The following is a 57,671-nucleotide window of genomic DNA, read 5'->3' on the forward strand; positions in this document are numbered from 1 at the left end:
GCACCTAGCGCCTAAGGAACTTCCTTCCCCTAATTCCGATAAGTCAACATCGTCGCTGCGCTCTGTGTTTCCTTTATCTCAATCGGGGAAGTCCACTGCCTACGGCGCTGATCAAGGTGCTTTCGCTTTTGATCTTATTATTCGCTTTTTTGGTTTTTTAATTCCAAACATAAAAGGAAATGTTACCCGTTATTTCTCATCTTTACAGTGTTTAAAAAAGGCTATGTAAGGTCAAATTAGAACTACAGAAATAAATAATTCGTATGGGTTAGGAACGAGGAGAGTGAAACATGAAATTTAAAGGATTTCGTAATGGCATAGGAATAATGCTCCTTGTTGCTTTCCTGTGTATTCCATTTTTTACACCGCTGCAGACGTTTTTAATGATACCAAATCAAATAACCACTTTTATAAATCAACAACCTATCCACCTTCCGGCGCTTAGTGACAACATCTCGATGGAAAGTACAGAGGATGAAGTAATAGAAGCATCCGGCGCTTCTGAATTTGCTGCGAAGGGAACGGGGACTGCAGATATCGTATATGAAATGGCCGGCCTGCCATTAAAGAAGGTAAACGTCGATGTGCTTAAAGATTTTAAAGTTAGACCAGGCGGGCAATCAATCGGCGTCAACCTCCATACTCTTGGGGTTTTGGTAGTCGGGCACCATCAAATTAATACTGCTGATGGTAAAGTTTCTCCTGGTGAAGAAGCCGATATTCAAGTTGGCGATATCATTTTAAAGATCAATGACCAGGAAGTCAAAGAAATTGCTGAAGTTGCTCCATTTGTAGAAAAAGCAGGGCAGGAAAAAGAGACGTTAAAGGTTACTGTTAAAAGAGGCGATGAAAAATTTGATACGAAATTAAAGCCGTATTTGGATGCCTCGGAAGATAATTATAAGATCGGTCTCTATATTAGGGATTCTGCTGCAGGGATCGGAACGATGACCTTTTATGATCCAGTGTCAAAAAAATACGGGGCGTTGGGACATGTGATTTCTGACATGGATACAAGAAAACCTATCGAGATTCATAAAGGCACGATTGTTCGCTCAAGCATCAAAGCTATTGAAAAAGGCAACAACGGTACACCTGGAGAAAAGCGTGCAGAGTTTTCAGCTAAGGAAAAAAAGCTGGGTAATATCACAAAAAACACTCCATTTGGCGTGTTTGGCAAACTGGACGAGGATATAAAAAATGGTCAATTGGACAAAGCATTACCAATTGCTTTATCCCATCAAGTGAAAGAAGGACCTGCAAAAATATTGACTGTAGTCAAAGGGGAAAAAGTTGAGGAATTTGACGTAGAAATAGTCAGCAGTGTGCCGCAAAAGTTTCCTGCTACTAAGGGAATGATTATCAAGATTACGGATAAAGAGCTCTTGAATGAAACCGGAGGAATTGTACAAGGCATGAGCGGAAGCCCGATTATTCAGGACGGAAAGGTAATAGGCGCTGTAACGCATGTGTTTGTTAATGACCCCACGTCTGGATATGGAGTTCATATTGAATGGATGTTAAATGAAGCAGGAATTGATATTTATGGACAAGAACAAAAAGCAGGATAATGCAGAATAACTCTTATCATAGCTGGTAAGAGTTATTTTTTTCATATTAAATGCTTTCCGATGTGGTATAATGCAATAAAGATTTTTCGACAAATACGAATTATTTTTGTCGTAATTTAACGAAATATAAAGTAAACCAAAGATATCGAAAGAAAAACGAAAAAAATCTAATGTTTTTTCCAAAAAAGAAGGAAATATCGTATTTGTGTCGAAATGATTACGAGGAACTCGAGGAGGAATCACACAAAGGAGGAAAAGCAGTGGAAAAGATCAAAGTTTGTTTAGTGGATGATAATCGTGAATTAATTAATCTAATGGGGGAGTATTTCGATGATAAAGACGACATCGAAGTAATCGGTACCGCCTATAATGGAAAAGATTGCTTGACTATGTTGGAGGAACTTGACCCAGATGTACTTGTATTAGACATTATCATGCCGCATATTGATGGATTAGCTGTTTTGGGAAAGATCAAAGAGTTGGAAAAAGAAAAGTATCCCAATGTGATTATGCTGACAGCCTTTGGCCAGGAAGAAGTAACAAAAAAAGCAGTCGATTTAGGGGCCTCATACTTTATTTTGAAACCATTTGATTTGGACAGCCTTGCAGACCAGATCAGACAGGTACACGGCATTGCACCTTCTTTCGATAATATAAGCAATAAGCATAGGAACAAAAGAGATGATAAGAAAAAAGACCTTGAAACGAGTATCACCCATATCATTCATGAAATCGGTGTACCTGCTCATATCAAGGGCTATATGTATTTGCGCGAAGCAATTACGATGGTTTATAAGGATATTGAGCTGTTAGGCTCGATTACGAAAGTGCTTTATCCTGATATTGCCAAAAAGTACAATACTACTGCCTCGCGTGTAGAAAGAGCTATTCGCCATGCCATTGAAGTTGCCTGGAGTCGTGGAAATATGGATTCCATTTCCTCGCTGTTCGGTTATACAGTAAGTATATCCAAAGCGAAACCGACCAACTCCGAGTTCATCGCTATGGTAGCAGACAGATTGAGATTAGAACATAGAGCAAGCTAAATTGACATACATTATATTATCAGCAGCCCCTTCATTCTAAAAGAATGGAGGGGCATTTTATTTTTTTAAAACCGAGGACATTTACCAAAATATGAATAAAAAAACCAAATAGAGGGATTTTATTGGTAAAAGGAGGTTATTCCATGAAAAAATTATTGTTGTTAGTGCTGGTCCTGCTAGTTACCGTGCCCTTGGCCGTATCTGCTCAGAGTACATATACGGTGAGGAGCGGGGATAGTATGTGGAAGATTGCCGAGAAATATAAAATAGGAGTAACAGAAATTATCGAAGCAAATCCTCAAGTGGAAAATCCTGATTTAATCTATCCAAATCAAAAATTGAACATCCCCACTATTGACGCAACTAAAACGACAGAACACAAGGTTATACAACTGACGAATCAAGAACGCGCTCAAAATGGTTTGCCGGCACTAAAGCCGGATTGGGAATTATCCAGAGTAGCAAGATATAAATCGAGGGATATGCTGAACAATCAGTATTTTTCCCATACAAGTCCCACTTATGGTTCACCGTTCGATATGATGAGCGACTTCGGTATAAATTATTCGAGCGCAGCCGAAAATATCGCCCGCGGGCAGCGTACTCCCCGGTCCGTGGTGCAAGCATGGATGAACAGTTCAGGACATAGAAAAAATATACTTAATGGGAACTACACCCATATCGGAGTAGGATATGTTAGTAACGGAAATTACTGGACACAAATGTTTATAAGCAAGTGACAAATAAAAAAGCTTTCCCTGATTAGGTTAGCCTTTCTATTTTTAGGAGGGGCTGGGCTAATAGGGAGAGTTTTTTTGTCTGTTTAGGCTTCTTTTTTAAAATAGGAATTTTTCAAAAAAGTATGTTACTATTTTTATTAGAGACAAAATATTAAAAATGGAGAGAGATACTGAAATGAAAGTAGCAAAATTTGGCGGAAGCTCAGTAGCAAGTGCGCAAATGTTAAGAAAGGTTGCCAGTATTATTCAGGATGATCCTGATCGACGAGTCATCGTTGTTTCTGCACCTGGCAAAAGATATCCAGAGGATACAAAGGTAACAGACCTGCTTATCAAGCTTTGCAATACATACCTAAACGGCTCTGCTTATGAGAAAGAAATCGATATGGTGGTTGAAAGGTTTAAGGAAATCACCACCGAATTAGGATTGGCTGAAGATATCCTCCAGGAAATTAGAAAAGATATTCATACTGTTATCAATTCCAATTATGAGAAAGAATTGAAGATCGATGCTTTCAAGGCTGTCGGGGAAGACTCACTTGCCAAACTACTTAGCGTTTACTTACAATCACTTGGCATGGAAGCAACATACTTAAACCCAAAAGATGCAGGAATTATCGTTAGCGATGAACCTGGCAGTGCGCAAATATTAGATGAGAGCTTTGACCATTTATACAAGTTACATGATAGACAAGAGATTGTTGTTATTCCTGGTTTCTTTGGTTATACCAAAGAAGGAAAGTTAATGACTTTCCCACGCGGCGGTTCAGATATATCAGGTTCTATCGTTGCAGCTGGAGTGAAAGCTGATTTATATGAAAATTTCACTGATGTAGATTCTGTTTATTGTGTAAATCCCAATATTGTTGATAATCCCAGAGAGATTACTGCCTTAACATATAAAGAAATGAGGGAGCTTTCCTATGCAGGCTTTTCTGTATTCCATGATGAAGCGCTAATTCCTGCATTTAAAGCTAGTATTCCTGTATGTATAAAGAATACCAACAATCCACACGGATTAGGAACGATGATCGTTTCAGAAAAATACACCATGCAGAATCCAGTAGTTGGAATAGCCAGTGACAAAGGTTTCCTAAGTCTTTATGTCAGCAAATATTTAATGAACAGAGAATTGGGTTTTGGTCGCCGGCTTTTAAATATTTTGGAGGATGAACATATTTCTTTCGAACATACACCTTCAGGAATTGATGATATGTCGGTAATTATAAGGGAATCCCAATTTCCTGAAGAAAAAGAAGCGCGTGTACTGCAGAGAATTAAGGAAGAATTGGATGCAGATATGGTTTCAATTGAACGAGGGTTAGCGCTGGTTATGATTGTCGGGGAGGGCATGAATAGTACTGTTGGTATTGCCAAGAAAGCAACCGAAGCTTTTGCTGAAGTTAATGTCAATCTCGAAATGATTAACCAAGGTTCCTCAGAAGTAGCCATGATGTTTGGGATAAAATCTTCTGGATTAGAGACCTCTGTCCGCGCTCTCTACAAAGCATTCTTTGCAGAAGATTGAAATATAGGACGCAGACTTTCAGAGGAGGAAATTCACGGAGACTCCTGCGGGAGGGAAGGCCACGGTGAGACCCCGCATAGCACAAGTTCGAGGAGGATCACCAGCCTTGTTAGAAGGAAGAAATATTGTTGGCACTGTGTTTCGCAGTTTAAATGAAGCATTAGAAAAGAAAAATCGAACGGATTCGAATGTTAAGGAGTTACCGACCCCAAAATTTAGATTTTATACTCTAACTTTTGGGGGTAACCACCGGATTTCGAATTATCGTTCGATCTTTGCTTTGATCACTATCCTTTTGTCCCAAACTCACTCTTTATTTTGATTCATTGAAAACAATGCGTCATTTAGTTCATTTAATGTGGTAATGTCATGATCGATCGAATTCGCCAACAGGTATTCAAAAAGCTCCGCAGTCATAATAGCATCGTTAAGAGCGTGATGTCTTTCTAACTTTTCAATATCGAAATGTTTAATAAGTGGATCCAGTTGGCAGTCGACTTGCGGAAGCAGCCATTTAGCCATCATTTGGGAATCAATAACGTGCGGTCGATAATTAGGCAGCTTCCACCTTTTTAACATGGTCTGTAGAAAACGAATATCAAATTTTGCTGGGTGTGCGACTAATATAGTCCCTTTGCTAAATTCCAAGAAATTATGAAAAGCGTCAATAAAAGGGCTGGCATTTTCAAATTCATGCTGACTGATGCCTGTTAACTTTTTAATTCTCCCGGAAACGGGCCGCACCGGACGGACGAACTGATGGAATTTTTCTCTGCGGCAATATTTAAGTCCGTTAAGTTGGATAGCGCCGATCGAGATAATTTCATGGCCGATTTCAGGTATGAGCCCGGTGGTTTCTAAATCAAAAATAGTAAAAGGCGTTTCGGAAAAGTGTGTTGTTTTCAGCCAGTTATCCTGTTCCAAATGTAATAGCGTTTTGTTAAGGGTTTGGTAAGACTCCCATTGAAAATAAGGTTTTATTTTTTTATGAAACCGAGGTTTCTCGAAAAAATAGTACTTTAATATTTGTAGATCAATTGGTAACAATTATACCACCCGATTCCGGTTATAGCTTAGCTCTAACACTTGCTGTAGCCTTTTGGCGATAGCAAGCGCTTCTCTTAATTTCCGTTTATCTTCCTTAGAGAGCTCAAGAAGGCTGATGTCATTTGTTAAAGGCTTCCCTTCATCCAGTTGAAGCAGGTTTTGCTGCAGACGGAATGTCAGAAGCCGATGCAGAGCCATTTTGGCATTTTCTGAATCCCTGGGATGAAAACGTTCTTCCTGATTAAGCTTATTCAACCTGTCAATGGTATTGACGTTGTCTATTCCATAACGAATCGAATAAATTCTGACCGCATTGACAATTTGCATAACCGCTGATTTTTTCAGGTTGATGCTTCGTTGCTTCCCTACTCCGATAATTCTGCCAAATGGTTGGAAGGGTACGCGGAACCGTAATGTATCCTTCATCAGCAATTGGTGAAGGTTCAATTTTTTTTGTACCTTTGCTGTTAGTTCTTCTCTCAATTGGTATGCAAGAGAGTAATCACCGAAAATTGGTCGAAAATCCATAAAAATAGTAAAATCCCGTATTTCCTGGGCATCCATTTTTTGAATCCAGTGGTCGAGGTCACTGGACCATTCGGTGATTGTCCTTCTCCATTTCGTTTCTTTTGCCATGATTCCTCCAGTACACAACGGAAAACCGCACGCTTCAAGCATGAAGTTAACTTTCTCGCTAAAAATTCTAAAATACTCTTTGATTCGTTCAGCGTTTTCCAACCGGTTATGGTCTGCCAAAATAAGGCCATTATCTTGGTCAGTACTGAAACCCTGTTCTTTTCTTCCTTCAGATCCCATCACAATAAAACAGTAATTTATTTGGGGGGTGCCATAGCCTTCTTTAACCATTTCCTCCTCAGCAAGATGGATCACTTGTTTGTGGATTCGATCATTAAGGCTGGAAATTAACTCGCAAATCTCATAGCCGAATGTCCCATGGTCAATTAATTGGCGGACAAATGCCTGAAAAGGTTTGTTGTGGAAGGGTGACAGCCCTCGTAATTCTTCAATTTTATCAACATTGGAAATCCGGTAGGTCAAATCAAAGTAAATCGAATCTTTGATATTGAAGAACGATGATTGGCGAAGAAAACCGACCACATTTTCTTTATGAAACACAGGGATGATAGTTGTGGGATGATGTTTTAAATAAGATAAGGCTTCATAAATGAAATTTTGCGACATTACTGAATAAACATCTTTTTTCATGAAATTTTCCACAGGGCTGTCCTTTTCCCCTAAGAAAAATGCATTAAAAATCTCAGAATAGCCTAGAACTCCGAGCATTTGCTTTTTATCTCTGCTTACAACTACGCCTTCCAGTTCTTTTTCCTGCAGCATGCCAGCTGCTTCGCCAATCGAAGTATCTGGAGTGACAAAAACCGGCGGTTCCATATATCCGTCCACTCGTTTGGTGTACATTTCTTTTTCGGAATGGTCGTCAGAATCCGAGCTTTTGTATTTCACCTCGTGGTATAAGCTTTTCATCGTATTGCTTATGCCTTCTAGTACGACGTTAGAAAATTTCGTGTTCGTAGACATGATATCCATGAAATTACCTTTATGGAAGCAGAGTGTTTTGGTCTCTTCCATTGCCTGAACGGAGAATTTCATCTCTCCACTGGACAATAGGATCATCATACCGACAAGATCGCCAGGATAATAATAACCAATCGATAACTGTTTTCCGCTAGAACGATGCATGATGCTGTTGGCCAACCCGGAGATAAGGAAATGTATTTCGACCTCATCTTCTTTCTCGTCCTCATGGATAACGAACTCATTGGTTTTATAATCACGGATTTCCGCTTTTTCCGTTATCATGTCAAATTCCTGCTCGGTTAGTAAATTAAATGGATACTGTGATTGAAACATATTTAAATACTTTTCCACTATGGCACCTCCTTAACTTTTCACAAACGTACCGGCTGCTTATCGATCTTTATTCTTTTTGAATTTTCCTTTAGTTAAATTTCGCTTTCTGTCTCTGTGGAGAATGAATCCCCCGATGAAAGCCATTCCAGCCAAGAGTAAAATTAGTCCAACCGTAAATTGTATGCCAATATGAAAAAACAAACGATAAAAATCGCCAAAAATAGCATCTCTCATCAATTTTATGCCATAAGTTGCAGCAATCCCCGGTATCACTAATATAATTAATGCGATTAGCCTCATTTTTTTCTCCTCTGTTGTACAAAAAGTAATTAAAACTTGATAATTGTGATTAAAAGTATCGACTCAAATCGATAAATATCACGGTTACTCATGTAGTATAGCAAATATAAAATGCATTGTCTTTCTTGCTAAAACATGCAGGATTTATTATGATAGTATTGTGCAAAAAACTGCAAGGTGTGATGCTGGATGAAGCGAGTGCTCATTATTGGCGGAGGAAAAGGCGGCACTGCCTTATTAAAATTACTCAAAGCAACAGAACGCATGAAAATTGTTGCACTGGTAGATAAGGACAGTGATGCTCCTGGTATTAAAGCAGCTAAGGAATTTAGCATTAAAACCGGAAGCCGTTGGCAGGATTGGATTCATGAGGAAATTGATATAATTATTGAGGCAACTGGTTCGGAAGAAGTATTGCAAGAGATTATTACGGTTAGAACAGGTAGTACAGTAGTCATCCCTGGATCAGTAGCATACATAACCGCTGAATTATTAGAAGAGAAAGAGACATTGCTTAGCCAGTTGAAGAGCCAGACGTACAACCAAGAATTGATTATGAACAATATTCATGAGGGAATGATCGTGATAGACGATGATGAGTCCGTCGTATTCGTAAATAAGCGAGCGGAACAAATCGTTGGTGTCTCCAAAAATAATTTCATTCATAGACCGATAAGGGAAGTGATAGACCAAACAAGGCTTCCGGAAGTATTACGGTCTAGAAAAAAAGAAGTGAACCAGAAGCTAATTCTGGAAAATGGCAAAAAAGTCATCACAACGAGAATTCCAATTATTGATGCTTCTGACCGCTTAAAAGGCGCTTTTGCAGTTTTTAGGGATATTACTGAAGTTGTAGAGTTGGCCGAGCAAGTGACCGGTCTAAAAGAAGTAAAGAAAATGCTAGAAGCTATTTTTCACTCATCAGATGAAGCGATCAGTGTGGTTGATGAATCTGGACTCGGTATAATGGTTAATCCTGCTTATACACGCATTACTGGCCTGAAGGAGGATGATATTATCGGTAAACCGGCTTCTACCGATATTTCCGAAGGCGAAAGCATGCACATGAAAGTGCTTTCAACCAGAAGGCCGGTCAGAGGTGTGCGGATGAAAGTCGGTCCTGCCAAGAAGGATGTTATCGTCAATGTCGCCCCTATTATTGTCGATGGTAAGTTAAAGGGCAGTGTGGGAGTTTTACATGATGTCACAGAGATAAAATCCTTAACGAGTGAATTGCGGAGAGCCAGACAAATCATTCGTAACCTCGAAGCTAAATACACGTTTGACGATATCGTAGGTTCTTCCAATGAATTACTTTTGTCTCTTGAACAAGCAAGAGTCGGGGCGAAAACGCCAGCTACTGTTTTGCTTCGCGGAGAGTCCGGGACCGGAAAGGAATTGTTTGCCCATGCGATTCATAATGAAAGCAATCGCAGGAACAATAAATTCATTCGGGTGAATTGTGCGGCAATGGAAGAACAAGTGCTGGAAGCAGAATTGTTCGGGTTTGAAGAAGGGGCCTTTTCCGAATCGAAGCGCGGCGGAAAAAAAGGATATTTTGAAGAAGCTAATAATGGAAGTGTTTTTTTGGATGAAATTGGCGAACTTAGTCTCCGGCTGCAGGCAAAGTTACTTAGAGTCCTGCAGGAAGGCGAAATATTCCGCCTTGGAGGAAATGAGCCGATCTCCATTGATGTACGAATTATAACTGCAACTAACATAAATTTAGAAAAGGCGATTATGAACGGTAAATTCAGAGAAGATTTATATTATCGCCTAAATCGCTTGCCAATCTTTATTCCTGCACTTAGAGAGAGAATGGATGATTTAAATGAACTTTCTGCTCATCTCATTGAAAAGATAAACCAGGATTATGGACGTAATGTTAATCATATCCATCATGAAGCCCTTAACGATTTAAAAAAGTATCACTGGCCGGGTAATGTAAGAGAATTAGAAAATGTAATTGGGAGAGCAATGATAAAGATGCAGGTTGGCGAGGAAGTGATCACGAAGCAGCATTTACCAGAACTCCCCTCAGAACAACCAGAAATGGAAACGGAAACACGGACGTTCAATTATCATGGAAAGCCATTGCAAGAGTGTCTAGAAGCTTTCGAAAAAGAAGTAATTGAAACAGCATTTAAAGATAACAGCTACAATAAAACAAAAACCGCTGACAGCTTAGGCATTTCCGTTAGAAATTTATATTATAAAATGGATAAATATAAAATTGAAAAAAATAGCATGCAAGATTCTTCATAGTGCACGTGCTGAACCAAAAAGTGCTTGGAGGGTGGAAGATGAAGAAATTAGAAGAGCTATTGAAAAATATGGGGGAAGTGCACCGAAAAAATATAGCTGTCGTCCAGGCCGCCGATAAAGAAGTGTTAATGGCTGTAGAAGATGCCCTTCGGCGAGAATTATGTCAGTTTACGCTTTATGGATCTGCCGCCAAAATCAAAAGCATTTGTGAAGCCGAGGGGATTGATCCTGCATTGCCGGATTTACATATTGTAGACGCTGTATCGGAGGAAGAAGCTGCTAGTAAAGCAGTAAAAGACGTAGCTAACGGCACAGCCCATGTATTAATGAAAGGAAATATTGCTACAAGTTCTTTAATGAAGGAAGTATTGAATAAACAGTATGGCTTGCGTACTGGGAATATCCTATCCCACACTGCTTTATTTGAGATTCCGGGTCATAAGAAGACGATTTTTTTAACGGATGCCGCTTTAAACATTGCCCCTGACCTGCAACAAAAGGCGTCGATAATTAATAATGCTGTACATGTAGCAAAAAGTGTAGGGATAGCAATTCCGAAAGTGGCCGTTCTGGCAGCTGTCGAAACGGTCAATCCTGCAATGCAGACCACACTGGATGCTGCTGTACTAGCCCAAATGCAAAAAAGGGGACAAATAAGCGGCTGCGTGGTAGATGGGCCGCTAGCATTTGATGTTGCGGTATCTCCTAAAGCGGCTGATCATAAAAGGGTCTCTTCCGAGGTAGCTGGAGACACAGACATTCTCGTAGTGCCAAGTATTGAAACAGGAAATGCTTTATATAAATCATTTGTTTATTTTTCCAATGCGAAAGTGGCTGCCGTTATTACAGGAGCCAAGGCTCCGATTGTGCTGACTTCCAGATCTGACACTGCGGAAAATAAATTAACTTCATTAGCATTGGCATTGAGAACCTTACTCTAAGGAGGAATAGAAAATGGAAATATTTAAATACATGGAAAGTTATGATTACGAACAGTTACTTTTCTGCCAGGACGAACAATCAGGATTGAAGGCTATTGTAGCTATTCATGACACTACATTAGGACCAGCCTTAGGCGGAACGAGAATGTGGACTTATGATTCAGAAGAGGCAGCTATCACGGATGCATTAAGACTGGCAAAAGGAATGACATACAAGAACGCGGCTGCCGGCTTAAATTTAGGCGGAGGTAAAACTGTAATAATCGGGGATCCAAAAAAGGATAAAAATGAGGCAATGTTCCGTGCTTTTGGACGGTTCATCCAAGGTTTGAACGGGCGGTATATTACTGCAGAAGATGTTGGTACTACTGTAAGAGACATGGATTTAATCCATGAAGAAACAGACTTTGTCACAGGTATTTCTCCTGAGTTCGGTTCTTCGGGAAACCCTTCTCCCGTTACTGCTTATGGAGTGTATAAAGGGATTAAAGCTGCAGCGAAGGAAGCTTTTGGTTCTGACTCACTCGAAGGAAAGACAATCGCAGTCCAGGGTGTAGGAAATGTAGCTTATAACTTATGCGGCCATCTACACGAAGAAGGCGCCAATTTGATTGTCACGGACATTAATAAAGAGGCTGTAAACAGAGCAGTTGAAGCGTATGGCGCGAAAGCCGTTGACCCGGATGATATTTACCAAGTGGACTGTGACATTTATGCTCCATGTGCTTTAGGAGCGACGATTAATGACGACACAATCCCTCAATTAAAGGCAAAAGTAGTCGCAGGAGCTGCCAACAACCAATTAAAAGAAACGAAGCATGGTGATATTCTTCATGAAAAAGGCATTGTTTATGCGCCTGATTATGTCATTAACGCAGGAGGAGTCATAAATGTTGCTGATGAGTTAATTGGCTACAATCAAGACAGAGCAATGAAGCGGGTGGAGACAATTTATTCGAGCCTGGAAAGAGTGTTCGAAATATCTCAGCGTGATAACCTTCCGACATATGCCGCCGCGGATCGAATGGCGGAAGAAAGAATTCAGATGTTAAAGCAATCGAGAAGCCAATTTCTTACCAACAGCCATCATATTTTGAGCAGGCGATAGAAGCAACGAAAGTAAGTTCAACAACGGGGGTACAAGAATTGCAACAAGTCAATCGAGTTTTAGTAATCAATCCTGGTTCAACATCCACTAAAATAGGTGTTTTTGATAACAAGCAATGTTTATTTGAAAAAACAATCAGGCATACCGCTGACGAACTATCGGCGTATCAAAGAGTCATCGACCAGTATCAATTTCGAAAATCAGTCATTTTGGAACAGCTTCATCAGGAAGGTATTAACATATCAAAGCTTAATGCTGTCTGTGGCAGGGGCGGATTGCTTCGGCCGATTGAAGGCGGATCTTATCTGGTAAATGAGACAATGCTTCAAGATCTGCGCATGGGTTACAATGGTGAACACGCATCTAACCTTGGAGGGATCTTGGCTTATGAAATAGCCTCAGGACTCAACATTCCTGCCTTTATTGTTGACCCGGTAGTTGTAGATGAATTGGATGAAATCGCAAGAATGTCAGGAGTACCTGATATTCCGAGGAAAAGCATCTTCCATGCTCTAAATCAAAAAGCGGTAGCACGCAGAGCTGCCAATGATTTAAACCAGCCCTATGGCCAAATCAATTTGATTGTCTGCCATATGGGCGGCGGTATTACGGTAGGAGCCCATCATAAAGGTCGGGTAATCGATGTCAATAATGGACTACACGGGGACGGGCCATTTTCTCCGGAGCGGGCAGGGACAGTCCCTGCCGGGGATCTCGTCTCGATGTGCTTTTCTGGACAGTATTACCGCGAAGAAGTAATGGAGAAACTAGTAGGTAAAGGCGGATTAGTCGGATACTTGCAAACGAACGATGCTTTGGAAGTGGAACGAATGATAGAAGCGGGAAATGAACAAGCAAAACAAGTTTATGAAGCTATGGCCTATCAGATCGCCAAAGAAATCGGTGCAATGGCCGCTGTATTAAATGGTAAAGTTGATGGGATCGCTTTAACTGGCGGACTAGCTTATGGAAAAAACTTTACAGCCCTGATAGCGGACAGGGTCAAGTGGATAGCCGATGTCTTCATTTATCCTGGCGAGAATGAGTTACAGGCGCTTGCAGAAGGTGCCATTCGTGTATTATCAGGAGAAGAGGAACCAAAGGATTATCCAAACCCAGTTTAAGAAAAAGATTGGAGTGAAACGGAATGGCTCAAGATTATGATTTAGTGATTATTGGCGGCGGTACTGGCGGTTATGTTGCTGCTATTCGTGCCTCTCAGCTGGGATTGAAAACAGCAATCGTCGAAAAAGGAAAGCTTGGCGGCACTTGTCTCCATGAGGGATGCATTCCTTCCAAAGCTTTATTAAGAAGCGCCGAAGTTTTCAGGCAAACGAAGGAAGCTGGCCAATTTGGTGTGAATGTAGCAGAACCAACAGTGAACTTTTTAAAGGTACAAGAAAGAAAAAACGAAATCATTGCTGCATTACATAAGGGCGTCCAAGGGCTGCTCAACAAGGGGAAAATTGATGTTTATGAAGGTACAGGCAGAATACTCGGGCCGTCGATTTTTTCCCCAACTGCCGGTACAGTTTCTGTAGAAATGAATAATGGGGAAGAAAATGAGATGCTGGTCCCTAAAAATGTACTAATTGCTACAGGATCTAAACCTAGAACACTGCCAGGCCTTGAGGTGGATGGTGAGGTAATTATGACCTCCGACCATGCCTTACAAATGGAAGAGCTTCCTGAATCGGTTATTATCGTCGGCGGCGGAGTTATCGGTATTGAATGGGCTTCAATGCTTGCTGATTTCGGGGTAGAAGTCAATGTAATCGAATACATCGACCGTATCCTCCCGACAGAGGACAAGGATGTCTCCAAAGAAATGGAACGACAACTTAAAAAGAAAAACATTAAGATCCATACCAATGCAAAAGTTATGCCAGATTCTTTAAAAAAGGAAAACGGAGTGGAAGTTTCCGCAGAAATAAACGGAGAGCAACACTCATTTCAAGCAGACAAGCTGCTTGTATCTGTGGGGAGAGAAGCCAACGTCCACAATATCGGCTTGGAAAACACCGACATTGTTGTTAATGACCACGGGGTCATCCAAGTAAATGATTTCTACCAAACCAAAGAAACGCACATCTATGCAATTGGTGATGTGGTTGGAGGGATGCAGCTGGCTCATGTTGCCTCCCATGAGGGAATAGCTGCTGTTGAGCATATGGCTGATACTAATCCGGAGAAAATGGACTATAAACATATTCCGTCTTGTATCTACTCTAATCCGGAAGCTGCCAGTGTGGGACTAACAGAAGAACAGGCAGCGGATAAAGGATTCGAAATCAAAACAGGAAAGATGCCATTTAAAGCAATTGGAAAAGCTCTCGTTTTTGGTGAAACAGACGGGTTTGTCAAAATTATAACGGATAAAAAGACGGACGACATATTGGGCATCCATATGATTGGTCCCCATGTCACTGATATGATTTCTGAAGCTGGTCTTGCGAAAGTACTAGATGCCACAGCTTGGGAGATTGGGGAAACGATCCACCCCCACCCTACACTTTCAGAAGCAATTGGAGAAGCTGCCCTGGCAGTAGAAGGGAAACAAATTCATGGATAAAACGATAGGAGGGAAATAAATTAATGGAAAATCGACATAAAAGACTTGGATTAAGTGATGAGCAAGTACTTGATATGTACAGAACGATGCTGCTGGCCCGCAGGATAGATGAAAGAATGTGGCTGTTAAATCGTTCAGGAAAAATTCCTTTTGTTATATCCTGCCAAGGGCAGGAGGCTGCACAAGTAGGGGCTGCTTATGCATTAGAGCGGGACAAAGACTATGTACTGCCTTATTACCGGGATATGGGCGTTGTCCTTGCTTTCGGCATGACAGCACGGGAATTGATGCTGTCTGGATTCGCAAAATCAGAAGACCCTAATTCAGGCGGCCGGCAAATGCCAGGCCATTTCGGCCAGAAGAAAAACCGGATTGTAACTGGTTCATCTCCTGTTACAACACAAGTTCCCCATGCAGTCGGTATTTCACTGGCAGGAAAAATGGAGAAAAAGGATTTCGTCAGTTTGGTTACCTTTGGTGAAGGTTCTTCCAACCAGGGAGATTTTCATGAAGGGGCTAATTTTGCCGGTGTTCACAAATTGCCGGTGATTTTCATGGTAGAAAACAATAAGTATGCTATTTCTGTTCCTGTCAGCAAGCAGTTGGCTTGTGAAAAAGTCTCCGACCGTGCGCAAGGTTACGGAATGCCGGGATACACGATAGACGGAAACGACCCGCTTGCTGTCTATGAAGCGGTCAAAGAAGCTGCAGACAGAGGCCGGCAAGGGGAAGGGCCGACATTAATAGAGGCGGTTTCCTACCGTTTAACAGCCCATTCCAGTGATGATGACGATCGTACTTATCGTTTGAAGGAAGAAGTGGAAGCTGCTAGACAAGAAGATTCTATCCATACCTTTTCTGCTTATTTAAGAGAACAAGGGATTTTCACGGAAGAGAAAGAAAAAGAAATGAACGACGAGATTATGGCTATTGTCAATGATGCTACGGATTATGCGGAAAATGCCGCATATGCAGATCCAGACACAATTTATAAATATGTTTATGCAGAGTGAGGAGGGAATTTATGCCTGTAAAGTCGTATATTCAAGCGGTAACACAAGCATTAACGGAAGAAATGGATAGAGACGAGAAAGTCTTTGTGCTCGGTGAAGACGTTGGTAAAAGAGGTGGAGTTTTCCGCGCCACAGACGGCCTGTATGATAAATTTGGAGAAGCACGTGTCCTTGACACCCCTTTGGCAGAGTCAGCAATCGCCGGAGTAGGTATCGGCGCTGCGATGTATGGGATGCGACCGGTTGCAGAGATGCAATTTGCGGATTTCATCATGCCGGCAGTCAACCAAATAATATCAGAAGCTGCAAAAATCAGATACCGTTCCAATAATGATTGGAGCTGCCCGATGACGATTAGAGCTCCTTATGGCGGCGGAGTGCATGGTGCTCTATATCATTCCCAGTCTGTGGAAGCTGTGTTTGCCAACCAGCCCGGACTGAAAATTGTTATGCCATCAACTCCATATGATGTGAAAGGGCTGCTGAAAGCAGCGATACGAGATGAAGACCCTGTCTTGTTTTTCGAACATAAGCGAGCTTATCGTTTGATCAAGGGTGAGGTTCCTGATGAAGATTATACTCTGCCGTTAGGAAAAGCAGATGTTAAGCGAGAAGGAACGGATATCACTGTCATCACCTATGGGCTGTGTGTCCATTTTGCTTTGCAGGCTGCGGAAAAGCTTGAGCAGGAAGGGATAGACACACATATCCTTGATTTACGGACCGTATATCCACTCGATAAAGAAGCAATCGTTGAAGCCGCTTCGAAAACTGGCAAGGTGTTACTGCTAACCGAAGACAATAAAGAAGGAAGCATTATTGGCGAAGTAGCTGCTATTATCGGAGAATCGTGTCTGTTTGATTTGGATGCACCTATTCAACGGCTGGCCGGTCCTGATGTTCCAGCGATGCCTTATGCTCCAACAATGGAGAAGAACTTTATGGTCAATCCAGATAAAGTAGAAAAGGCTATGCGCGAATTGGCAGAATTTTAAGGTGAAGGAGGGAACGCTATGTCTATTGAAAAAATCAATATGCCCCAGCTGGGCGAAAGTGTAACAGAGGGAACAATCAGCCAGTGGCTTGTGAAGCCTGGCGACCACGTCAATAAGTATGACCCTATTGCAGAAGTAATGACCGATAAAGTGAATGCCGAAGTACCTTCGTCCTTTACCGGGAAGATAACAGAAATTATAGCAGAAGAAGATGAAACACTGGCTGTAGGGGATTTAATGTGTTATATCGAAGTCGAAGGCGGCAGTGAAACCAAAGAGGACTTGGAAAACAAACCGCAGGAAACCGTTGAACCGGAAAAAAACACTCAGCCTTCAACGGATACATCTATGAAAAAAAGATACTCACCAGCAGTAATGAGACTTGCCCAGGAAAATGATATTGAACTTTCCCAAATAGATGGCAGTGGCAAAGGCGGCAGAATTACACGTAAGGATATCGAAAAAATAATTGCAGATGGAGGAACGGCACCATCAGCCGCAGCTAGCAACAGACCTGCTGAAAGAGAAGAAACAGGGCAGCAGGAAGCAGAAGCAGTCCGTTCAAAAACGGCAGAAACGGTACATACTTCTGAAGGGGCAAGAGAGATTCCGGTTACAGGTATCCGTAAAGCAATTGCTCAAAATATGGTGAAAGCGAAAACGGAGATTCCTCATGCATGGATGATGGTGGAGGCAGATGTCACCAACCTGGTTAAGTATCGTAATGCTGTTAAAGATCAATTTAAGCAGGAAGAAGGCTTCACTGTGACTTTCTTCGCTTTTTTTGTCAAGGCAGTTGCGAAGGCAATCAAGGAGTTTCCACAGCTAAATAGTTCGTGGGCAGGCGATAAAATCATTCAGCATAAGGATGTCAATATTTCGATAGCCGTTGCTAAGGAGCAAGAATTGTTTGTACCCGTTATCAAGGCGGCCGATGAAAAAAGCATCAAAGGAATTGCCAAGGATATTAACGGTCTTGCTGCCAAAGCAAGAAACGGTAAGCTGACCGCTTCTGATATGGAAGGCGGCACATTTACTGTTAACAATACTGGCTCGTTCGGTTCTGTCCAATCCATGGGAGTAATCAATCATCCTCAAGCGGCAATTCTTCAGGTGGAATCGATTGTGAAACGCCCTGTAATTATTGATGACATGTTTGCAGCCAGAGATATGGTAAACCTTTGTTTGTCATTAGACCACCGCGTTCTGGACGGCTTGGTCTGCGGGCAATTTTTAAGCAGGGTCAAAGAGATCCTCGAACAGACGACCAAAGACAATACACCGATTTATTAAAAAAGTTTGCAATGGGACAAAAGCAAGGAAATAAAAAACGAGCGCAATTGCCTTGTCGATTGTGCTCGTTTTTACATTTGCTCATAAGGTTGTTATGTTAGTGTAATGGACTTGCTTACATACGGAAACTAAGCAGTGACTAATACGGAAGGAGCGAAGTTTATGGCTGTGGGACGGATTTTATACATTTTGGGAATGGTTTTTGCTGTTTACAGCAGCGCTGTTTTTATATTTTCTTTCTTTTCAGGCGGCGGTAATATCATCATGGTTTTTGGTATTTTAAATGGAGTTATGGCAATGGGAGTTGGCGATTTGGTCATCGATTCACACCACCGGAAAAGGCAAATGAACCAGGCTGATACAGATGAAAAAGAAGCAGCTGTATAAAAGAAATTATAAAAAACAGATGGAATAATGGGGGAGCTCGAGAGTTACCAAGGACTGCTTGATCAATTCATGAGGACTTTCGCGTGTTAAATGGAATGTTATTAAACTATTATAACCTGGGTCCTGACTTAATAGAGCACTATAAGCGATCGTCATAATGAACGGCACATTATTAGATCATGAACTAAACGGCTTTAATAAAAATAGGAATAAGACTAAAGGGTTCTACATAGAGGTTCCTAATTGAAACATACAACTAAACTTGATAGTATGAAGTTAGTATTTTGAAATATTATGAAGGAGATGGATATATAGTGGATTTTAATCTATTTATGGAGGATGTTGTAAACTCAGCTCGTAAGGACATTACGGATGCCGGATATGAGGAATTACAGACGCCTGAGGATGTAGATCAAGCATTAAACCGTAAAGGCACTACATTAGTGATGGTTAATTCTACATGCGGCTGTGCTGGCGGAGTGGCTCGCCCGGCGGCTTCCAACGCCGTCCATTATGATAAACGCCCTGATCATTTGGTAACCGTTTTTGCAGGTCAGGACAAAGAAGCGACAGAGAAAGCAAGAAGCTACTTTAAAGGATTCCCGCCATCTTCTCCTTCTTTCGCATTTTTAAAAGACGGTGAAATTGTAACTATGGTTGAACGCCATGATATTGAAGGTTTTGGTCCTGTCGATGTCGTAGAGAAATTACAACGTATTTTTGATGAACATTGTGAAGAAATATAAATCGATGTAATGGAAAAGAATAACCTTGCCACGTTTAATGTGACAAGGTTATTTTACTTTTAAAATCAATTAAGCTGTTAAGGAGCAAACAACGTGAAAATAGGCTATCGTACATTAAAAACAGCGATTGGAACACCAATAGCAATTTGGTTAGCAGAGTTGTTGCAGCTGCAAAACTTTGTTTCAGCCGGAATCATTGCCCTCCTATGCATTCAGCCGACGAGAAAACGGTCAATGCTTAGTTCGTGGCACCGTTTTGGCGCCTGTTTATTGGCTATGGTATTTTCCTACGGCATTTTTGAATTCATCGGGTTTACGCCATTATCGATCGGTCTTCTGCTGATCCTGTTTATACCGGCAACTGTATGGTTGAAGTTAACACCGGGAATAGTGACTAGTTCCGTGATTATCTTGCATTTATATAGTTCTCATCATATAACTTTTTCTTTGATCATTAATGAGTTTATCTTAATCATTATCGGAATCGGCACAGCTTTAGTATTAAATATTTACATGCCGAGTTTGGAAAGCAACCTTGTTGAACTGCAGGATAAAGTGGAAGAAAACTTCCGGACTATTTTAAAGGAAATAGCTATTTACCTGCGGGAAGGCAGAGAAACGTGGACAGGCAAAGAACTGACAGAAACGGAAGCATACTTAAAAGAAGCGGAACGTCTTGTTTCCAGAGATATTGAAAACCATATCTTAAGAGATAAGCATACTTTTTTCGATTATTTTGTAATGAGGAAGAAGCAGTTCGAATTATTGCGAAGGATGCTCCCGCTTGTCAGTCAAATGGATCGGTTGTATGAACAAAATTATCGGATGGCTGACTTTTTCGATGAGTTAGCCGACGCAGTGAACCCCGGCAATACAGCGAAATTGCACTTAGAAACCTTGCGGGATCTGCGCAAAACATACGACAGGGATGACTTGCCGAAAACACGGCAGGAATTTGAAACAAGAGCAAACTTGTTTCGGTTATTGCATGAAATTGAGCAGTACTTAGTCCTAAAGAAGACATTTAAGCCTAGTGATGTTTAGAAAGGGCATGCTCTTTATCTTTGCGGGAATGCTAAGCTTGATTAACGTATAGAGGAGATGATTCCTTATATGAAAAGCTTGGCTATTGCCGTAATTTTGTTTTTATCGCCATTGTGGCCGTTTGGAGAAAACCCTGTCCCGAATGCCCCTTTTTTGATCGTCAACAAGCATACGCATCAGCTGGCTTATGTCGATCGTGGAACAGTCAAAGTAATTTATCCGGTTGCCACAGGTGCTACGAATCAACTTACACCAAATGGATTGCATACAGTTATCGTCAAAGCAAAAGACCCATATTACCGCAAAAAAAATATACCTGGCGGATCTCCCGATAATCCTTTGGGTTCCAGATGGATTGGATTTGACGCAAAGGACACCGATGGGCGCATTTACGGTGTCCATGGCACGAACCAGCCTGAATCAATCGGTGCCAGTGTTTCCGCAGGGTGTATCCGGATGGAAAATAAACATGTGGAGGCATTGTTTGATAAAATTCCAATTGGCACAAAACTGTTAATTACAGAAACGACTAAGAGTTTTCAGGAAATTGCTGCCGAACATAATGCTTTCAACTTAGAGTAGCCTCTAGTAAGTGAGTTTTTTCCTCGAACGCAAAAAAGCTGCCCTTTTATCCCTGCCATAAAAGGAAGGATAGAGGGGCAGCTATTTTCATACAACCAGTGTGGGGTATGTTCTGGGTAAATTATATAAACATTGCCAAGCCAGCAGTCATTGTAGACAATATCATGGCGGCAATCATAATATAAATAATTAGTTTAAGTCGCTTCTCGCGTTTGGATGGCTTTCTAGTCACCGCTTCATTAGAATTCTTGTTTTTTGCCATTATTTCTCCTCCTTCGTCCCTGTGTAACTACTTGTATTTTACAACGGTTTCAATAAATGAACAAGCCCCCGCTGTGAATTACAAAATCTAAAAATTTGGTATATAATGAAAATAGGCAAAAAGGATTCAATGATTTTATCTAGAAATTGGAATGGCAGTAGAGAAAAAGGAGGTTTGGCGAATGGGAAAAGCAACAGACTATTCATCCAAAAAGCAGGAATGGGAACAAGAGGCCGAGACAACAGCAAAACGGTTCCCAGAAAGAAAAGAACATTTCCAAACAAGCTCTGATATCCCTATAGAACGGCTTCATCTTCCTGAACATGCGACAGATGACTATCTCACTAAGCTAGGGTTTCCCGGTCAATATCCATACACAAGAGGAATCCAGCCGACCATGTATCGGAGCAGGTATTGGACGATGCGGCAATATGCTGGGTTTGGTTCAGCGAAAGAAACAAATCAGCGGTTTCGTTACCTGCTTGAACAAGGCCAGACTGGATTATCGGTCGCTTTTGACTTACCTACCCAAATCGGCTATGATTCTGATGATTTGATGGCCGAGGGCGAGGTCGGAAAAGTTGGCGTAGCGATTGATTCATTGAAAGATATGGAATTATTGTTTGATAATATACCGTTAGACAAAGTAAGTACTTCTATGACTATTAATGCGCCTGCATCTGTTTTGCTTTGCATGTATATTGCCGTCGGAGAGAAACAGGGGATATCCGCAGATAAATTAACGGGAACCATCCAAAACGATATTTTAAAAGAATATATTGCTAGAGGGACATACATTTATCCGCCAAAGCCATCCATGCGCTTAATTACCAATATTTTTGAATACTGTCAGCGACAGCTGCCCAGGTTCAATACGATTAGTATCTCAGGTTACCACATTCGTGAAGCAGGTTCGACTGCTGTTCAAGAGATTGCCTTCACCTTAGCTAATGGGATAGCCTATGTGGAAGCTGCTTTAGCATCCGGTTTAGACATCGATACATTTGCACCAAGGCTGGCATTTTTCTTTAACGCACATAATCAATTTTTTGAAGAAGTTGCCAAATTCCGCGCCGCTCGCCGTATTTGGGCGAGAACGATGAAAGAACGTTACAAGGCTAAAAATCCGAAAAGCTGGAAGCTGCGATTCCATACGCAAACAGGAGGATCTACTCTGACAGCGCAGCAAGCAGATAACAATATTGTACGGGTAACTTTGCAAGCGCTTTCTGCAATCATGGGAGGAACGCAAAGCCTGCACACTAATTCAAAAGACGAAGCATTATCTCTTCCGACAGAAGAATCTGCCCGAATAGCGCTCAGAACCCAGCAGATTCTGGCAAACGAAAGTGGCGCAGCAGATACAGTCGATCCTCTTGGCGGCTCTTATTATGTGGAATATTTAACGGATGAAATCGAAACAAGAGCGATGGAGTACATTGAAAAAATCGATCAACTTGGAGGGGCTGTCCAAGCAGTAGAAGATGGCTATATGCAGCGTGAAATCCATCATGCAGCATATGAAACCCAGAAAAAAATAGAAGCCGATGAGGAAATTATCGTCGGTCTTAACCAATTTGTACAAGAGGAAGAAGCACAACCAGAGCTTATGAAGGTAGATGAACAATTGGAAGCAGATCAAATACGTTCATTACATGAAGTAAGAAACGGCCGTGATCAAGAGCTGGTAAATCAGTGCCTTGCCAACCTGAAAAAAGCTGCTGCAGATGAAAAGGTCAATCTCATGCCGTATATATTGGAGGCTGTAAGGGCATATACAACCGTCGGAGAAATATGCAATGTGCTGCGTGAGCAATTTGGCGAATATACAGGCATATAAGGGGGAGTAACGATGAGACAAATTCGCGTATTGATTGGGAAAGCTGGGTTGGATGGACATGACCGCGGCGCTTTGGTAATTGCCCAAGCACTCAGGGACCATGGCATGGAGGTCATATATACCGGATTAAGGCAGTCACCACAGCAAATTGCCCAAGCAGCAATCCAGGAAGATGTTGATGTGGTCGGCCTTTCCTCCTTATCAGGGGCGCACCGGTCTTTGTTCCCAAAAGTGGTTGAAGCTCTTAAGGAAAGGAAAGCAGATGATATACCTGTCATTGGGGGCGGAGTTATTCCAGCTGATGACATTCCTTTTTTACTGGAAAGAGGAGTAAAAAAAATATTCACGAGCGGAACGTCGACTGATTCCCTTGCAGAGTATATTAAGCAGCTTGTCGGAAACGGAGAGGCAGTGGCGGAGCCTCCATCAAAAATAGCCCACATCGGGATTGCCGTCCATGACATCGAACAAGCAATTCCATTCTACCATGATTTATTAGGTTTACCGTTGGAAAAAGTAGAGGAAGTCCCTTCTGAACAAGTAAAAGTTGCGTTCTTGAAAATTGGTGAGTCCCGGATCGAGCTATTAGAGCCAATGAATGAACAATCATCTATTCATCGGTTTTTGGATAAAAAAGGGGAAGGTATTCATCATATTGCGTTCGAAGTGGATAATCTCGAAAAAAGGCTTGCCCACTTGAAAAAGCAGGGAATAGATGTACTAAATGAAACTCCAGTGGTTGGAGCCGGCGGAAGCCAAATAGCATTTCTTCATCCCAAGGCTGCTAATCGAGTACTTATTGAACTAAGCCAGCACAGTGACAGGAGGGACGATTAATGGATATATTTGATAAGATAAGTGAGCTGTATGATAAAAGAAGACAAGTAGAACTGGGAGGCGGGGACGAACGGATTGACAAGCAGCATGAAAAAGGAAAGATGACAGCACGGGAACGAATTAAATGCCTGCTTGATGAAGACTCCTTTGTAGAACTGAATCCATTCATGGAACACAGATCCACAGACTTCGGCATGGATGAGAAAGGGGCTCCGGGCGAGGGTGTAGTTACTGGGTTTGGGGAGATAAGTGGCAGGCCAGTGTATTTATTTGCCCAGGATTTCACTGTTTTTGGAGGAGCCCTTGGTGAAATGCATGCTAAGAAAATAGCAGCTGTCATGGACTTGGCTAATAAAAACGGTACCCCGTTTATAGGCTTAAATGATTCTGGGGGAGCTCGTATCCAGGAAGGTGTCTCTTCGTTGGACGGCTATGGACAAATCTTTTACCGCAATGCTATTTACTCAGGAGTAATACCGCAAATTTCAGTGATTATGGGGCCTTGTGCAGGTGGTGCAGTCTATTCGCCGGCGATTACCGATTTTGTGATTATGGTGGAAAAAACATCCCAAATGTTTATAACTGGGCCGAAAGTTATCGAAACGGTTACTAGCGAGAAAATTACTCCTGAGAATTTGGGTGGGGCGGAAATACATAATAAAGTCAGCGGCAATGCTCATTTAAAAGCCGCGACAGAAGAAGAAGCTTTGCTGCAAGTACGCCAGCTGATCAGCTATTTACCAGCAAACAATCAAGAGAAACCACCAAAACAGCCGTATACAGGGGAAGATGATTACCGTCCGGAATTAACAGATGTCGTTCCTTTTGATACGATTCGTCCTTACGATGTAAGAACCATTATCGAACAAGTAGTCGATAACCAATCCTTTTTTGAAATCCAGCCTGACTTCGCCAAAAACATGGTGATTGGCTTTGCCAGAATAAAAGGGGAAACAGTCGGTCTTGTTTGCAATCAGCCGAAACAGTTGGCCGGAAGCCTGGATATCGATGGAAGTGATAAAACGGCCCGTTTCATTCGCCTTTGCGATTCATTCAATATCCCGTTAATTACCTTTGAAGATGTAACAGGGTTTTTTCCAGGGATCAAACAAGAGCACGGCGGTATAATCCGGCATGGCGCCAAAATACTCTTTGCTTATTCAGAAGCAACAGTCCCCAAAATCACCGTCATTACTAGAAAGGCATATGGCGGTGCGTATGTCGCATTAAACAGCAAATCCATCGGCGCTGATCTGGTCTTTGCATGGCCCAATGCCGAGATTGCCGTCATGGGACCAGAAGGAGCAGCCAATGTAATATTTGCAAAAGAGATAGCCAGGAGTTCTGATCCTGAAGAAACGAGAAGGGAAAAAATCCAGACTTACAGGGAAAAATTCGCCAATCCTTATGTAGCCGCCGGCCTTGGAATGATTGATGATATTATTGATCCAAGAGAGACAAGATCTTCCCTTGTCAAGGCATTAAAGATGCTGCGGAATAAGCAGGAAGACAGACCTAAAAAGAAACATGGAAACATTCCGCTTTAACGGCCAATAGAGAATGAAAGAATTGACATAACCGGCGTCTTTTCGCTAACGTATTAAACAGACCACAAGCGTCGCTTAACCAACAAGGAGGTAGCAAGCAATGCCAAAAGTGAATCAGGAAAGATTAGTAGATGAGTTTTTAGAACTTGTCCAGATTAATTCTGAAACAGAACATGAAGAGCAAATAGCTGAAGCACTAAAGAAAAAATTTGCCGGATTAGGTCTGGAAGTCATTGAGGATGACAGCAAAACCAAGACTGGCCATGGGGCCAATAATTTAGTCTGTACCTTAAAAGGGAATATACCAGAGGCTGACACCATCTATTTTACTTCCCATATGGACACAGTCGTACCGGGAAATAATATCAAACCATCAATCAAAGATGGATATATTATTACGGACGGAACTACGATACTGGGTGCCGATGATAAGGCTGGACTTGCTGCAATGCTGGAGGCTATCAGAGTCCTGCAGGAGAATAAGACCAAACATGGGGATATTCAGTTTGTAATAACAGCGGGAGAGGAATCAGGGCTTGTCGGTGCGAAAGAACTGGATACCTCTTTATTGAAGGCTACATATGGGTATGCGATAGATAGTGACGGTGATGTAGGGAACATCATTATTGCAGCCCCAACGCAAGCAAAAATTAATGCCGTCGTTAAAGGAAAAACTGCCCATGCGGGTGTTGCCCCTGAAAAAGGCATTTCGGCTATCACATTGGCTGCCAAAGCGATATCGAAAATGCCGCTGGGCCGCATCGATGAGGAAACAACCGCCAATATCGGCAGGTTTGAAGGTGGCTCGAAAACAAACATCGTCTGCGACCATGTAGAAATCCTGGCAGAAGCCCGATCACTCGTTCCGGAAAAAATGGAGGAACAAGTAAATAAAATGAAGAAGGCTTTTGAAGACGCAGCAGCAGACTTTGGCGGAAGTGTAGAAGTGGATATAAAGATTATGTATCCAGGTTACAAGCAGAAGACGGGAGATCATGTCGTAGAAGTTGCCCGTAAGGCAGCAAAAGCCATCGGACGCAATAGTAAACTGCTGCAGAGTGGCGGAGGCAGTGACGCTAATGTTATTTCCGGCCATGGCATCCCGACTGTAAATTTGGCAGTTGGATATGAAGAAATTCATACGACAAACGAACGGATGCCGATAAATGAACTTGTAAAAGCGGCGGAATTAATCTCTGCCATCGCGGAAGAAGCAGCAAAATAATAACGGAGGATGTCCCATTAATCAGGGACATCCTTTTCTTTTATCCTGCAGGAAATAGTAGTATTTTTAGAGAAACTACGTAAAATAATCAACAATTAGGAAAGGGGTCAATGAGAATGAGAAATATTGTTAAGTGGAATGATAAAATGGCATTTACCGGGTCTACACCTTCTGGGCATGAAATATACCTTGATGCATCTGAAGAAGTGGGCGGAGAAAACTCTGGTGCGAGGCCAACAGAATTACTGCTCCAAGCAGTTGCTGGCTGCACCGGTATTGATATCATTTCAATTTTGAAAAAGATGAGATTGAATCCATCTTCTTTCCACATAGAAATAGATGGCACCAGGGCCGAGGAGCATCCAAAACGGTTTACCGGAATCGAAATCCATTATGCATTAGAGGGAGACTTGCCGGAGGACAAAGTGGTCCGGGCAATTCGATTATCGAAAGATACTTACTGCTCCGTCTCCCATTCAGTAAACGCAGAAGTTAGCATCAGTTACTCCCTGAATGGGAAAACCGGGAAGGAAATCATTTAGGAATAAAAATGAAGCGAGATACAGTCCAAGGCAGTTGCCAGTTCCTTGGGCTGACAATGTTGATATAGAACTTGACATTTTTAACTGTGACAAATAAAATTACATTTATATGAATTTCATGGGGGAACAATAGGTGAATAGTAATTTTACTCTTGCAGTCCACAGCCTAACTTATCTCGCCTTGCTTCCCGGGAGGATGTCCACCAGTGAAGCTATTGCGGAAAGCGCTTCTGTCCACCCTGTCCGAATCCGCAGGGTTTTAAGCTTGTTGAAAAAACATGGTTTTATCTCTTCCAAGGAAGGGACAGGTGGAGGCTTTATTTTACAAGCCGATCCGAATGATGTTACGCTATGGCAGTTATATAGACTGACTTCAGCGGGATCATTGAGTCCTAAGTGCCCTGCAGCAAATGAGCAGTGCATTGTCGGAGCAAATATGGAAACTGTATTATCATCAATATTTTCGGATGCCGAAAGTTATATGGGTCAATATTTAAGTAGTTACAGCATTGAAAGTATGGTAGAAATGGTTAAACAAACAAAATAAAAGCTATAGTTGCTTGAACGCATTAAATGTAATATTAAAGATTACAGTTTGGAGGTGGGGAAAAATGAAATTAAATTCACAAAATGCAAAAAAGAATGTTGATCATCAAACCTATAAAGTGCTAAACAGCTACGGAATCCAAACAGGCAAAACGCAAAATGAAATTATTTATTCCCACGAGCAACGGACTAACTCGGTCTTTTATATTACCAAAGGGTTTGTAAGACTTGTAAATAGAGACAAATGCAGCACAAAAATAATTGGTGCTGGTGAATTTTTCGGCGATCGTTCGATTTTTTATTCAAAAAACATGTATGCGGAAGCTTTATCCGAAGTAGAATATATCAGGATTGATGACATTAGCTTTAGCCGTTTAATGAACAGTGAACCTAAATTGGCAGTAAAAATGATCACTAGCATTTCCAAAAATTATATTTATTTGACGGAGCAACAAAATCTCTTTTCGGTGACGAAAGAGTACTTTCTCCAAAGGAAGAAAGGTTATCCACGGAGTTATCGAATCAAAAAACAAGAAAGATCAATTTGTTGTCAATAGGTATGATAATAAACAATCACCAGCTAAAACAGACTTGCTCACTTATCTGATGAGCAAGTCTGTTTTTTTGGCGAGTACATATAGGAGGAATGAAGCAAGTTTGCGCGAATAGGTCATATAGACGAAAACAAGGAGGGTCATCTTATGGATCATGCTCAACTATCTAACCGTTTTCGAACGTTTGCCATCCAGGAATGCCATAATTCCAGCAAACTTTATGAGTGTTTGGCAATGCAAGTTGCCGAAGACGAGGAAATTTTGGAATTGTGTTCTCATGCAAATCCTGGGCAGCCTGTTCCCAATTTGCTTTTTGGAGCAGCGCACTATCTTTTGTTGAAAGGAAGTAATCATCCGTTAAAAGATTATTATCCGAGTTTGACTTCTATATCGCACGAAGCAAAGGACGTTTTTCCACATTTTAAACAGTTTTGCCGAATTCATGATGAGGAGATCAAGTATTTACTAGCTAACAAATTAGTTCAAACAAATGAAGTGAGACGCTGTGCCTATCTATATCCAGTGTTTTGTATGATCTACAAGCAATGGCGGAAGCCCTTTGTCATTAATCGAACTTGGCAGCAGTGCAGGCCTTCAATTAATATGGGATCATTATGCTTATTCGTATGGTGATGAGTTGGTGTATGGGAACTGCGGCTCACCGGTAAGATTGACGTCAAAAGTACACAGTGATCATTTTCCTGTTTTGCTTGAATCTAGTCCTCCGATTGCTGCCAGGATAGGACTAGACTTACATATTAACGATTTAACAAATCATGCTGATTACTTATGGCTGAAAGCTTTGATATGGCCTGAACACCAGGAAAGGCTGCTGGCTTTTGAACAGGCTGCTGGGCAATTGGCGGAAAATCCAGTCCGACTAATTGAAGGAGATGGAGTTTCCATGATTGGAGAGGCGGCAGAGCAAGTACCCGCGGATTCGCTGTTATGTATATTCCATACCCATGTAGCCAACCAAATGCCGGCTTCGGTAAAAAGAAAGCTGGAAGAAAGAATCCAAGGGATTGGCAGGAAAAGGAATGTTATACATATCTATAATAATATGTGGGATTCCTTGCTGCATGTGGACGCATATATTAACGGACAGGAAACAAGCCAAATAATTGGAAGGACAGACGGGCATGGCCATTGGTTTGAGTGGCGGCTGCCTGCTGAAAGTACTATTTCTACAAAAGTACCAGAGGATGGAACTAAACAGTAGTAAATAGAGTTCCTTCTTGAATAGTAATTGGTATGGAGCAATGCTTGCGATTTTGTGGTTTTTACAGCGGGAAGAAGGGGAAACGCTACCTAGTCAACGGATTTCACAGAAATAATCGGATTTGTGAGCAAGGATTTTTCTTGAAAGAAATCCTTGCAATGAAAACGATGGGTAATCTTGTTGTGAATGGGATAATTCTGAATGAATTACCACTTTCTTTTGGTATGATGAGAAAAGGTTCATTTACTAACAGCTATAGGAGGATATCATGACTAAAAAGATAAAAGTTGGCATTGTTTTTGGGGGCAAGTCTGCAGAACATGAAGTTTCTCTGCAATCTGCGAAAAATATCGTCGATGCTATTGATAAGCAAAAGTATGAGGTTGTGTTAATCGGAATTGACAAAGATGGCAAATGGCATTTAAATGACCAATCCCATTACTTAATCAATGAAGAGAACCCGAAACTGATAGAGTTGAGTAAATCCAACCAGCATGTAGCAGTAATCCCTGGGGAAGATAATTTGCAAATAATGAACTTAAATGAGGAAGTGAAACTCGACCAGCTTGATGTTATTTTTCCGATTGTGCACGGGACATTGGGAGAGGATGGCAGCGTACAAGGAATGCTTCGCCTGGCTAACCTGCCTTATGTCGGATCTAATGTACTTGGTTCAGCGGTTTGCATGGATAAAGACATTGCTAAAAAGCTCCTTATGCAAGCTGGTATCGATGTAGCTAAATCATTCACTTATAAGCGGTCGCAGAAAGAATCCATTTCCTTTGAACAGGTAAAGGAACAGTTAGGTCTCCCGATGTTTATCAAACCAGCAAGCCAAGGATCTTCCGTAGGAGTCAGCAAGGTGAGAAATATGGAGGATTTTTATAAAGGAATCGAGGAAGCCTTTTTATATGACCATAAAATTTTAATAGAAGAAAATATTGAAGGCCGTGAAGTCGAATGTGCTGTTTTAGGTAACGAAAATCCGAAGGCTTCATTGCCGGGAGAAATTCTTCCGCAAGGAGATTTTTATTCCTACCAAACGAAGTATATTGATGAGAATGGGGCCGTTTTAGAAATCCCTGCAGATTTACCTGAAAACGAGATAGAGAGAATCCAGGCCGCATCGATTGAGGCATTTCGTGTCCTGGAATGTGAAGGTCTGGCACGGGTTGATTTCTTCATTAAGCAGGATGGAACGCTTTTACTAAATGAAGTCAACACGCTGCCTGGTTTTACCCGAATCAGTATGTATCCGCAGCTTTGGGGCGTTAGCGGATTGTCTTATCCAGATTTGATCGACCAGTTGTTACAATTAGCTATTGCCAGATTTGAAAGGGATAAGACATTAAAAAACACCGTGGAATAAACCTAAAAAAGGCCGATACCGGCCTTTTTTTACTTTGGTTGAGCAGCAGAAGAAACAACCATTTTTTTAATTCTTCAAGACGACTGCTGAACATATCCTTAATGTACGTGGGCTGCTGCTTAAGCATGGATTTTAATGTTTCTAAGGCGGGAGTTTCCGTGTCAAAATCAGCCGGCGAAGTGCCGAATCCAAACCAAGAGTGGAAATTATCAGGTACTGCGGCTTTTTCCTTATTAACTTCTGCAATCCATAAAAATTGGTCGAGATAAACATGACCGAGATTCCAGCGGATATTATTGTTGAATGGCTCCGGTATAATATCTGCCTCTCTTTCCGTTACACCTTCAACAGTTTCTAATAACTCGTTACGGTAACTATTCAATTGGTTAAACAAAACCTCATGCCGTGCTTTTATCATTGCCATCTCCTTTCTATTTTCTATCTGTTTTTTAATACGCCAAATCGTAACAGGAATCCTGCCTGACTAGCTTAAATTCTATTCTTCTATCTGGTAAAATAAAGGGACTTTATCATAGAGAAGGTGTAGATGTGCAAAAATGGAAGAGACACATTGTAGATACTGACCGCGGGATGTTTGAGTTATTTGTCAAAGGAGAAGGTGAGCCTGTTTGTGTCACCCACTTATATTCCGAGTATAACGAAACCGGTGATTATTTTGCGGAATCGTTTAGGAAACATGACCAAGTATATTTAGTAAACCTAAGGGAAGCCGGAAATTCTGCGAAAGCGGAGCGGCATTACCAGCTTAGTATGCTGGAAACGATTTTGGACTTGGAAGCAATCAGGACAGCCCTTGGTTTTAACACCTGGAGTTTTGCTGGCCACTCAACTGGAGGGATGTTAGGAGTTGTATATGGGATATACTTTTCTTCCAGCTTAACCCATTTAATTATTGTTGGAGCAGCGGCCAGAGATTATACACTTTCTCCTGATTGTATTTACAATCCAGACCATCCGAGGTTTGACCGCATGCAGGAGCTAATAGAAACGTTGAAGAACGGCAGCCTGCCAGAAGAGAATAGAAAGAAGATGACTATTGAAAGGACTAAGCTATCACTTAGAAATCCGCAAGACTATGAAAAACTATTTGATAAAGGGATAGAGAAAAAGATATCGACTGCAAGGTTGAATTTTTTCAGCCGCGAGTTAAATATATTTGACGTAACAAAAAAATTGAATCTTTGTAAAGTAAATACATTAATAGTCTGCGGAAAATATGATGTTCAATGTCCGTGGGAATATTCTGCAGAAATGAAACAGTACATCCTTCAATCAAAGTTATCCACGTACAACAACAGTAATCATTATCCTTTCCTCGAGGAAAAACAAAAGTTTGTGAAGGATATTCAAGCGTTTATGTGCCCGGATTAAAAGTGGTTCAAAGTTGCCAATGAAAATATTCGCCTTAACTCTCCCTTCTCAAATACGAGTAAAAAGTAGTATGATGTAGGAGTATTTATTATAAAAAGCAGAGGTAGATAGAGATGGTTTCTGAAAAGTTTTCCCCATATATTTCATTTAACAGGGAAGAATGGTCCAGGTTACGGTTCAACACACCGCTTACCTTAACAAAGGCGGAAATAAAAGAGCTTCAAGGAATCAACGAAAGATTATCCGTGGAAGAGGTAAAAGAAATATATTTGCCGCTTACCCGGTTGTTAAACTTATATATCAATGCTTCTCAGCAGCTGCATTCGGTAACTGATCAATTTTTTGGACAAGCCACCCGGAAGGTTCCTTATATTATTGGGATAGCAGGCAGTGTAGCTGTTGGTAAAAGTACAACCTCAAGGATTTTGCAATCATTACTATCAAGGCTGCCGGAACATCCAAAAGTACAAATTGTCACGACAGACGGTTTCTTATATCCGAATCAAGTCTTGAAGCAAAAAGGGCTAATGGAAAAGAAAGGCTTCCCGGAAAGCTATGATATTAAAAAATTAATTAATTTTTTAAGTGACCTAAAGTCAGGAAGGGATAAAGTTAGCGCTCCTGTGTACTCGCATTTCACCTATGATATTCTACCAGAAGAAGCAGTCGAGGTGGAGGAAGCCGATATCGTGATTATCGAAGGCATCAATGTTCTCCAAACACCATCGTCCAATGAAATGCTTTCCAAAATATATGTATCCGATTTTTTTGATTTGTCCCTATTTGTCGACGCCGAAGAAGAAGATATCCAGCGCTGGTACATTGAACGATTTAAAATCCTCAAAGAATCTGCTTTTAAAGATCCTAAATCTTACTTTAACCGCTATGCCAGTCTTAGTGATTTTGAAGCAGAACAGGTGGCCGCTGAAATATGGAACAATATTAATAAAAAGAATTTGGACTTGAATATTTACCCTACTAAATACCGGGCGAACATTATCATTAAAAAAGGGAAGGATCATCTAACAGAGCAAATCAATCTGAGGAAAGTTTAATAACAGCTAATACTAGTTAGTGGGCACTTCTCCTCTCGAGAAAAGCTAACTATTTCTTTTAATCAAAAAAAGTTGATTTAATGACTTGCTATTTTAGATTCTCATGTTTATAATTAAATTAATCAAAAATAATTGATGTAGAAAGGTGGCTTGAAAATGGATAAACAAATAGCGGTAACGGACGTTTCCCTTGATAAAATGTTTGCTGGGTATCAAAGGCAGTTTAAAGCGCTGGCTGATCAGAAAAGATTGCATATCTTACACGAAATTACCCAATATGGAGAGGTATGTGTGTGTGACTTGTCAGATAAATTGGAATTACCTCAATCAAAGCTGTCTTACCATTTAAAAATCCTGATGGATGCCGGTCTGATTGAAAAAGAAATTAGAGGGACGTGGAGTTATTATAGACTGAACCATTCGCAAATTAATCACTTATTGTCAGAAGAGCTTTGCTGTCTTTTCCGAAGAGAATAATTTTTGATTAATAAATCAAAAAAAATTGATTAAGGAGTTGGGATGAAATGTTGACTTTTGAACTAGTAAAGACGCACAGGCAGGAAATCAAGCAATCCGTAGCTGTGAATCGATTAAACAGCAAAAACCAAACAAGAAAAATAGGGCAAAGAAAAAGGAACTATCACTTTTGGAGTTACCTTTTAAGGAAAAAGCAACCGGTATGCTGCTGTCACCCCTGTTAAGTTGAGTTCGTGTTTTAAATAAATCAAAAAAAATTGATTAAGAAAGGCGAAGGATGATGAATGAAATAATGAAGAGTTTTTTTGGAATTGCTCTAGAGCTTACTATTTTGTTTACTGGTATTGCTTTTGTCATCAGCCTAATCTCCGGTTTCATTCCTTATCAAAAGATGGAGCATTTAATGAATAAATCCCATCCGTTGTTAGGTGCCTTTATCGCAGTGGGCTTGGCATTCGTGACCCCTTTTTGTTCTTGTTCTACTATTCCGATGGTCGTAAATCTGCTGCGAAACAATGTCAGGTTCGCCATTGTAATGATATTTTTATTCGCTTCACCAGTTTTAGATATTACGATCAGTACACTCATGGTTGCCTTGTTAGGGTGGGAAGTAACGATCGTCTACATACTTATCACTGCCAGCCTTTCGATAACCATTGGCTTTTTATTAAGTGCTTTAGGGTTTGAGAGCCAGTTAAAGCATGTTGTCGTAGAAAATTTTGCAGGCCAACATCGGGAAGGCAGGCTCCATCTAAAAGCCGCTATCCAGGAAACATGGAATCTAATCAAGAGTGTCTATCCTTTTTTAATCATCGGAGCAGCAATTGGATCTATCCTTCATGGGGCAATACCGAGTGAATGGATTTCCGCTTATATGGGTGGGAATCAATGGTGGCTGGTTCCTACGGCAGCAATTATTGGCATCCCTTTGTATATTCGTCTTTCTGCGATGATTCCTGTCTCACAGATAATGATTGTAAAAGGAATGGCCTTGGGACCGATCATGGCATTATTAATTAGTTCCGCGGGTGCCAGTCTCCCTGAGATTACTTTGCTTCACAGCATATTTAAGAAAAAGCTGGTTATCGCTTTCATTGCCTCCGTCATTTCGATGGCAACTATGGCAGGGTTCTTATTTTATCTTATCTAGGAGGTGTTATGGAATGGAATGGATCTTAAAATTGTTTGGCAAAAAGAAAGAAAAGAAATGCTGTAAGACGACGATAAAAGAAGTGAATAAAAGCAGCAAATAGAGCCGGAATTTCGGCTTTGAAATTACAAAGCAGCAAAGGCTTGAGAAGCATTTGCTGCTTTTTTTAATCACAGGCAGGAGATATAGAAATCAAAATAGTAATTATATAGGGAAGGTTAAATATTCGGCAGGTGGTATTAGATAGATATCCATCCAGCTTAACAAGGAAACAGGCAGAAAAATCGGTGAGTTCGATTCTAATTTTGTGGTGAGCCGGATTGTAACGGCAGAACAACCGGTGCATATAAGCTGTAAAAACCTTTAATTATGAATACCCTTTGATAATCTCTATTATTGTCTTCACATCGGAAAACCATCGTAAAACTTGATTATGATGGTTGATGATTTGCTATACGGAAATCTCCTGCTTGGCAAAGGTGCTGTGTGCGTCAGCGGCCAGCGTGATTTTATACTTTTTACTGAAGCCTACTCTGCATGTTGTATTTACGCACGCTTCGGTCTGGATGCCAGCAAGGATGAGATGGTCAATATATAAGTCTGTAAGATATTGTTCCAGAATGGTTTCGTGAAAACTATCTGGTGTGGTCTTTTGGATCACCTGATCATAGGCTCGTGGTGAAATCGCTTCGTGTATCTGCCAGCCAGGAGTATCAATTTCGAGCGGATCCAGAAAGAGGTACAAGACGGAAAAATGAGTCATCAAATGTAATAAAATCAATTAACGGGGTTGGGTAGTTTGTGTTCAACTATAAATGGATATTTAAATAAATTATCGGATAATCTGAATGTATTGCCGGAGGAAGAAAGAAAAAATATTTTAAAGGAAATAGAAATTCATTTAGAAGAGAAAGTAAATGCACTAAAAAAAGATGGATATAGTTATGACGCAGCAGTTAACAAAATGTTAAGTGAATTTCAGTCACCATATTCTCTTTCTCCTCAAGATTATTTAGACGAATACGATGAAACAAAAATCCAGCAAAAACCTACTATATCATTTTTCCTTTTAAACATAGGAATACTTGGACTGGGAGTTTTATCCTTACCTATTCTGGAAAAAGAGCTGGAACTAGCTTGGGTAACTCTAGGGGTTCCTCAGGTCATTTGTGGTTTAGGTGCACTTCTTCTATTGAATAAAAGAGACACTTTTATCTTAGTATTTTTGAAAATTGCTCCAAAGATCTTATTATCCTTGTATTTCCCGATGTCTTTGCTTTTTCTATGGATATCTTTTAATGATAACTATGGAGTAGTTAATTTCTCGATGTACTATATGTTTATATATTGGTTAACTCTCTTAATTTATTATTTAGTAATTAAAAGAACTTCACAGAAACACCAAATTAACTGACACAAGGTCAGTTAGATTTCAAAAATATAGAGGGGTTGGAAATAATGGAATTCAAAAGTTTCTTGAATCATTTTCTGAGGGTATGGAAGGACTTTTCGATAGAAGAATTAACGGAAATCTTTCAGTAGAATATCAAGCCCGCGAGGTCACTAGTGAGTCGGAAATAATGGACTTCGGCTACCAGGAATCAATCGAAGGCTGGGAGCAGGCATTTAACCAACTTAGCGGGAATGCAGAGTGGGTGTTAACGTACATGAAGTTATTCCTTTAAGAACCGATCAAGCAATGGCAATTATATCAGCAACATTGATTATCAATGGGGAGCAGCTTGAAACGGCCAATTTGTTTTTTAACACATTTGAAAGAGGTCGGGAAAGTCAGGAATGGAAATTAGTTAGAAGCTATATTGAAGCTGGGGTCCCTTTGAAAAATTTACAATCGTTACGGGGAATTCCCAACATGGGGTAGGAAATTATAACCTTTTGGACAGGAGAAAGAATGTGCAATATATAAAGTTAAAGGAAATAGACAACGAACAAATCACTCGTTTTTTTGTAGAACATTGGGACAGCCCGGAAATGGTCATTTCCAGCGGAGTCTATCAATGTGATCGGCTGCCAGGATACGCCGCAGTGAGCAGTCAAAGAGTAATAGTCGGCTTGATTACCTATATCATCAATGCAGGCGAGTGTGAAATTATATCTTTAGACAGCCTTTTAGAAAAGCAAGGGATTGGCACCAAGCTGGTGGGACTGGTGGAAATGGAGGCCCGAAATACCGATTGCCACCGGTTGAAGCTGGTAACCACCAATGATAATATGCACGCCCTAGGTTTCTACCAGCGAAGGGGCTACAGGATCGTCAAAATTTTTTCTGGTGCAGTAGATAAGGCAAGGGCAATCAAACCGGAAATCCCCCTAGTGGCGGAAAATGGGATTGCTATTAAGGATGAATTGTTATTGGCGAAACGTTTGTAAACAACTTACTTAACAAGAAGCAAATAGTATCATTTGTTTGTTTCTTGTTAAGTTTACATAATTAATTTATTGTTATCTTTGATAATTTGATTAGACAGTTTTTAAACAAAAGCATACTTATCTGCCTCCAGCGAGCATATTTTTCCTAGATAGAAACAAAATGATAATAGGAAAATACTTGAGGAGGTATATCAATGCCTTTTAATGTCACGCAAAAATTAATCAAGGATCATTTAATTTTCGGAGAAATGACGCCTGGCATGGAAATCGGACTTCGGGTCGATCAAACATTGACACAAGATGCAACAGGAACGATGGTAATGCTCGAATTAGAGGCGATGGGCCTTGATTATGCAAAAACAGAAGCATCCGCACAATATGTCGACCATAACTTAATCCAAGTGGATAGTAAAAATCCGGATGACCATTTATTTTTACAAAGTGCAACCAAACGTTTTGGCTTATATTACAGCCGGCCGGGAAATGGGGTCAGCCACCCTGTTCATATGCAACGGTTGGCAAAACCGGGCAAGACTCTACTTGGGTCAGACAGCCATACGTGTGCTAACGGCTGTATGGGGATGCTTGCTATGGGCGCTGGCGGTATAGACGTGGCTATGGCAATAGCCGGAGAGCCGTTTTATGTGAAAATGCCAAAGGTATGGGGAATTAAATTGACCGGGGAATTGCCAGACTGGGTAAGTGCCAAGGATGTAATCTTTGAACTGCTGCGCCGCCATGATGTCAAAGGCGGGGTAGGATGTGTAATGGAATATTATGGACCGGGTCTAAAGCATTTAAGCGCAATGGATAGGCATGTCATTGCGAATATGGGAGCAGAACTGGGCGCAACAGGGACCGTCTTTCCTTCTGATCAGGAAATAAAGCGGTTTTTAAAGGAACAGAATCGCGGAGATGATTGGACTGAATTAAAGGCAGACAGTGGAGCGGTTTACGATATCGAAGAAGAGGTCAATCTTTCAGAACTGGAGCCGCTGGTTGCGAAACCTTCCAGCCCGGGAAATGTCGTTCCGGTTAAAGAAATAGCCGGAGAGCCAATTTATCAATCGTATGTTGGATCGTCGGCAAACCCAGGTTACCGTGATTTTGCGATTGCTGCGGAAATAGTTAAAGGCAAACTGATTGCCGATGGCATTTCCTTTGATATCAATCCTACTTCCCGGCAAATGCTGACTGATTTAGTGAATGAAGGGCATATCGCCAATCTTCTCCAAGCAGGAGCGCGGCTCCACCAGGCAGGCTGTAATGGTTGTATAGGCATGGGCCAGGCGCCTGCTACAGGAAGAAACAGCCTGCGTACTACACCGCGTAATTTTCCCGGACGTTCCGGTACAAAGGAAGACAGCGTCTATTTATGCAGCCCGGAAACAGCTGCGGCTTCCGCACTAACGGGGGTTATCACCGATCCGCGGACACTAGGCATGGCCTATCCGAAGGTCCGCTATCCCAAACGTCCCACTATTGACATCAATTTGCTTGATGCCCCGTTAGCTCCTGAACAGGCGCGCCAGGTTGAACTCCACAAGGGCCCGAACATTGCATCGATTCCTGAAATGGATGAACTCCCGGATCAACTGGAACTTCCGGTATTATTAAAAATGGGGGATAACATCTCTACGGATGAAATTTTAGCTGGAGGTGCCCGTGTCCTGCCTTACCGCAGCAATCTGCCGGAAATCAGTAAGTTCACATTTGAAATTATTGATGATAAATATTATGACCGGAGTATGGCTATCCTCGGGCAAGGTGGCCATGCAGTGGTAGGAGGATACAATTATGGGCAGGGATCCAGCCGGGAGCATGCTGCGCTTGCCCCTCGTTTTTTAGGATTGCGAGTTGCATTAGTAAAAGACTTCGCCCGGATTCATTGGCAAAATCTTGTTAACTTCGGTATTCTGCCTGTTACGTTCGCAAGCGAAGAAGACTACCAAAAAATCAGCCAGGGGGACGTCCTGCACTTCCAGGACTTGAGGAATAAAATTCAACAGGGAAATGAATTTTCGATAACGATTGCAGGTAAAAGCGAGCCTGTTTTTGTCCGGCATGCTTTATCAGGCAGACAAATAGAGATGATGCTTAAAGGCGGTTTGATCAATTGGGTGAAGGACCGTCAGGAGAAAACAGCTAGACAATAATTCTAAAAATAGGAGTGAGGAACAATCATGGTAGATCGCAGTAATGTGTGTAAGGCTTGCGAAGGTACTGGAATGCTTTCCGATGATGAAGAATGGCAGTATACTTGTACCGTTTGCGGCGGGGACGGTAGTTTTTTACCAGGAGACCGGGCCGAACCGGCCAGGCCGATTAATGTCGATGAAAATAACCGGTTATTGGATTGAAAAATGTCCGAGGCTTTTATGATTATCTTTAATGAGAAACCTTCGAAATAAAAAAGCAAGCCAGCAATCGCTGGCTTGCTTTTTATGTTGTATTCGTATTTATCCGCGTCTTCCGCCTCTTCCGCCCCGTTTTGTTTCTGTATTCCGCTTGAGGTTATATAGGTTTTCTTCGCTTGATTTCAAGAATTGAGCCATTTTATCTTCAAAAGTTTCTTTTGGTTTGAAATTGCCTTTTGACCGGTAGTCGTTGGACTTCCTGTCATCTCTTCCCCGTTTCACAGGGCGTTGAGACGTAGTTTGTCCTTCCGGCCTGTCTACTGCTTTTTTGATGGACAAGGCAGTTTTTCCGTCTTTCTCACTGATTACTTTCACTTCAATTTGGTCGCCTACTGTTAGATGGTCGTGAACGTCTTTTACAAAGCTGTCAGCCACCTCGCTTATGTGGACGAGTCCTGTTGTTCCGCCGGGTAATTCTACAAACGCTCCAAAATTAGTTATACCTGTTACTTTGCCTTGTACTTTGCTGCCTATTTCAATTGACAAAAATAGTTCCCCCTAGATAATGTTAAAAACAACTTATTATAACAAATATATGAATGGAAATCAATGAAGCAACCGGTAGTTCCTGCTGCAAATCAAGATATTTTTAATTAATCTCTCTTTTTCCAATGATTTTAGCCATGATAAATCATGTTATAGTAATAGAAGTTTACAATCGGGTGCCCATTAATCATTTTTTTACTGGATAATGTAACAAAACGTTCATTGTTTCGTTTGAATAGATAGAAAGGGGTGGGAGCTTCATTGAAAAAGTACATATTCGCCGAGTTGTTTGAACAATTTCGGCTCCCGCTCTTCCGCTACCTGTTGCAGCTGACCCGTAATCGGGAATTGGCAGAGGAGCTGCTGCAGGAAACCTTTTACAGGGCAATGGTATCTTTGGGGGTGAAAGATATGCTACAGGCAAGAGCCTGGCTGTTCAAGGTAGCACGAAATCTTTACATCGATTGGACAAGGAAGTCAAAAGCTGAGCAGAGAATGGTGGAAAGGGTGCAAATGGAATACCGTTCTGCCAGTGATTTAGGCAACCCACAAGAGCAGCTGGAAAAGAAAAATCGCCAGCAAGAGCTGGAAGCTATTTTAGCGATGCTCCCGGAACGAATGCGTACCATCCTTTATTTGCGGGAGATCCAGGGATTCACATATAAAGAGCTGTCTACTGCAATGAATTTAACAGACAGTCAAGTAAAAATAACCCTCCATCGTGCCAGGCAAAAATTTCGCCACTATGACCAACTAAAGAAAGGGGAGCAATGATGAAGAAGGATGATGTGCTTTCTGATTGGAATGAGGAAAATGAGCAAATCGACCAGAAAAACGCAAGAAAATTAGTCTGGCGGACAAGGATTTCTATTGGGTTTACAGTTATAAGAACACTTTTGTTGGTATTATTATTATATCTTTTATACGTCATTCCCATGCAGGTATATTATGATATGTCCGGTAAGCAGGCGGGATTTGACCGGATGGTAACTACCCTGGTGGAAACTAGGAATCCAGGGATAACAGTGGACAAGAGTGGGGCAGGACAGTCTGCATCCATTAATCCGCTGTTAACACAGAAAACCACTCAAACGGTTTATCGCAGGGTCGGTGATTGGGAAGTTGCTGCGGGAAAGATAACCGCCAAAAAGCGGCTGTTTGGCAAACTTCATTATACCCTCGACTTAAAAGAAAAGTATTTGAATGATGATTTCGTCTCTTCATTTGCCATTGCCCCAGATTTACTGGGAGAGGATTCATTAGCAGAAGATGCGCCAACCGGATTTAGTCTATCTGAGCAATTAAATAAAATCGAAGACGGCTACGTGGCCCAAGTAAAGTTTGCCGCGAAGCAGGGAATGGCGCCTGGTGAATTAATTGATTTGTTGGCTGATTATAACGTAGAGATTTATCAGATGGCTGTCTATGGCGGGGAAATTACCGAAATAAATATGCCTTTTTCCCGTGCTGGTCAGTTTACTTTTGCTTCAACCTTACTTTTAAGACCAGCGACAGAATATGATGATAAGAACAGGCATTCCTCTTCATATCTCTCATTAACTACGAAAGAATCCTTGGCGGCAGCAGAAAAACAATTCTTTGAGGATTTGGAATGGTTGATTGAAAATGGCAACTATCCGGACAAGAAGATTGATGAACAGCGGCTTGATTATCTGAATCAGCACGGTATTCAGGTGTTCGGTGCTACAGTGACAGGCCCTGTCAGGGAAATTGAACGGTTGGAGGAGAAAGAATTGCTCCATCAATTTCAACTAGGGGGAATTGAAGTTTGGAAATGGCAGGAAAGATAAAAAGGGAGGCCATTTAGAATTTTAAGGTCAAGAACATTGCTTTGTTTCTCTTATGGAAAAAGCTTTTTAAACCGGATGTTTAGTGCCGGTACGCGGGTATTATGGTGTCAGGAAATGGCGAGTGGTATGCAGCGTTTGTCTAAGCTCACAACCTGAAACTCTTGCGAGAAAACGATACCGGCGCACTCTGTACCAATAGAATTGTTAAGAATGCGCCAATAATAAAGAGGTAATAACCATAATCATTCTGATTAAAAGCAGGAATTCGGTAATAGTTAAAAGAAATAGTAATTAATTGAAAGTAGGAGGGAAAGCATGGAGACTAAAAAGATTCTATTACAGCAGTTTAACGCCTGCCATCAAGAAAATACATGGTTCGTTTCACTGCAATCGGCGGTGAAAGGGATATCTGCAGAACAGGCATCCTGGAAAAACAATGAATCGGCAAATTCCATATGGGAAATAGTGAACCACTTGGCGTACTATAACCAACGCGGCCTCAACCAATTTAAGGGAAACCCGGACGAAATGCCAGCAGCTGATAATAATCATACATTTAATAATAAGGTGGCATTAAATTGGCCGGACACAGTGCATTCTATTGATAAGCTGATGTCTGAGTGGATAACTAGAATAGAAGAAAGCAACGAAGAATACCTGGAAAAATGGGTCTCAGAACTTACTCATCTTGCTCTCCATCATACCTATCATGTCGGCCAGATTGTCCAAATCCGTAAAAGTATGGGAATATGGGATTCCGCTCAAGGAGTCTCCGGTTAAGCTAGTATCATGCAATTAGTTGGTACAGCTTATTTTAAGGAATTATCTATGCAGAAAGAAGTTGGTACTATGAGCAAGCAGGAATCGCTAATGGAAAAAGCAACAAATGTAATTGCCGCAGAGCAATTTTCCGGTGCTGTGTACGTAAAGCAGGCTGGTAACGTGTTAATAGAACAAGCATTTGGGTTCGCTGACAGATCAGAGGAACGGTTGAATACCATCGATACGAGATTTGGAATAGCTTCTGGATGTAAGTTGTTTACTAGCATAGCTGTCTGCCAATTAGTGGAGAAAGGTGTACTTTCTTTTCATACACGACTTAAGGATTGTTTAGAAATCAGCTTTCCACATTTTGATGAAAGGGTCACTATTCACCAGCTATTAACCCATAGTTCAGGGATCCCTGATTACTTTGATGAGGAAACAATGGATGACTTTGAAGAACTGTGGAAGCAGACACCCATGTATTTGCTAAGAGACTTAAAGAAATTTCTACCGCTATTTCAGAAGGGAATCATGGAATTCAAACCAGGGGAAAAATTCCACTATAACAATGCCGGCTATATTGTGCTTGGATTAATCATCGAACAGCAAACTGGTCAGTCCTTTACTGATTATGTTGAAGAAAATATCTTTCGACCTACCGAGATGAATAATACTGGTTATTTTTCCCTTGACCAGCTGCCAAGGAATACCGCAAACGGATATATCCAAACGAACGATGGAACTTGGAGAACAAATATTTATTCGATTCCAGTAAGGGGTGGTGCAGATGGAGGGGCATTCACTACAGCTCGTGATATGAACAAACTATGGGAAGCACTTATTGGCCATCGACTGCTCAGCAAAGAAATGACAGAAAAACTGCTTACTCCGCACGTTCAGGTGAAGGAACGCGTTGAATATGGGTACGGTGTCTGGATTAACCGCAGCGGCAATAACGTTTTCAAATACCATGTGATGGGCTATGATCCAGGGGTGAGCTTTCATTCGGCTTATTATCCCGCAACTGGGACGGTGTTAGTCATACCATCCAATCAAGCGTCAGGCCCTTCTAAAGTGATGAAAGCGATAGAGGGGGAACTGCTGGGAAGTCATTAGACATTTATGGTTGGGGTATGATTATCAGGAACTTTCAGCCAATTGAACTGAAGTATTTCTACATATTTTATCACTAGTTATAAGGAAGTGACCTGATGAGTTTGGTACTTACGAAAGAGCTGGTATATGAAATCGAGCAATCGGAAATCGAGTGCTTATCTTCGAGATTAGCGGCGATTAGACAGATAGAAGGGAACCCGATGGGGATTGAAATAAAACAGTTCGGTAATGCTATTTGCTTTTCTGCTGCCGCCATTCCTGGACCATCCTTTAATACGGTCAAAGGCTTAAAGGATGAGGACGAGAAGTTTATCGACGCATTGATCGCATATTATGAACAGCGAAACATCCCTGTCCGGTTTGAACTCACTCCCGCCCACGTTTCCTCGCGTATGTTAACGTGTTTGAACGAAAAAGGGTTTTACCATGCTGATTTCCACACTGTAGTTTATGTGCCGCTATCCAATATGCCAAAAGGTCAATCAACTGATACTGGAATTATTATCCGGAAATTGAAAAGCCAGGAGTACGCAGTATATGCTGATATATATGCAGATGCATTTGCAATGCCTGCATTTCTGAAGCCTTCGATTGAAGCAAACAATAAAGTACTCGATGACGATAGCAGATGGGAGTTTTATTTGGCGATCGTTGAAGGCAAGCCGGCGGGTACAGGTGTGTTGTTCATCCAGAATGACATCGCTGTACTTGCTGCCGCAGCGACACTTCCTGAATTCAGGGGGATAGGCGTGCAATCTGCTTTAATCAAACAACGGCTGAATCAAGCAATAACAAAAAAATGCCGCCTCCTTGTTGGACACGCAGGATTCGCTAGTACAAGCCTGCGCAACATGGAAAGAGCAGGATTGAAGGTTGCCTACAACAAGGCGATTTGGAGGAAAAGATCGGTTTCTGAATGAATATCTTGCGCTTCATTTACTAATGAGGAAATGAAGGGACCGACTGGCCAGTACAAACTAGCAGCCCAACGCCCGATTTTCAAGCTATACATCATACAAATCTTATTCAGATGACAAAATATCGGCCGCTAAAACGGTAGTAGCCATAAGTAGGTGAACCAACCCAAACGGATTAATCCAAAGAGGTTTTAGTTTGTATGTTAATAATTCTTTCCTATCGGAATAAAGGTATCGCCAATACTATTGAGCCTCTCCCTAACGAAGGCTGTAATCCTCCTGCAGCTATGCCGCTAATCGACAATAAGATTACCAAGTTAAAGTTAGACTAATAGTGACTGAATACATATAGTCGTTGCTCTGACATGGGAAGGAATAGCATCATTAGCCAGCTGGGAATAGACGGATTGCCGAGCTTCAGTAGAAAAATCATATACTTATCTATAAAAATCCATCGACTGGGTAGTAGTAACAGCGGAATCTGTAGTAAACAGCAGGAAAGAACATATCGGAAAGAGAATAGTTTAGCAGGAAAGAATTTTACTGTTTCAAGGAGGTAAAAATGAAAACTATATTAATTGATCGATACGGGGGACCTGAGGTTTTGCAGATGAGAAATATTTCTATCCCTATGGTTAAAGATGATGAGGTACTAATAAAAGTTGCAAAGACAAGTGTGAATTTTGCTGATATCAAAAACAGATCAGGAAAGAAAAAGAAGGGATCGCTCCCATTTATCCCTGGTTTGGACGCTGCAGGGGTTGTAGAGCAAGTTGGCAAAAACGTACACAGTGTACTTCCGGGTGACAGAGTTATTACTTTTCCAAAAGGCGGTTCTTATGCAGAATACGTAGTTGCCAAGCAGAGCCTAACCTTCAAAATCCCGGATGAAATGGGTTTCAACACTGCAGCAGCCTGCCCGACAGTTTCCTTCTTGGCCTATAAACTACTTAATGAGATAGCTAAAATAAAGGAAGGGGAAACAGTGCTTGTCCATGCAGCTGCCGGAGGTGTCGGATCGACTGCTATCCAATTAGCGAGACTGTTTGGGGCTAAACAAGTTATCGGGACAGTTAGCGATGATAAAAAGTTCCCGGTTGTCCTTGAATCGGGTGCAGACCACGTTATTTTGTATGATAATTTTGCTGAGAAAGTGAACGGGCTAACCGGGGGTAACGGGGTGGATATAATCCTTGATTCGATATCAGGAAAAATCTTCGAGGAAAGCCTTCATTGTTTAACGCTTTACGGAAGGATTGTCCATTTTGGTAACTCCGGCGGCCGGGCGGGCGTCATCGAAACGGATCGGCTGCATGCCAGCTGTCGATCCGTTTTGGGGTTTAGTCTAGGCACAACTCGAAAAGAAAGGCCAGAGTTATTGCGTGAAACCTCTGCGGAAGTATTGAGATATTTATCTGCAGGACAGTTAAAAATTAAAGTAGGAGAAACGTTCTCTCTGGAAGATGCAGCGGAAGCACATAAGCTTATGGAGTCAAGGAGAAGCACAGGAAAGATTCTTCTAGATGTCTCCCGGGTATAACCGGAAAGCACGTTACATATAAACAGGAAAAGTGTTTATGAAAAAATTCGACAGTTTAAATTAGTAAGACCGACGGATAAGTTCGAACAAGTGATAATAATTAACAATTGAAGACCAAAGTATTCAATGAATAGTGACTGAAAAGGGGAAAGCAACGATGATTTACGATAATGAAAACGGTCTGATTCTCTTGCGTTCAGACAAATTGGGCGAACGCGATTGGCGAAGCGATCAAACGTATAAATTGATATTTTCCCCTTTTGGCATGGGGAAATACCAGACGCGTAAAGGGGATTTGTCCATCGATCACCGGCAATTCTTTATATTTAACCCATTTGACGAGCACCGGCAGCTGGAGATCATGAAAGAAAAATTTTTGGTCGAATTGGAACCCTTGCTTATGGAAGAAGCAGCTGAACAGCTCGGCTACCATTCCATTGATATCGAATTTGCGTCTGTTACCTATTATCACCGGCAAGTTTTTCAATGGGCATCGTTTATACGAGAATTCGTTCATTTGCATGAACAGGAGCCAGCTGCGGTTAATGAACTTTTTTTTGACAATAGCTTAACACAGCTGGCTATTTTGATGCTGCGGTACGGAGCTGGTGCTCACCAATGTGCGTTTCCTGCAGCACCCATCGATAGTGTTTTAAAACCGGTGGTCGACGCCCTCAAAGAAGGTTATCAGGAAAACTGGACATTATCTGAGATGGCTGCTGTAGCAAGGATAAATAAGTATCAGTTTTCCCATTTGTTTAAAGAAGGAACTGGTGTTTCACCTTATTCCTGGCTGCAGTTATATCGCTTGATGAGAAGCCAGCCCGCGCTCATTCATACCGAACAATCAATCTTGCACATAGCACTTGCACACGGATTTAAAAATGTCTCATCGTATAATCATTTATTTAAAAAGGTTTATGGAAAGACTCCGACCGAGTTTCGTCTTGCCCGCCGGATTCATAACTAATACGGTAAAACTGAGCAACAATATAATCGAGCCGCTGCAAATTATCAGCGTTCGAATGGATAGGAATGTTACCAATATACCGAATAAGCCGAGGGAAATCGTATTGGCAAAATACAATAAAACCGCATTAAAACTGAACGCTTTCCCCAGCTTTTCGGCGGGAACAAGGGACTGCAGTAAGTAAACCCTGGCTAAACCAGCGATGGGGAGCCCGATTCCGACGATGGCGCAGCCGATGAAAAAGTGCTCCATATCATAAAGGGTGCCATAGTATGTAATTCCAGTGCCCCAAATACAAGCGCCCAATAAGTAGGTGGACAAGGTCATTCTCTTAATTAAATACGGAATTATCAGGTTTGTCCCAATAACAACCGTCCCGAAAACTCCCTGCAAAATACTATATATTTCCTCCTCATTATTTGCTATTTCAGCCAGGGCTAGCAATAGTCCAACTTCCCAGACCCAGGTATTAAAAAATACAGTGAAAAAAGTTAATATAAACAACTGCTTGATCGTTGTCTGCTTATATATCCATAATGCAAAATCTGCTATATCTGAGAATAGTTTTTTTATTGATTTTTCGCCAGCAGGTTTGTCTTCAGAAACCTGGACCTTTAACAGGCAGATAACACTTATTGCATAAGTAAGAGCGTCGACGGTAAAAAAGTGGATGGTCCCAAATGAGTGCAACAGCCAGACGGTGATAAGCGGACTCAGTACAGTAATCCCCCGAGTTAACGTATCATTCAGGCTGTTCGCTGCTGTACGATATCTTTCACTGGTTAGTAAAGGAAGCAGGGCCCTGTGGGCTGGGTTGAAAAAACAGCCGATGGTTTGGATGACAAAACTGATCACGAGTAAATGAATGTATTGGAGACTATTCGTGTAATACATAACAACTACTGAAATGATTAATGGAACTCTCAGTAAATCCAGATAGATAAGCAACTTTTTTCGCGGAAGCCAATCGGCTATTACTCCTCCGACAAGGCCAAACATTAAATAGGGCAGTGTTTCGGCAATGGCTACACCCGTTGTATGAATACTGGAGTTAGTAAGATCATGTGCGATAAACAAAAATGCCATTCCTGAAAGAACATCACCCAGCCGTGATACTCCACCTCCCAATAAGTAATAGCGTATATTTTGATTTTGCTTTAGCAAACGGTACATGTAATCACCTCCTGTACCATTGTAGAGCCGGCAGCAGGAGGTTTCTGGTTGAATATTGCTTGAAATTAACTCAATATCTTAATACAAAAAGAAAACAGGCAGTATTACTGCCTGGTTTTGTGGAGTTACCGTTAGTGCTTTATGTCATGATAATGATCAAAGGTTTCCATAGCCAAGGTCACGCCTTGTGAGAAGGCTGCCCCGCCGCCAAGGGCTGCACTGACAGCAATGGTTTCCATTACTTCTTCTTCTGATGCTCCATGTTCTACGGCACCTTTCGTATGGTACATGATGCAATACTCGTCCTGGGCATAAATGCTAATGCCGAGGGCCATCAGCTGCTTCTGTTTCCCATCGACGGCCCCTGGCTGAAAGCATGATTCAGTAAAATCAAAATAACTTTTCGTCATTTCCGGAAGCCGCTTTTCTAACCGGTTGCTTCCTTCTTTATAGTCCAATATGGATTGATCAAAAAAGTTCATTTCGCTTTCAAATTCATGTGTATCCACTTTTCCCACTCCGTTTCCGATGAATTCAGTTACGCTTTTAGCGTGATATTTACAGAGAATAATCATACATGGTATTAAATGGTTGTATTAAAAGTTATTTATATTGTTTACAAGTAAGCGGGCGAATGCTAAGATAAGTAAAATTATACGTAAGCGATGATGAGAAGAGTAGATGAAATGGGTGCTTTTTCAGAGACCCCCGCCAGCTGAAAAGGGGGAAGCGCTATTTATCGAAGCAAGCCTCAGAGCATTACACCGGAACTAGGATATAGGGGATGGTGTGGCGGGAGCTCCCGTTACAGAGCTAGGGTATAAGCTGAAAAAGCCGTACCCGATAAGGTCGATATGGTGACATGTTGACAAACTGGGGTGGCACCGCGGTTTTTAATCCCGCCCCCAAGATTAACGTCTTGGGGGTGGGATTTTTTATTTCAAAAAATACAAGCGGGCAGTAATTAAATCGATTGGAGGAAAATGTATGGGAATGAAGGTAACTAATAAATACTCTGGATATTCATTTGTCCTTCTAGCTGGAATCGGCGTATCCAATATTGGGGATTGGATTTATTTAATAGCTTTTAATTTAATCATTTTGGACATGACAGGTTCACCGTTAGCCGTTGCTGTTTTGTACCTGCTTAAACCACTGGCTGCATTGTTTACGAATATTTGGGCAGGCAGTCTTATTGACCGGCTGAACAAACGAAGCTTAATGGTTTGGCTGGATATCATTCGGGCAATACTGGTCGGCATGCTGCCATTATGCACATCTTTATCGGTAATATATAGTGTTGTCTTGTTAATCAATATGGCTAGCGCCGTATTCCAGCCAACATCGCTGTCTTATATTACTAAATTAATACCTTCTGCTGATAGAAATACGTTTAATTCGCTGCGCAGCTTGGTCGATTCGGGTGCTTTTCTAATTGGACCTGCAGTTGCCGGTTTATTATTTATGGTTAGTTCGCCAACAACTGCTGTTTATCTGAACGGTTTGTCATTTTTATGTTCCGCCCTGCTTACAATATTGATGCCAAACCTGGAAAGTGGATGGAGGATAAAGGCTGGCGAAAAGCTGCTTGCCTTTTCCGTAGTAAGGACCGATTGGAAGATCGTTAAAGAGTTCAGCCGGCACCATCATTACGTTGTCCTTATTTATTTCCTGTTTAGCTGTGTCATCGTGATGACAGCGGCAATAGATTCTCTGGAAGCTGCCTTTGCTAAAGATGTACTCAGGCTTACTAATCAGAGTTATGGCTTGCTCGTCAGTATTGCAGGCGGCGGAACTATCGTAGGATCAGTAATTAATACTTTGATATCCCGTAGATCCAATCCTTTTATACTAATGGGCTCCGGTTCTCTGTTTTTATCAATTGGCTATTTATGCTTTGCATTTTCAGATAGCTTCTTGATTGCAGCTTTGGGGTTTTTTGTCCTATCGTTTTCCTTAGCATTTGCTAATACAGGTTTTTATACTTTTATCCAAAATAACATTCCTGTACAAGTGATGGGGCGGTTTAGCAGCATCTATGGTTTGGTAGAAGCGGTACTTGTGATTTTATTGACGGCAGCATTTGGTTTGCTGGCCCATTTGGTTTCCATTCAGTTGATAGTGATTGCTGGAGCCAGCTTATTATTCATACTGACAATTATATTGTGCTACCAGTGCCAGCGGTCAAGCGTTGCAAGCCAGTCTTCCGTAGGATAAACCTGAAGAAGTTTGGTGTCCGGAAAGTTTAACCGTAAATCTGTTCAGGGAATAGGGTAATACAGATGCAGGAAAGGGGTGGCACCATGTTATCATTTCTGCCAAGCCAGGACGAGAAAACGATTGCCGTGCAGTTCACTGGAGAAGCTGTTAAGGAAGATGCAGAGCGTTTGGAAAAACATGTACAGGAATATTTCCCGCAAGGAGGATCCTTTAACGTGTTAGCCATTATGCATGATGTAGAAGGGTCGACGTTGAAGGGAATGGTAAAGGGCATGAAGTTTGACGCTAAGCATTGGGAGCAATTTAATAAGTTTGCAGTTGTCAGTGACAAAAAATCGATTAAGTCATTTGCTGATATTGGCAGATATCTCCCTGGAATTACTGTTAAGCAGTTTGACAAGGATGGGCTGGCCCGGGCTTGGGATTGGCTTCAGGAATAGAAGATAAAAAGTGACCTGGTTTCATAATGAAATCAGGTCATCTTTTTAGGATTATTCTGTCCATTTTGCAATTAAGTCCTGATGCTCATCCACCCAGGCTTGCGCGCCTTGTTCTTCAGAATCTGCCTCGTTGATTGCTGCCATTAGGCTGCCTAGCTGCTGATCGTCAAGCATGAAATTATCAAACCATTTAACGACTTTCGGCTGATCTTCTTCCAGCCCAAGACGCGCAGCATATGATATATTTTCTGAGTCACCATAAACATTTTTAGGGTCATCAAGTATTTTCAGATCCATTTCGGCAAAAACCCAATGCGGCTTCCAGAGCGTAACGACTAAGGGCTGTTCATTTTCCATGCTGTTCTGCAGCTCCGTTAGCATTGTTGGTTCGGACGAACTAGCCAATTCAAAGTCAAGATTATATTCGTTGATAGCATCTTCTGTCAATGACATAATGCTTGCTCCTGCATCAATACCAACAATTTGCGAGTCAAATTTCTCATTATGGCTATTCAAATCTTCGATACTGTTGATATCTTCCATGTAGGAAGGAACAACAAGGGCCAAGTCCGTTCCCTCATACCAGTTTTCCCGCCAATCAATTTCTTCCTTATATTTATCATAATAAGCTTGGTCGGTGTTGGGAAGCCAGATTTCCATGCCAATATCGAGGTCGCCGGCAGAGAGAGCTTCATACAAAAAAGCCTTTTCGACAGATGTTAATTCTACATCATAGCCCTTTTCCTCCAAAATGATTTTCCACATGTTCGATACAGCTACATTTTCTGCCCAGTTATTCATCCCTATTGTAATTGTTCCCTTTTCTCCGTTCTGAGCTTCCTTATTTTCTTCGTTTGTTTCTTCCTCTGTTTCGTCCCCGCCACATGCTGTTAACAGCATCACCATTCCGATTAGGAAAATGAATAATAAATTTTTTGCACTTTTCATAAAATTCCTCCTTAAAGATAATTGAGTTAGCGTTGTTTGATATAATGTCTATATCGTGAGCTATTGGTTGTAAGCATACTTGTGATAAATCATCCGAAACAAAGGGGATTTCCGATAGGGAGATATGTGATGATGAATTCATAATCAGGGGGTCTTGAAAGGGTTGTTCCAGATATTTATCAAACTACTTTAACCCAAGGCATATTATACCAACCTTGAAAAATTATTCAAATGTCAGAATTCTTATAGCGTTTTCAGCTGTATCTCGGCGATGTTTTTATAGGAGTACATCCTGCAAGAGAAAAGTGTATAGAAGGGGAGTAGAGGGATGGGTGAGAGTCGAATATTAGGCCTGTATAATGAACAATTACGTTATAATGCGCAAGCACTTGGTTTTAAAAGAGTAGTAAAATTAAACAAGAACATCACAAGGGAGATATTAAATTATTAAAGGAATATATGAATTTATAAGTGAAGCACAGTTAAAAAAGTATGCAGAACTTGCTGTACGAGCTGGTGTAAATCTGCAAAAAAATCAATTATTGGTTATTCATAGTGATATACAAAATGCTGCGTTTGCACGTCTAATCCAAACGGTAGCCTACGAGGCAGGAGCTTCAAATGTATTTATAGATTGGACAGATGAACAGTCTGCCAAAGAATTTTACTTAAATGCAGCAGATAGTTTCATCGATCACTTTCCTGATTGGCAGGCTGCCCGTTTTAAGGAGTGGGACGATGCAGGTGCTGCTTACATCCATATTATTTCTGAAAACTTAGATGTCTTTAAGGAGGTTTCTACAGAAAGGATAAATCGTTTCCAAAAAGCTTCTCGCACCAAATTGAGGGATTATTATGCGAAAATCAGATCCCACGAGGTACGCTGGTGTCTTCTAGCTGTCCCATACGTTGTATGGGCAACTAAAGTATTTCCCAACCTAAGTATAGAAGAAGCTTTACAATCATTATGGAAATTAATTTTAAAAGGATCTCGGGCAGATGGGAAAAATCCTATAAAAGATTGGGAGAGTCACAATAGAGCCTTCGAGTCTCGAAAAAAAATCCTAAACGAGAGCCAATTTGAAGCCCTGCATTTTACAAATAGCCGTGGAACTGATTTATTAGTTGGTCTACCTAAAAATCACCTCTATATCGGTGGGGGTGTCATAGATAAAAATGGAATACCTTTCTTTCCGAACATTCCTACGGAAGAAATATTTACTGCTCCCCATAAAAATAAGGTGAATGGCAAATTGGTAGGTACAAAACCTCTTATCTATGGGGGAAGTGTCATCGAGGAATTTTATCTAATATTTAAAGATGGACGGATTACCGACTATTATGCCGCAAAGGGACAGGAAGTGTTACAAAATCTCATCGAAACAGACGAAGGTTCACATTATCTAGGTGAAATTGCCTTGGTTTCTAATAAATCTCCTCTTGCTCACGCAGATACTCTTTTTTACAATACATTGTTTGATGAAAATACATCCTGTCATATTGGAATCGGAAATGCATCTCCTTCAAATATTCAAAATGGCATTGATCAATCCGAGGAAGAGTTGAAGGCAGCGGGTCTGAATACTTCACTTTTGTTAGTCAATGTGACCTTTGGTACCCAAGATATGAAAGTAGTGGGCATTAAGGAAGGCGGAACTGAAGTCCTGTTAATGAAGGATGGGGATTTCCAATTCTAAATCGTCTCCAACTTCAAAACAGAGAAAACTGATTTCTGGTGGATTATACTTAGTGCTAGTTATAGTGAAAACAAACTGGGCAGCATTCCTGTAACAAGTGAAGATTATGGGTTATGTTTGTGAAAGAATGTACTTAAACAAACGGGTACGTTAGCTTAATAAGCCTAATATGCAAAAGGGCACTTCCATAAAACTGGAGCCTATTTTATGTCTAATATCAACATTAAGCTTTAACATAGCCTTGTTTTAAAAAAGCATGCGCTGTACAGATGAATTCGTACAGCGCATGCTTTATATAAGAAAATTATTTCTGATCAGCCGGTCTTACCTGCTGGGAAAGTGTGCCTTGTGTTTTGGGCTGATATAGCGATTTGGATAACAACGTCTGGAGTATCAAAAACAATCCACCTACTGCCCAATATAAAGGTAGTGCTGCTGGTGAATTAAAAGAGATGATTCCTATCATGATCGGAGATAAAAATCCCAAAATGGCCATCTGTTTTCTTTGCTGGGGTTCCATTCCTAATTGCGTCACTTTGAATTGCAAAAAGTAAATAGCTGCTGCCACAAAAGGCATGATTATGTCTGGATGGCCCAGGTTAAACCACAAGAAGCTGTGAGATGCTATCTCAGGAGTGCTCCTAATGGCATAATAGAACCCAATCAATATCGGAAATTGAATAAGCATTGGCAAACAACCCATTGACTTCATTGGATTTAATTGGTGTTTTTGGTATAGTAGTACCATTTCTTTTTGGAGTTTCGCTTGTGACTCTTTATCTCTTTTATCGCTGTATTTTTCCTTTAATTCATCCATTTCTGGTTTCAGGCCAGCCATTATCTCTTTCATTTCGTAACTGCCTTTCGACTGCTTTAACATAAGCGGCATTAAAATGAGTCGGATTAATAGGGTAATCAAGATAATAGACCAGCCATAGCTGCCATTTAATTGTTTCGCCGATACTTTAATCAAGAAGCTGAAACTATCAACAAAGTAATGATCAAACCAGCCTTCGGATGCAGCTGTGTGATTAGATCCTTGGCAGCCGCTCAAAAAAATCAGTAAAATGACGATGATAACGCTATATTTTTTAAAGAATGTGAATACAGAATGTTTGTCCATTGTTCTCCTCCTCGTTTTTGGTTCTGTTTGGTAAACGAGAGGAAATGGTTGTCTGAATCATCTTCCGGTCCTTCTTTGCGTTTTGATTTTTCGGTTATCCAATCAAGAATTTCAGCTATTTCTCCTAAGCGCGTTTCAATAGGTAAGAGTCGGAAACGAGTTGCATAATAATTCCTTGTTACTGCTTCTTTGCTTTTTGCACGAAGTGGCATAGACATGAAAGAGAAGCTGAAAGCACAGTATGCAGCTAGGAAAAAGCCAACATAAAAATAAAACGGTGATGCTTCGTTCAGTACTTCGTTAAGCAATTCAATAAACATCTGTATTCACCTCCTTAACCATTATGAAAGCTAGTTCTATTATTCTCCTGATACACTAATTTGTCAAAAATATATCAATTTTTTAGAGTTGAAAGGAATAGATAGTTTTTAAATATTGATGCCTAGCTGAAAATTCCTTTGAAAGAAACAAGCACACTTGCTATTACCATCTCCACAAAAACTTCATCCATTTTTTAACTACCTGACATTAAATAACGAATAGCCAACAAAGAAGGTTTCAATTTTGCAGGAAAATCATGAGGAAATCCAACTAGGTCCGCCTGGATGCTTTGTTGTTTCCCATTTATGGTATAATGAAATAGAACAACCGTTCTGTTAAGGGAGAATTTGTTATGTCAAAATGGTATCCTAAAAACGGCCGTGTTATTTTTCATGTGGACATGAATAGCTTTTATGCCTCTGTGGAAATGGCCTATAATCCAGATTTGAAAGGAAAAGCGGTAGCCATAGCCGGAAACCCTGGCGAAAGAAAGGGCATTATTGTGACCAGCAGTTATGAAGCGAGAAAGAAAGGCGTAAAAACAACCATGCCCTTATGGGAAGCAAAAAAACTTTGTCCAGAATTATTGGTCATGCGTCCGAATTTTGATAGATATCGGACAGCTTCCAGGCAAATGTTTAAAATTCTTTCCGATGTAACTTCATTTATTCAGCCTGTTTCGATTGATGAAGGCTATATGGATATTACAGACTGTGAGCAGTTAGGCTCTCCATTGGAAATCGCTGAAAATATACAAAATAGGATTAAAGAAGAATTGGATTTGCCATGCAGTATTGGAATAGCACCTAACAAGTTTTTGGCAAAGATGGCTTCAGATATGAAGAAGCCTATGGGCATTACCGTTTTACGGAAGCGGGATTTGGCTGATAAGCTTTGGCCGCTGGCCGTGAAGGAAATGTATGGGATAGGAGAAAAAACGGCAGATAAACTTAATAAATTAAACATCCATACTATTAAGGACTTAGTTGATACAGATACCTATCAATTGAAACGTGTTCTGGGGATTAACGGAGAACGCCTACAGAACCGTGCCAAGGGATTGGATACAAGCCCGGTCGATCCTGATGCTGTCCATGAGTTTAAAAGTATCGGAAGCTCTGAAACGCTTCCGCATGATACGACCGATGAATTGGAAATCCGAAAACTCTTTGTGCACTTGACGAGAAACGTCGTCCGGCGGATGCGGAGAAAGCAAGCAGTAGGCCGGGGAATACAAATCATGATAAAATACCATGACCATAAAACCATCACGAGAAGCAGGAAATTATCGGATTATATGGAAAATGAAGAAGATATTCTGGCAGTTAGCCTCGATTTGTTCGACAAACATTGGAATCAGCAGCCAGTCCGTCTGCTTGGGGTAACTGTCCAGGATGTTGCAGAAAAAAAAGATGTTGCTAAACAATTGGATTTATTCACATATGAAAAGGAAGCGGGCAAAGAGAAGCTTTACCAGACTATTGATAAGCTGACAGAAAAATACGGCAAAAATCCATTCATGAAGCTGGGAGCTAATGAAGAGGATGACCAACCGCGCACCAGTTTCCAGAAAGATTTTCTGAACGATTTTAAAAAGCATGATGAATGATATATTTTACAGATGGCATTGGCGCCATAAAGCCAGATGGAAGAGGTCTTTTTCAGTTTTTGGATGAATTTCCCAAGGAGTATGCCTTCGTACGCGGAATGCGTGCGATAATATCTCCCCCGAAAGAAAATTAATAATAATAAAAGCTTGCAGAAAAACCAGAGGTTTCACTACAAGCTGATAGGCTCCTGTCCCCGGGGAGCCTATTTTGATGGTATTTCTATTTGGCAAAAATCATGTGCCAATTCAGTGTTTGGAAATATTTCTCTTGCCTGGTCGAGTAATTTTTGCTGTTGTTCCCCTTGATAACGGGAGGAGATATGGGTCATTATTAATTTCTTAACTCCAGCCTGTTTTGCCAGGGATGCAGCTTGGCGGGTAGTGGAGTGGTAGTAATCATATGCCAATTGTTGATCTTCTCCGTCAAAAGTAGCTTCATGAATCAGGACGTCAGAATCTGCGGTGAATTCACTGAGCTGCGGCATATAACGGGAATCACCGAGGATAGTTACCACTCTTCCTGGCTTATCAGGGCCCATAAAGTCCGTACGTTTGATGACTTTTCCATTGTCTAAGGTCACCGTACTATTTTCTTTGATTTGCTTGTAGATAGGTCCAGGTAATATCCCTGCCTCTTT

Annotated in this window: 60 protein-coding genes, 1 pseudogene and 1 other annotated feature (1 of these 62 running past the window's edge); of the genes and pseudogenes, 48 read left to right on the forward strand and 13 right to left on the reverse strand. The window is 41.2% G+C overall.

Going from position 1 to position 57,671, the window contains the following annotated elements; all coding sequences use genetic code 11:
• The 5 genes from BLR93_RS18165 to BLR93_RS00025 all read left to right on the forward strand — a co-directional run.
• The coding region (locus BLR93_RS18165; protein WP_217629266.1) for a hypothetical protein at positions 1 to 229 on the forward strand (229 nt) is incomplete at its 5' end.
• Between the two features lie 61 nt (positions 230 to 290).
• Positions 291 to 1,571 carry a SpoIVB peptidase gene (gene spoIVB / locus BLR93_RS00010; RefSeq protein WP_093210235.1) on the forward strand — a complete coding sequence of 427 codons (1,281 nt, stop codon included), beginning with the start codon at positions 291 to 293 and terminating at the stop codon, positions 1,569 to 1,571.
• A gap of 170 nt (positions 1,572 to 1,741) precedes the next feature.
• The gene (spo0A, locus tag BLR93_RS00015; protein WP_093210236.1) at positions 1,742 to 2,617 is read left to right on the forward strand and encodes a sporulation transcription factor Spo0A; all 876 of its coding nucleotides are present in this window, start codon (positions 1,742 to 1,744) and stop codon (positions 2,615 to 2,617) included.
• Positions 2,618 to 2,760: 143 nt separating this feature from the next.
• Positions 2,761 to 3,357 carry a SafA/ExsA family spore coat assembly protein gene (safA, locus tag BLR93_RS00020; RefSeq protein WP_093210237.1) on the forward strand — a complete coding sequence of 199 codons (597 nt, stop codon included), beginning with the start codon at positions 2,761 to 2,763 and terminating at the stop codon, positions 3,355 to 3,357.
• Positions 3,358 to 3,532: 175 nt separating this feature from the next.
• Positions 3,533 to 4,885 carry an aspartate kinase gene (locus BLR93_RS00025; RefSeq protein ID WP_093210238.1) on the forward strand — a complete coding sequence of 451 codons (1,353 nt, stop codon included), beginning with the start codon at positions 3,533 to 3,535 and terminating at the stop codon, positions 4,883 to 4,885.
• Between the two features lie 306 nt (positions 4,886 to 5,191).
• On the opposite strand, the gene BLR93_RS00035 is transcribed toward BLR93_RS00025, so the two are convergent.
• The 3 genes from BLR93_RS00035 to BLR93_RS00045 are packed head-to-tail and all read right to left on the reverse strand — an operon-like array spanning position 5,192 to position 8,125.
• Complete coding sequence (locus BLR93_RS00035; protein ID WP_093210240.1) at positions 5,192 to 5,932, reverse strand: 3'-5' exonuclease; 741 nt, start codon at positions 5,930 to 5,932, stop codon at positions 5,192 to 5,194.
• Complete coding sequence (locus BLR93_RS00040; protein ID WP_245690020.1) at positions 5,933 to 7,843, reverse strand: DUF294 nucleotidyltransferase-like domain-containing protein; 1,911 nt, start codon at positions 7,841 to 7,843, stop codon at positions 5,933 to 5,935.
• 39 nt (positions 7,844 to 7,882) lie between these two features.
• Positions 7,883 to 8,125, reverse strand: coding sequence for a DUF2627 domain-containing protein (locus tag BLR93_RS00045; RefSeq protein ID WP_093210241.1), 243 nt, complete (start codon positions 8,123 to 8,125; stop codon positions 7,883 to 7,885).
• A 189-nt stretch (positions 8,126 to 8,314) separates the two neighbouring features.
• Here BLR93_RS00045 and BLR93_RS00050 point away from each other — a divergent pair, with 189 nt between their 5' ends.
• The 12 genes from BLR93_RS00050 (at position 8,315) to BLR93_RS00105 (ending at position 21,071) form a co-directional block, all read left to right on the forward strand.
• Positions 8,315 to 10,390, forward strand: coding sequence for a sigma-54 interaction domain-containing protein (locus tag BLR93_RS00050; protein ID WP_093210242.1), 2,076 nt, complete (start codon positions 8,315 to 8,317; stop codon positions 10,388 to 10,390).
• Positions 10,391 to 10,428: 38 nt separating this feature from the next.
• Positions 10,429 to 11,331, forward strand: coding sequence for a phosphate butyryltransferase (gene yqiS / locus BLR93_RS00055; protein WP_093210243.1), 903 nt, complete (start codon positions 10,429 to 10,431; stop codon positions 11,329 to 11,331).
• 13 nt (positions 11,332 to 11,344) lie between these two features.
• Entirely contained in the window at positions 11,345 to 12,439 is a 1,095-nt protein-coding gene (gene bcd / locus BLR93_RS00060) for a branched-chain amino acid dehydrogenase (RefSeq protein ID WP_093210244.1), read from the forward strand.
• Positions 12,440 to 12,477: 38 nt separating this feature from the next.
• Positions 12,478 to 13,563 (forward strand): butyrate kinase, encoded by a 1,086-nt coding sequence (gene buk, locus BLR93_RS00065; protein WP_093210245.1) that lies wholly within the window; start codon positions 12,478 to 12,480, stop codon positions 13,561 to 13,563.
• A 23-nt stretch (positions 13,564 to 13,586) separates the two neighbouring features.
• Positions 13,587 to 15,011, forward strand: a complete 1,425-nt coding sequence (gene lpdA, locus BLR93_RS00070) for a dihydrolipoyl dehydrogenase (RefSeq protein ID WP_093210246.1) — start codon at positions 13,587 to 13,589, stop codon at positions 15,009 to 15,011.
• Between the two features lie 23 nt (positions 15,012 to 15,034).
• On the forward strand, positions 15,035 to 16,024 hold the full coding sequence (locus BLR93_RS00075; protein ID WP_093210247.1) for a thiamine pyrophosphate-dependent dehydrogenase E1 component subunit alpha: 990 nt from the start codon (positions 15,035 to 15,037) through the stop codon (positions 16,022 to 16,024).
• An 11-nt stretch (positions 16,025 to 16,035) separates the two neighbouring features.
• Positions 16,036 to 17,019, forward strand: coding sequence for an alpha-ketoacid dehydrogenase subunit beta (locus BLR93_RS00080; RefSeq protein WP_093210248.1), 984 nt, complete (start codon positions 16,036 to 16,038; stop codon positions 17,017 to 17,019).
• An 18-nt stretch (positions 17,020 to 17,037) separates the two neighbouring features.
• Positions 17,038 to 18,312, forward strand: a complete 1,275-nt coding sequence (locus tag BLR93_RS00085; protein WP_093210249.1) for a dihydrolipoamide acetyltransferase family protein — start codon at positions 17,038 to 17,040, stop codon at positions 18,310 to 18,312.
• 162 nt (positions 18,313 to 18,474) lie between these two features.
• Positions 18,475 to 18,699: a hypothetical protein gene (locus BLR93_RS00090; protein WP_093210250.1), complete on the forward strand. Its 225-nt coding sequence runs from the start codon at positions 18,475 to 18,477 to the stop codon at positions 18,697 to 18,699.
• Between the two features lie 314 nt (positions 18,700 to 19,013).
• Entirely contained in the window at positions 19,014 to 19,445 is a 432-nt protein-coding gene (locus BLR93_RS00095) for a BrxA/BrxB family bacilliredoxin (RefSeq protein WP_093210251.1), read from the forward strand.
• Between the two features lie 93 nt (positions 19,446 to 19,538).
• Complete coding sequence (locus BLR93_RS00100) at positions 19,539 to 20,489, forward strand: aromatic acid exporter family protein (RefSeq protein WP_093210252.1); 951 nt, start codon at positions 19,539 to 19,541, stop codon at positions 20,487 to 20,489.
• 60 nt (positions 20,490 to 20,549) lie between these two features.
• A complete protein-coding gene (locus tag BLR93_RS00105) occupies positions 20,550 to 21,071 on the forward strand; it encodes a L,D-transpeptidase (protein ID WP_093212237.1) in 522 nt (173 codons plus the stop codon).
• Between the two features lie 121 nt (positions 21,072 to 21,192).
• Here the strand turns inward: BLR93_RS00105 and prli42 are convergent, their stop codons facing one another.
• Positions 21,193 to 21,333 (reverse strand): stressosome-associated protein Prli42, encoded by a 141-nt coding sequence (gene prli42 / locus BLR93_RS17835; RefSeq protein ID WP_175559197.1) that lies wholly within the window; start codon positions 21,331 to 21,333, stop codon positions 21,193 to 21,195.
• Between the two features lie 181 nt (positions 21,334 to 21,514).
• Between prli42 and BLR93_RS00110 the strand changes: the two genes are divergently transcribed.
• The 9 genes and pseudogenes from BLR93_RS00110 (at position 21,515) to ddlA (ending at position 31,015) form a co-directional block, all read left to right on the forward strand.
• Entirely contained in the window at positions 21,515 to 23,173 is a 1,659-nt protein-coding gene (locus tag BLR93_RS00110; RefSeq protein WP_093210253.1) for an acyl-CoA mutase large subunit family protein, read from the forward strand.
• Positions 23,174 to 23,185: 12 nt separating this feature from the next.
• On the forward strand, positions 23,186 to 24,010 hold the full coding sequence (mce, locus tag BLR93_RS00115; RefSeq protein WP_093210254.1) for a methylmalonyl-CoA epimerase: 825 nt from the start codon (positions 23,186 to 23,188) through the stop codon (positions 24,008 to 24,010).
• A complete protein-coding gene (locus BLR93_RS00120) occupies positions 24,010 to 25,557 on the forward strand; it encodes an acyl-CoA carboxylase subunit beta (protein WP_093210255.1) in 1,548 nt (515 codons plus the stop codon). The genes mce and BLR93_RS00120 overlap by 1 nt, the downstream gene beginning before the upstream one ends.
• Before the next feature lie 100 nt (positions 25,558 to 25,657).
• Positions 25,658 to 26,782 (forward strand): M20/M25/M40 family metallo-hydrolase, encoded by a 1,125-nt coding sequence (locus BLR93_RS00125; RefSeq protein ID WP_093210256.1) that lies wholly within the window; start codon positions 25,658 to 25,660, stop codon positions 26,780 to 26,782.
• 116 nt (positions 26,783 to 26,898) lie between these two features.
• Positions 26,899 to 27,324: an OsmC family protein gene (locus BLR93_RS00130; protein WP_093210257.1), complete on the forward strand. Its 426-nt coding sequence runs from the start codon at positions 26,899 to 26,901 to the stop codon at positions 27,322 to 27,324.
• 133 nt (positions 27,325 to 27,457) lie between these two features.
• Complete coding sequence (locus tag BLR93_RS00135) at positions 27,458 to 27,871, forward strand: Rrf2 family transcriptional regulator (protein ID WP_093210258.1); 414 nt, start codon at positions 27,458 to 27,460, stop codon at positions 27,869 to 27,871.
• Positions 27,872 to 27,935: 64 nt separating this feature from the next.
• A complete protein-coding gene (locus tag BLR93_RS00140; protein ID WP_093210259.1) occupies positions 27,936 to 28,427 on the forward strand; it encodes a Crp/Fnr family transcriptional regulator in 492 nt (163 codons plus the stop codon).
• A 144-nt stretch (positions 28,428 to 28,571) separates the two neighbouring features.
• Positions 28,572 to 29,646, forward strand: a pseudogene (locus tag BLR93_RS00145) (DUF2332 domain-containing protein).
• A 268-nt stretch (positions 29,647 to 29,914) separates the two neighbouring features.
• The gene (ddlA, locus tag BLR93_RS00155; RefSeq protein WP_093210261.1) at positions 29,915 to 31,015 is read left to right on the forward strand and encodes a D-alanine--D-alanine ligase; all 1,101 of its coding nucleotides are present in this window, start codon (positions 29,915 to 29,917) and stop codon (positions 31,013 to 31,015) included.
• Here ddlA and BLR93_RS00160 read toward each other — a convergent pair.
• Positions 30,966 to 31,433, reverse strand: a complete 468-nt coding sequence (locus BLR93_RS00160; protein ID WP_245690021.1) for a DinB family protein — start codon at positions 31,431 to 31,433, stop codon at positions 30,966 to 30,968. The genes ddlA and BLR93_RS00160 overlap by 50 nt on opposite strands.
• A gap of 131 nt (positions 31,434 to 31,564) precedes the next feature.
• Here BLR93_RS00160 and BLR93_RS00165 point away from each other — a divergent pair, with 131 nt between their 5' ends.
• The 4 genes from BLR93_RS00165 to BLR93_RS00180 all read left to right on the forward strand — a co-directional run bounded on the left by BLR93_RS00165 (position 31,565) and on the right by BLR93_RS00180 (position 35,089).
• Positions 31,565 to 32,407, forward strand: coding sequence for an alpha/beta fold hydrolase (locus BLR93_RS00165; RefSeq protein ID WP_093210262.1), 843 nt, complete (start codon positions 31,565 to 31,567; stop codon positions 32,405 to 32,407).
• 113 nt (positions 32,408 to 32,520) lie between these two features.
• Entirely contained in the window at positions 32,521 to 33,462 is a 942-nt protein-coding gene (coaA, locus tag BLR93_RS00170) for a type I pantothenate kinase (protein WP_093210263.1), read from the forward strand.
• A 156-nt stretch (positions 33,463 to 33,618) separates the two neighbouring features.
• Complete coding sequence (locus BLR93_RS00175; protein ID WP_093210264.1) at positions 33,619 to 33,939, forward strand: ArsR/SmtB family transcription factor; 321 nt, start codon at positions 33,619 to 33,621, stop codon at positions 33,937 to 33,939.
• Between the two features lie 277 nt (positions 33,940 to 34,216).
• Positions 34,217 to 35,089, forward strand: coding sequence for a permease (locus tag BLR93_RS00180; protein WP_093210265.1), 873 nt, complete (start codon positions 34,217 to 34,219; stop codon positions 35,087 to 35,089).
• 451 nt (positions 35,090 to 35,540) lie between these two features.
• Here the strand turns inward: BLR93_RS00180 and BLR93_RS00185 are convergent, their stop codons facing one another.
• Positions 35,541 to 35,852: an isochorismatase family protein gene (locus tag BLR93_RS00185; RefSeq protein ID WP_093210266.1), complete on the reverse strand. Its 312-nt coding sequence runs from the start codon at positions 35,850 to 35,852 to the stop codon at positions 35,541 to 35,543.
• A 36-nt stretch (positions 35,853 to 35,888) separates the two neighbouring features.
• Between BLR93_RS00185 and BLR93_RS00190 the strand changes: the two genes are divergently transcribed.
• The 6 genes from BLR93_RS00190 (at position 35,889) to BLR93_RS17840 (ending at position 39,840) form a co-directional block, all read left to right on the forward strand.
• Positions 35,889 to 36,503: a permease prefix domain 1-containing protein gene (locus tag BLR93_RS00190; protein WP_093210267.1), complete on the forward strand. Its 615-nt coding sequence runs from the start codon at positions 35,889 to 35,891 to the stop codon at positions 36,501 to 36,503.
• 82 nt (positions 36,504 to 36,585) lie between these two features.
• The gene (locus BLR93_RS18190) at positions 36,586 to 36,774 is read left to right on the forward strand and encodes a hypothetical protein (RefSeq protein WP_245690022.1); all 189 of its coding nucleotides are present in this window, start codon (positions 36,586 to 36,588) and stop codon (positions 36,772 to 36,774) included.
• Positions 36,741 to 36,971, forward strand: a complete 231-nt coding sequence (locus BLR93_RS18195) for a hypothetical protein (RefSeq protein ID WP_093210268.1) — start codon at positions 36,741 to 36,743, stop codon at positions 36,969 to 36,971. The genes BLR93_RS18190 and BLR93_RS18195 overlap by 34 nt, the downstream gene beginning before the upstream one ends.
• Before the next feature lie 32 nt (positions 36,972 to 37,003).
• Positions 37,004 to 37,480, forward strand: a complete 477-nt coding sequence (locus tag BLR93_RS00200; protein ID WP_093210269.1) for a GNAT family N-acetyltransferase — start codon at positions 37,004 to 37,006, stop codon at positions 37,478 to 37,480.
• A 194-nt stretch (positions 37,481 to 37,674) separates the two neighbouring features.
• Positions 37,675 to 39,636 (forward strand): aconitate hydratase, encoded by a 1,962-nt coding sequence (locus BLR93_RS00205; RefSeq protein ID WP_093210270.1) that lies wholly within the window; start codon positions 37,675 to 37,677, stop codon positions 39,634 to 39,636.
• 27 nt (positions 39,637 to 39,663) lie between these two features.
• Complete coding sequence (locus BLR93_RS17840; protein ID WP_175559199.1) at positions 39,664 to 39,840, forward strand: hypothetical protein; 177 nt, start codon at positions 39,664 to 39,666, stop codon at positions 39,838 to 39,840.
• A gap of 99 nt (positions 39,841 to 39,939) precedes the next feature.
• On the opposite strand, the gene BLR93_RS00210 is transcribed toward BLR93_RS17840, so the two are convergent.
• Positions 39,940 to 40,383 carry a S1 domain-containing RNA-binding protein gene (locus tag BLR93_RS00210; protein WP_093210271.1) on the reverse strand — a complete coding sequence of 148 codons (444 nt, stop codon included), beginning with the start codon at positions 40,381 to 40,383 and terminating at the stop codon, positions 39,940 to 39,942.
• 261 nt (positions 40,384 to 40,644) lie between these two features.
• Here BLR93_RS00210 and BLR93_RS00215 point away from each other — a divergent pair, with 261 nt between their 5' ends.
• From BLR93_RS00215 to BLR93_RS00245, 7 genes are all read left to right on the forward strand, one after another.
• Complete coding sequence (locus BLR93_RS00215; RefSeq protein ID WP_093210272.1) at positions 40,645 to 41,157, forward strand: RNA polymerase sigma factor; 513 nt, start codon at positions 40,645 to 40,647, stop codon at positions 41,155 to 41,157.
• Positions 41,157 to 42,194, forward strand: coding sequence for an anti sigma factor C-terminal domain-containing protein (locus BLR93_RS00220; protein ID WP_175559200.1), 1,038 nt, complete (start codon positions 41,157 to 41,159; stop codon positions 42,192 to 42,194). The genes BLR93_RS00215 and BLR93_RS00220 overlap by 1 nt, the downstream gene beginning before the upstream one ends.
• A gap of 315 nt (positions 42,195 to 42,509) precedes the next feature.
• On the forward strand, positions 42,510 to 42,974 hold the full coding sequence (locus BLR93_RS00225; protein WP_093210274.1) for a DinB family protein: 465 nt from the start codon (positions 42,510 to 42,512) through the stop codon (positions 42,972 to 42,974).
• Positions 42,975 to 43,043: 69 nt separating this feature from the next.
• Complete coding sequence (locus tag BLR93_RS00230) at positions 43,044 to 44,075, forward strand: serine hydrolase domain-containing protein (RefSeq protein ID WP_093212241.1); 1,032 nt, start codon at positions 43,044 to 43,046, stop codon at positions 44,073 to 44,075.
• A gap of 95 nt (positions 44,076 to 44,170) precedes the next feature.
• Positions 44,171 to 44,995, forward strand: coding sequence for a GNAT family N-acetyltransferase (locus tag BLR93_RS00235; RefSeq protein WP_093210275.1), 825 nt, complete (start codon positions 44,171 to 44,173; stop codon positions 44,993 to 44,995).
• A 559-nt stretch (positions 44,996 to 45,554) separates the two neighbouring features.
• The gene (locus tag BLR93_RS00240; RefSeq protein ID WP_093210276.1) at positions 45,555 to 46,532 is read left to right on the forward strand and encodes a quinone oxidoreductase family protein; all 978 of its coding nucleotides are present in this window, start codon (positions 45,555 to 45,557) and stop codon (positions 46,530 to 46,532) included.
• 157 nt (positions 46,533 to 46,689) lie between these two features.
• The gene (locus BLR93_RS00245; protein ID WP_093210277.1) at positions 46,690 to 47,502 is read left to right on the forward strand and encodes a helix-turn-helix transcriptional regulator; all 813 of its coding nucleotides are present in this window, start codon (positions 46,690 to 46,692) and stop codon (positions 47,500 to 47,502) included.
• On the opposite strand, the gene BLR93_RS00250 is transcribed toward BLR93_RS00245, so the two are convergent.
• On the reverse strand, positions 47,437 to 48,675 hold the full coding sequence (locus BLR93_RS00250) for an MFS transporter (RefSeq protein WP_093210278.1): 1,239 nt from the start codon (positions 48,673 to 48,675) through the stop codon (positions 47,437 to 47,439). The two genes, BLR93_RS00245 and BLR93_RS00250, sit on opposite strands and share 66 nt — an antisense overlap.
• 131 nt (positions 48,676 to 48,806) lie before the next feature.
• Positions 48,807 to 49,184, reverse strand: a complete 378-nt coding sequence (locus BLR93_RS00255; protein WP_342720191.1) for a carboxymuconolactone decarboxylase family protein — start codon at positions 49,182 to 49,184, stop codon at positions 48,807 to 48,809.
• 147 nt (positions 49,185 to 49,331) lie between these two features.
• Positions 49,332 to 49,585: a binding site (T-box leader), on the forward strand.
• A 77-nt stretch (positions 49,586 to 49,662) separates the two neighbouring features.
• Here BLR93_RS00255 and BLR93_RS00260 point away from each other — a divergent pair.
• Together BLR93_RS00260 and BLR93_RS00265 are read left to right on the forward strand one after the other, a co-directional pair.
• Positions 49,663 to 50,892 (forward strand): MFS transporter, encoded by a 1,230-nt coding sequence (locus BLR93_RS00260; protein ID WP_245690023.1) that lies wholly within the window; start codon positions 49,663 to 49,665, stop codon positions 50,890 to 50,892.
• A gap of 86 nt (positions 50,893 to 50,978) precedes the next feature.
• Positions 50,979 to 51,335: a SpoIIAA family protein gene (locus BLR93_RS00265; protein WP_093210279.1), complete on the forward strand. Its 357-nt coding sequence runs from the start codon at positions 50,979 to 50,981 to the stop codon at positions 51,333 to 51,335.
• 51 nt (positions 51,336 to 51,386) lie between these two features.
• On the opposite strand, the gene BLR93_RS00270 is transcribed toward BLR93_RS00265, so the two are convergent.
• Positions 51,387 to 52,283, reverse strand: coding sequence for a glycine betaine ABC transporter substrate-binding protein (locus BLR93_RS00270; protein WP_093210280.1), 897 nt, complete (start codon positions 52,281 to 52,283; stop codon positions 51,387 to 51,389).
• 328 nt (positions 52,284 to 52,611) lie between these two features.
• Between BLR93_RS00270 and BLR93_RS18330 the strand changes: the two genes are divergently transcribed.
• Together BLR93_RS18330 and BLR93_RS00275 are read left to right on the forward strand one after the other, a co-directional pair.
• The gene (locus tag BLR93_RS18330; protein ID WP_281241664.1) at positions 52,612 to 52,734 is read left to right on the forward strand and encodes a hypothetical protein; all 123 of its coding nucleotides are present in this window, start codon (positions 52,612 to 52,614) and stop codon (positions 52,732 to 52,734) included.
• Between the two features lie 16 nt (positions 52,735 to 52,750).
• Positions 52,751 to 53,980, forward strand: coding sequence for an aminopeptidase (locus BLR93_RS00275; RefSeq protein WP_245690073.1), 1,230 nt, complete (start codon positions 52,751 to 52,753; stop codon positions 53,978 to 53,980).
• Between the two features lie 304 nt (positions 53,981 to 54,284).
• Here BLR93_RS00275 and yidC read toward each other — a convergent pair whose 3' ends face one another.
• Together yidC and BLR93_RS00285 are read right to left on the reverse strand one after the other, a co-directional pair.
• Complete coding sequence (gene yidC, locus BLR93_RS00280; RefSeq protein ID WP_093210282.1) at positions 54,285 to 55,103, reverse strand: membrane protein insertase YidC; 819 nt, start codon at positions 55,101 to 55,103, stop codon at positions 54,285 to 54,287.
• Positions 55,040 to 55,423, reverse strand: a complete 384-nt coding sequence (locus BLR93_RS00285) for a hypothetical protein (RefSeq protein ID WP_093210283.1) — start codon at positions 55,421 to 55,423, stop codon at positions 55,040 to 55,042. The genes yidC and BLR93_RS00285 overlap by 64 nt, the downstream gene beginning before the upstream one ends.
• Before the next feature lie 353 nt (positions 55,424 to 55,776).
• On the opposite strand from BLR93_RS00285, the gene BLR93_RS00290 reads away from it, so the two are divergent.
• Positions 55,777 to 57,033 (forward strand): DNA polymerase IV, encoded by a 1,257-nt coding sequence (locus BLR93_RS00290; RefSeq protein WP_093210284.1) that lies wholly within the window; start codon positions 55,777 to 55,779, stop codon positions 57,031 to 57,033.
• 203 nt (positions 57,034 to 57,236) lie between these two features.
• Here BLR93_RS00290 and rnz read toward each other — a convergent pair whose 3' ends face one another.
• Positions 57,237 to 57,671 carry the final stretch of a ribonuclease Z gene (rnz, locus tag BLR93_RS00295; protein WP_093210285.1) on the reverse strand. 489 nt of this gene lie beyond the right edge of the window, so 435 of the gene's 924 nt are visible here — the last part of the coding sequence; its start codon lies beyond the right edge, outside the window; its stop codon occupies positions 57,237 to 57,239.

The organism is Sediminibacillus albus, assembly GCF_900101125.1.
In the GTDB taxonomy this organism is placed as follows: domain Bacteria; phylum Bacillota; class Bacilli; order Bacillales; family Amphibacillaceae; genus Sediminibacillus; species Sediminibacillus albus.

Coding starts and splice junctions, on each gene's coding strand:
- spoIVB (WP_093210235.1), top strand. CDS start 291: ATGAAATTTAAAGGATTTCGTAATGGCATAGGAATAATGCTCCTTGTT.
- spo0A (WP_093210236.1), top strand. CDS start 1,742: ATGTTTTTTCCAAAAAAGAAGGAAATATCGTATTTGTGTCGAAATGAT.
- safA (WP_093210237.1), top strand. CDS start 2,761: ATGAAAAAATTATTGTTGTTAGTGCTGGTCCTGCTAGTTACCGTGCCC.
- BLR93_RS00025 (WP_093210238.1), top strand. CDS start 3,533: ATGAAAGTAGCAAAATTTGGCGGAAGCTCAGTAGCAAGTGCGCAAATG.
- BLR93_RS00045 (WP_093210241.1), bottom strand. CDS start 8,125: ATGAGGCTAATCGCATTAATTATATTAGTGATACCGGGGATTGCTGCA.
- BLR93_RS00050 (WP_093210242.1), top strand. CDS start 8,315: ATGAAGCGAGTGCTCATTATTGGCGGAGGAAAAGGCGGCACTGCCTTA.
- yqiS (WP_093210243.1), top strand. CDS start 10,429: ATGAAGAAATTAGAAGAGCTATTGAAAAATATGGGGGAAGTGCACCGA.
- bcd (WP_093210244.1), top strand. CDS start 11,345: ATGGAAATATTTAAATACATGGAAAGTTATGATTACGAACAGTTACTT.
- lpdA (WP_093210246.1), top strand. CDS start 13,587: ATGGCTCAAGATTATGATTTAGTGATTATTGGCGGCGGTACTGGCGGT.
- BLR93_RS00075 (WP_093210247.1), top strand. CDS start 15,035: ATGGAAAATCGACATAAAAGACTTGGATTAAGTGATGAGCAAGTACTT.
- BLR93_RS00080 (WP_093210248.1), top strand. CDS start 16,036: ATGCCTGTAAAGTCGTATATTCAAGCGGTAACACAAGCATTAACGGAA.
- BLR93_RS00085 (WP_093210249.1), top strand. CDS start 17,038: ATGTCTATTGAAAAAATCAATATGCCCCAGCTGGGCGAAAGTGTAACA.
- BLR93_RS00090 (WP_093210250.1), top strand. CDS start 18,475: ATGGCTGTGGGACGGATTTTATACATTTTGGGAATGGTTTTTGCTGTT.
- prli42 (WP_175559197.1), bottom strand. CDS start 21,333: ATGGCAAAAAACAAGAATTCTAATGAAGCGGTGACTAGAAAGCCATCC.
- BLR93_RS00110 (WP_093210253.1), top strand. CDS start 21,515: ATGGGAAAAGCAACAGACTATTCATCCAAAAAGCAGGAATGGGAACAA.
- mce (WP_093210254.1), top strand. CDS start 23,186: ATGAGACAAATTCGCGTATTGATTGGGAAAGCTGGGTTGGATGGACAT.
- BLR93_RS00120 (WP_093210255.1), top strand. CDS start 24,010: ATGGATATATTTGATAAGATAAGTGAGCTGTATGATAAAAGAAGACAA.
- BLR93_RS00125 (WP_093210256.1), top strand. CDS start 25,658: ATGCCAAAAGTGAATCAGGAAAGATTAGTAGATGAGTTTTTAGAACTT.
- BLR93_RS00130 (WP_093210257.1), top strand. CDS start 26,899: ATGAGAAATATTGTTAAGTGGAATGATAAAATGGCATTTACCGGGTCT.
- BLR93_RS00140 (WP_093210259.1), top strand. CDS start 27,936: ATGAAATTAAATTCACAAAATGCAAAAAAGAATGTTGATCATCAAACC.
- ddlA (WP_093210261.1), top strand. CDS start 29,915: ATGACTAAAAAGATAAAAGTTGGCATTGTTTTTGGGGGCAAGTCTGCA.
- BLR93_RS00160 (WP_245690021.1), bottom strand. CDS start 31,433: ATGATAAAAGCACGGCATGAGGTTTTGTTTAACCAATTGAATAGTTAC.
- coaA (WP_093210263.1), top strand. CDS start 32,521: ATGGTTTCTGAAAAGTTTTCCCCATATATTTCATTTAACAGGGAAGAA.
- BLR93_RS00175 (WP_093210264.1), top strand. CDS start 33,619: ATGGATAAACAAATAGCGGTAACGGACGTTTCCCTTGATAAAATGTTT.
- BLR93_RS00180 (WP_093210265.1), top strand. CDS start 34,217: ATGATGAATGAAATAATGAAGAGTTTTTTTGGAATTGCTCTAGAGCTT.
- BLR93_RS00185 (WP_093210266.1), bottom strand. CDS start 35,852: ATGACTCATTTTTCCGTCTTGTACCTCTTTCTGGATCCGCTCGAAATT.
- BLR93_RS18190 (WP_245690022.1), top strand. CDS start 36,586: ATGGAAGGACTTTTCGATAGAAGAATTAACGGAAATCTTTCAGTAGAA.
- BLR93_RS00205 (WP_093210270.1), top strand. CDS start 37,675: ATGCCTTTTAATGTCACGCAAAAATTAATCAAGGATCATTTAATTTTC.
- BLR93_RS17840 (WP_175559199.1), top strand. CDS start 39,664: ATGGTAGATCGCAGTAATGTGTGTAAGGCTTGCGAAGGTACTGGAATG.
- BLR93_RS00220 (WP_175559200.1), top strand. CDS start 41,157: ATGAAGAAGGATGATGTGCTTTCTGATTGGAATGAGGAAAATGAGCAA.
- BLR93_RS00225 (WP_093210274.1), top strand. CDS start 42,510: ATGGAGACTAAAAAGATTCTATTACAGCAGTTTAACGCCTGCCATCAA.
- BLR93_RS00230 (WP_093212241.1), top strand. CDS start 43,044: ATGAGCAAGCAGGAATCGCTAATGGAAAAAGCAACAAATGTAATTGCC.
- BLR93_RS00235 (WP_093210275.1), top strand. CDS start 44,171: ATGAGTTTGGTACTTACGAAAGAGCTGGTATATGAAATCGAGCAATCG.
- BLR93_RS00240 (WP_093210276.1), top strand. CDS start 45,555: ATGAAAACTATATTAATTGATCGATACGGGGGACCTGAGGTTTTGCAG.
- BLR93_RS00245 (WP_093210277.1), top strand. CDS start 46,690: ATGATTTACGATAATGAAAACGGTCTGATTCTCTTGCGTTCAGACAAA.
- BLR93_RS00250 (WP_093210278.1), bottom strand. CDS start 48,675: ATGTACCGTTTGCTAAAGCAAAATCAAAATATACGCTATTACTTATTG.
- BLR93_RS00260 (WP_245690023.1), top strand. CDS start 49,663: ATGGGAATGAAGGTAACTAATAAATACTCTGGATATTCATTTGTCCTT.
- BLR93_RS00265 (WP_093210279.1), top strand. CDS start 50,979: ATGTTATCATTTCTGCCAAGCCAGGACGAGAAAACGATTGCCGTGCAG.
- BLR93_RS00270 (WP_093210280.1), bottom strand. CDS start 52,283: ATGAAAAGTGCAAAAAATTTATTATTCATTTTCCTAATCGGAATGGTG.
- BLR93_RS18330 (WP_281241664.1), top strand. CDS start 52,612: ATGGGTGAGAGTCGAATATTAGGCCTGTATAATGAACAATTACGTTAT.
- yidC (WP_093210282.1), bottom strand. CDS start 55,103: ATGGACAAACATTCTGTATTCACATTCTTTAAAAAATATAGCGTTATC.
- BLR93_RS00285 (WP_093210283.1), bottom strand. CDS start 55,423: ATGTTTATTGAATTGCTTAACGAAGTACTGAACGAAGCATCACCGTTT.
- BLR93_RS00290 (WP_093210284.1), top strand. CDS start 55,777: ATGTCAAAATGGTATCCTAAAAACGGCCGTGTTATTTTTCATGTGGAC.